Annotated in this window: 48 protein-coding genes and 1 tRNA gene (1 of these 49 running past the window's edge); 32 read left to right on the top strand and 17 right to left on the bottom strand. The window is 60.1% G+C overall.

The window, feature by feature from the left end:
• Nucleotides 1-106, bottom strand: partial view of a hypothetical protein gene (locus tag RY831_RS21490; protein ID WP_326508426.1) — the 5' portion only. Its footprint begins 143 nt before the window's first position; only the first 106 of its 249 coding nucleotides appear in the window; it begins with the start codon at nucleotides 104-106; its stop codon lies off the left edge, out of view.
• 222 nt (nucleotides 107-328) lie between these two features.
• Here RY831_RS21490 and RY831_RS21485 point away from each other — a divergent pair, with 222 nt between their 5' ends.
• From RY831_RS21485 to RY831_RS21465, 5 genes are all read left to right on the top strand, one after another.
• Entirely contained in the window at nucleotides 329-1,003 is a 675-nt protein-coding gene (locus RY831_RS21485; protein ID WP_326508425.1) for a DUF4142 domain-containing protein, read from the top strand.
• 205 nt (nucleotides 1,004-1,208) lie between these two features.
• Nucleotides 1,209-1,493 (top strand): pentapeptide repeat-containing protein, encoded by a 285-nt coding sequence (locus tag RY831_RS21480; protein WP_326508424.1) that lies wholly within the window; start codon nucleotides 1,209-1,211, stop codon nucleotides 1,491-1,493.
• A gap of 322 nt (nucleotides 1,494-1,815) precedes the next feature.
• Nucleotides 1,816-2,160: a hypothetical protein gene (locus RY831_RS21475; protein ID WP_326508423.1), complete on the top strand. Its 345-nt coding sequence runs from the start codon at nucleotides 1,816-1,818 to the stop codon at nucleotides 2,158-2,160.
• A gap of 93 nt (nucleotides 2,161-2,253) precedes the next feature.
• The gene (locus RY831_RS21470; protein ID WP_326508422.1) at nucleotides 2,254-2,589 is read left to right on the top strand and encodes a four-helix bundle copper-binding protein; all 336 of its coding nucleotides are present in this window, start codon (nucleotides 2,254-2,256) and stop codon (nucleotides 2,587-2,589) included.
• A gap of 264 nt (nucleotides 2,590-2,853) precedes the next feature.
• Nucleotides 2,854-3,753, top strand: a complete 900-nt coding sequence (locus RY831_RS21465; RefSeq protein ID WP_326508421.1) for a haloalkane dehalogenase — start codon at nucleotides 2,854-2,856, stop codon at nucleotides 3,751-3,753.
• Between the two features lie 272 nt (nucleotides 3,754-4,025).
• On the opposite strand, the gene RY831_RS21460 is transcribed toward RY831_RS21465, so the two are convergent.
• Together RY831_RS21460 and RY831_RS21455 are read right to left on the bottom strand one after the other, a co-directional pair.
• Nucleotides 4,026-5,342 carry a PQQ-dependent sugar dehydrogenase gene (locus RY831_RS21460; protein WP_326508420.1) on the bottom strand — a complete coding sequence of 439 codons (1,317 nt, stop codon included), beginning with the start codon at nucleotides 5,340-5,342 and terminating at the stop codon, nucleotides 4,026-4,028.
• A 101-nt stretch (nucleotides 5,343-5,443) separates the two neighbouring features.
• On the bottom strand, nucleotides 5,444-5,785 hold the full coding sequence (locus RY831_RS21455; RefSeq protein WP_326508419.1) for a hypothetical protein: 342 nt from the start codon (nucleotides 5,783-5,785) through the stop codon (nucleotides 5,444-5,446).
• 258 nt (nucleotides 5,786-6,043) lie between these two features.
• On the opposite strand from RY831_RS21455, the gene RY831_RS21450 reads away from it, so the two are divergent.
• From RY831_RS21450 to RY831_RS21410, 9 genes are all read left to right on the top strand, one after another.
• Nucleotides 6,044-6,730, top strand: coding sequence for a haloacid dehalogenase type II (locus RY831_RS21450; RefSeq protein ID WP_326508418.1), 687 nt, complete (start codon nucleotides 6,044-6,046; stop codon nucleotides 6,728-6,730).
• 140 nt (nucleotides 6,731-6,870) lie between these two features.
• Nucleotides 6,871-9,099: a malate synthase G gene (locus RY831_RS21445; RefSeq protein ID WP_326508417.1), complete on the top strand. Its 2,229-nt coding sequence runs from the start codon at nucleotides 6,871-6,873 to the stop codon at nucleotides 9,097-9,099.
• A 251-nt stretch (nucleotides 9,100-9,350) separates the two neighbouring features.
• Nucleotides 9,351-10,319: an L-lactate dehydrogenase gene (locus RY831_RS21440; protein ID WP_326508416.1), complete on the top strand. Its 969-nt coding sequence runs from the start codon at nucleotides 9,351-9,353 to the stop codon at nucleotides 10,317-10,319.
• 157 nt (nucleotides 10,320-10,476) lie between these two features.
• A complete protein-coding gene (locus RY831_RS21435) occupies nucleotides 10,477-10,848 on the top strand; it encodes a hypothetical protein (protein ID WP_326508415.1) in 372 nt (123 codons plus the stop codon).
• Nucleotides 10,849-11,070: 222 nt separating this feature from the next.
• Nucleotides 11,071-12,009, top strand: a complete 939-nt coding sequence (locus RY831_RS21430) for a LysR family transcriptional regulator (protein ID WP_326508414.1) — start codon at nucleotides 11,071-11,073, stop codon at nucleotides 12,007-12,009.
• Between the two features lie 150 nt (nucleotides 12,010-12,159).
• The gene (locus RY831_RS21425) at nucleotides 12,160-13,461 is read left to right on the top strand and encodes an NCS2 family permease (protein ID WP_326508413.1); all 1,302 of its coding nucleotides are present in this window, start codon (nucleotides 12,160-12,162) and stop codon (nucleotides 13,459-13,461) included.
• Between the two features lie 374 nt (nucleotides 13,462-13,835).
• Nucleotides 13,836-14,774 carry a hypothetical protein gene (locus RY831_RS21420; protein ID WP_326508412.1) on the top strand — a complete coding sequence of 313 codons (939 nt, stop codon included), beginning with the start codon at nucleotides 13,836-13,838 and terminating at the stop codon, nucleotides 14,772-14,774.
• The gene (locus tag RY831_RS21415; protein ID WP_326508411.1) at nucleotides 14,771-15,175 is read left to right on the top strand and encodes a phage holin family protein; all 405 of its coding nucleotides are present in this window, start codon (nucleotides 14,771-14,773) and stop codon (nucleotides 15,173-15,175) included. The genes RY831_RS21420 and RY831_RS21415 overlap by 4 nt, the downstream gene beginning before the upstream one ends.
• Nucleotides 15,172-16,299 (top strand): DUF3618 domain-containing protein, encoded by a 1,128-nt coding sequence (locus RY831_RS21410; protein WP_326508410.1) that lies wholly within the window; start codon nucleotides 15,172-15,174, stop codon nucleotides 16,297-16,299. Before RY831_RS21415 ends, RY831_RS21410 begins: the two co-directional genes overlap by 4 nt.
• A 123-nt stretch (nucleotides 16,300-16,422) precedes the next feature.
• Here RY831_RS21410 and RY831_RS21405 read toward each other — a convergent pair whose 3' ends face one another.
• Complete coding sequence (locus RY831_RS21405; protein ID WP_326508409.1) at nucleotides 16,423-17,511, bottom strand: endonuclease/exonuclease/phosphatase family protein; 1,089 nt, start codon at nucleotides 17,509-17,511, stop codon at nucleotides 16,423-16,425.
• A 100-nt stretch (nucleotides 17,512-17,611) separates the two neighbouring features.
• Entirely contained in the window at nucleotides 17,612-17,824 is a 213-nt protein-coding gene (locus tag RY831_RS21400; protein ID WP_326508408.1) for a hypothetical protein, read from the bottom strand.
• Nucleotides 17,825-17,991: 167 nt separating this feature from the next.
• Here RY831_RS21400 and RY831_RS21395 point away from each other — a divergent pair, with 167 nt between their 5' ends.
• The 4 genes from RY831_RS21395 to RY831_RS21380 all read left to right on the top strand — a co-directional run bounded on the left by RY831_RS21395 (nucleotide 17,992) and on the right by RY831_RS21380 (nucleotide 20,668).
• The gene (locus RY831_RS21395) at nucleotides 17,992-18,348 is read left to right on the top strand and encodes a YciI family protein (protein WP_326508407.1); all 357 of its coding nucleotides are present in this window, start codon (nucleotides 17,992-17,994) and stop codon (nucleotides 18,346-18,348) included.
• Between the two features lie 157 nt (nucleotides 18,349-18,505).
• Complete coding sequence (locus tag RY831_RS21390; protein ID WP_326508406.1) at nucleotides 18,506-18,928, top strand: YciI family protein; 423 nt, start codon at nucleotides 18,506-18,508, stop codon at nucleotides 18,926-18,928.
• Nucleotides 18,929-18,977: 49 nt separating this feature from the next.
• Complete coding sequence (locus RY831_RS21385) at nucleotides 18,978-19,403, top strand: VOC family protein (protein ID WP_326508405.1); 426 nt, start codon at nucleotides 18,978-18,980, stop codon at nucleotides 19,401-19,403.
• On the top strand, nucleotides 19,403-20,668 hold the full coding sequence (locus RY831_RS21380) for an RNA polymerase sigma factor (RefSeq protein ID WP_326508404.1): 1,266 nt from the start codon (nucleotides 19,403-19,405) through the stop codon (nucleotides 20,666-20,668). Before RY831_RS21385 ends, RY831_RS21380 begins: the two co-directional genes overlap by 1 nt.
• Here RY831_RS21380 and RY831_RS21375 read toward each other — a convergent pair whose 3' ends face one another.
• Nucleotides 20,669-21,157: an SET domain-containing protein gene (locus RY831_RS21375; protein WP_326508403.1), complete on the bottom strand. Its 489-nt coding sequence runs from the start codon at nucleotides 21,155-21,157 to the stop codon at nucleotides 20,669-20,671.
• 412 nt (nucleotides 21,158-21,569) lie between these two features.
• Here RY831_RS21375 and RY831_RS21370 point away from each other — a divergent pair, with 412 nt between their 5' ends.
• Together RY831_RS21370 and RY831_RS21365 are read left to right on the top strand one after the other, a co-directional pair.
• On the top strand, nucleotides 21,570-23,252 hold the full coding sequence (locus RY831_RS21370; protein WP_326508402.1) for a hypothetical protein: 1,683 nt from the start codon (nucleotides 21,570-21,572) through the stop codon (nucleotides 23,250-23,252).
• Between the two features lie 194 nt (nucleotides 23,253-23,446).
• On the top strand, nucleotides 23,447-24,334 hold the full coding sequence (locus RY831_RS21365) for a CAP domain-containing protein (RefSeq protein ID WP_326508401.1): 888 nt from the start codon (nucleotides 23,447-23,449) through the stop codon (nucleotides 24,332-24,334).
• Between the two features lie 730 nt (nucleotides 24,335-25,064).
• Here RY831_RS21365 and RY831_RS21360 read toward each other — a convergent pair.
• Entirely contained in the window at nucleotides 25,065-27,743 is a 2,679-nt protein-coding gene (locus RY831_RS21360) for a bifunctional diguanylate cyclase/phosphodiesterase (RefSeq protein ID WP_326508400.1), read from the bottom strand.
• 162 nt (nucleotides 27,744-27,905) lie between these two features.
• Between RY831_RS21360 and RY831_RS21355 the strand changes: the two genes are divergently transcribed.
• Together RY831_RS21355 and RY831_RS21350 are read left to right on the top strand one after the other, a co-directional pair.
• A tRNA-Thr gene (locus RY831_RS21355) sits at nucleotides 27,906-27,981 on the top strand.
• 125 nt (nucleotides 27,982-28,106) lie between these two features.
• A complete protein-coding gene (locus tag RY831_RS21350) occupies nucleotides 28,107-29,258 on the top strand; it encodes an MFS transporter (protein WP_326508399.1) in 1,152 nt (383 codons plus the stop codon).
• A 52-nt stretch (nucleotides 29,259-29,310) separates the two neighbouring features.
• Here the strand turns inward: RY831_RS21350 and RY831_RS21345 are convergent, their stop codons facing one another.
• The gene (locus RY831_RS21345; protein WP_326508398.1) at nucleotides 29,311-31,512 is read right to left on the bottom strand and encodes a putative bifunctional diguanylate cyclase/phosphodiesterase; all 2,202 of its coding nucleotides are present in this window, start codon (nucleotides 31,510-31,512) and stop codon (nucleotides 29,311-29,313) included.
• 230 nt (nucleotides 31,513-31,742) lie between these two features.
• Here RY831_RS21345 and RY831_RS21340 point away from each other — a divergent pair, with 230 nt between their 5' ends.
• Both RY831_RS21340 and RY831_RS21335 read left to right on the top strand, forming a co-directional pair.
• On the top strand, nucleotides 31,743-33,038 hold the full coding sequence (locus RY831_RS21340; protein ID WP_326508397.1) for a cation:proton antiporter: 1,296 nt from the start codon (nucleotides 31,743-31,745) through the stop codon (nucleotides 33,036-33,038).
• Nucleotides 33,039-33,156: 118 nt separating this feature from the next.
• The gene (locus RY831_RS21335) at nucleotides 33,157-35,577 is read left to right on the top strand and encodes a penicillin-binding protein 1A (RefSeq protein WP_437126308.1); all 2,421 of its coding nucleotides are present in this window, start codon (nucleotides 33,157-33,159) and stop codon (nucleotides 35,575-35,577) included.
• A gap of 128 nt (nucleotides 35,578-35,705) precedes the next feature.
• Here RY831_RS21335 and RY831_RS21330 read toward each other — a convergent pair whose 3' ends face one another.
• From RY831_RS21330 to RY831_RS21305, 6 genes are all read right to left on the bottom strand, one after another.
• The gene (locus RY831_RS21330; RefSeq protein WP_326508396.1) at nucleotides 35,706-37,112 is read right to left on the bottom strand and encodes a glutaminase; all 1,407 of its coding nucleotides are present in this window, start codon (nucleotides 37,110-37,112) and stop codon (nucleotides 35,706-35,708) included.
• Between the two features lie 438 nt (nucleotides 37,113-37,550).
• Nucleotides 37,551-37,922 carry a VOC family protein gene (locus RY831_RS21325; protein WP_326508395.1) on the bottom strand — a complete coding sequence of 124 codons (372 nt, stop codon included), beginning with the start codon at nucleotides 37,920-37,922 and terminating at the stop codon, nucleotides 37,551-37,553.
• On the bottom strand, nucleotides 37,919-38,770 hold the full coding sequence (locus RY831_RS21320; protein ID WP_326508394.1) for an AraC family transcriptional regulator: 852 nt from the start codon (nucleotides 38,768-38,770) through the stop codon (nucleotides 37,919-37,921). The genes RY831_RS21325 and RY831_RS21320 overlap by 4 nt, the downstream gene beginning before the upstream one ends.
• 337 nt (nucleotides 38,771-39,107) lie before the next feature.
• On the bottom strand, nucleotides 39,108-41,405 hold the full coding sequence (locus RY831_RS21315) for a hybrid sensor histidine kinase/response regulator (RefSeq protein WP_326508393.1): 2,298 nt from the start codon (nucleotides 41,403-41,405) through the stop codon (nucleotides 39,108-39,110).
• A 147-nt stretch (nucleotides 41,406-41,552) separates the two neighbouring features.
• The gene (eutC, locus tag RY831_RS21310) at nucleotides 41,553-42,347 is read right to left on the bottom strand and encodes an ethanolamine ammonia-lyase subunit EutC (RefSeq protein ID WP_326508392.1); all 795 of its coding nucleotides are present in this window, start codon (nucleotides 42,345-42,347) and stop codon (nucleotides 41,553-41,555) included.
• A gap of 50 nt (nucleotides 42,348-42,397) precedes the next feature.
• Complete coding sequence (locus RY831_RS21305; RefSeq protein ID WP_326508391.1) at nucleotides 42,398-43,783, bottom strand: ethanolamine ammonia-lyase subunit EutB; 1,386 nt, start codon at nucleotides 43,781-43,783, stop codon at nucleotides 42,398-42,400.
• Nucleotides 43,784-44,221: 438 nt separating this feature from the next.
• On the opposite strand from RY831_RS21305, the gene RY831_RS21300 reads away from it, so the two are divergent.
• The 5 genes from RY831_RS21300 (at nucleotide 44,222) to RY831_RS21280 (ending at nucleotide 50,550) form a co-directional block, all read left to right on the top strand.
• A complete protein-coding gene (locus tag RY831_RS21300) occupies nucleotides 44,222-45,361 on the top strand; it encodes a TRAP transporter substrate-binding protein (RefSeq protein WP_326508390.1) in 1,140 nt (379 codons plus the stop codon).
• Nucleotides 45,362-45,497: 136 nt separating this feature from the next.
• Nucleotides 45,498-46,124 (top strand): TRAP transporter small permease subunit, encoded by a 627-nt coding sequence (locus RY831_RS21295; RefSeq protein WP_326508389.1) that lies wholly within the window; start codon nucleotides 45,498-45,500, stop codon nucleotides 46,122-46,124.
• Complete coding sequence (locus tag RY831_RS21290; RefSeq protein ID WP_326508388.1) at nucleotides 46,121-48,109, top strand: TRAP transporter large permease; 1,989 nt, start codon at nucleotides 46,121-46,123, stop codon at nucleotides 48,107-48,109. Before RY831_RS21295 ends, RY831_RS21290 begins: the two co-directional genes overlap by 4 nt.
• A 155-nt stretch (nucleotides 48,110-48,264) precedes the next feature.
• Nucleotides 48,265-48,594, top strand: a complete 330-nt coding sequence (locus tag RY831_RS21285; protein ID WP_326508387.1) for an SET domain-containing protein — start codon at nucleotides 48,265-48,267, stop codon at nucleotides 48,592-48,594.
• 72 nt (nucleotides 48,595-48,666) lie between these two features.
• Nucleotides 48,667-50,550 (top strand): GlcNAc-transferase family protein, encoded by a 1,884-nt coding sequence (locus tag RY831_RS21280; RefSeq protein WP_326508386.1) that lies wholly within the window; start codon nucleotides 48,667-48,669, stop codon nucleotides 50,548-50,550.
• 421 nt (nucleotides 50,551-50,971) lie between these two features.
• On the opposite strand, the gene RY831_RS21275 is transcribed toward RY831_RS21280, so the two are convergent.
• On the bottom strand, nucleotides 50,972-51,667 hold the full coding sequence (locus RY831_RS21275; protein ID WP_326508385.1) for a hypothetical protein: 696 nt from the start codon (nucleotides 51,665-51,667) through the stop codon (nucleotides 50,972-50,974).
• Nucleotides 51,668-51,704: 37 nt separating this feature from the next.
• Here RY831_RS21275 and RY831_RS21270 point away from each other — a divergent pair, with 37 nt between their 5' ends.
• Nucleotides 51,705-51,950 (top strand): hypothetical protein, encoded by a 246-nt coding sequence (locus tag RY831_RS21270; protein WP_326508384.1) that lies wholly within the window; start codon nucleotides 51,705-51,707, stop codon nucleotides 51,948-51,950.
• A 1,169-nt stretch (nucleotides 51,951-53,119) separates the two neighbouring features.
• Nucleotides 53,120-53,563 (top strand): cyanase, encoded by a 444-nt coding sequence (gene cynS / locus RY831_RS21265; RefSeq protein ID WP_326508383.1) that lies wholly within the window; start codon nucleotides 53,120-53,122, stop codon nucleotides 53,561-53,563.
• Between the two features lie 120 nt (nucleotides 53,564-53,683).
• Here cynS and RY831_RS21260 read toward each other — a convergent pair whose 3' ends face one another.
• Together RY831_RS21260 and RY831_RS21255 are read right to left on the bottom strand one after the other, a co-directional pair.
• Nucleotides 53,684-56,269, bottom strand: a complete 2,586-nt coding sequence (locus RY831_RS21260; RefSeq protein WP_326508382.1) for a bifunctional aconitate hydratase 2/2-methylisocitrate dehydratase — start codon at nucleotides 56,267-56,269, stop codon at nucleotides 53,684-53,686.
• 454 nt (nucleotides 56,270-56,723) lie between these two features.
• Nucleotides 56,724-57,200, bottom strand: a complete 477-nt coding sequence (locus RY831_RS21255) for a hypothetical protein (RefSeq protein ID WP_326508381.1) — start codon at nucleotides 57,198-57,200, stop codon at nucleotides 56,724-56,726.
• Between the two features lie 48 nt (nucleotides 57,201-57,248).
• Between RY831_RS21255 and RY831_RS21250 the strand changes: the two genes are divergently transcribed.
• Entirely contained in the window at nucleotides 57,249-57,452 is a 204-nt protein-coding gene (locus tag RY831_RS21250) for a hypothetical protein (protein WP_326508380.1), read from the top strand.
• Nucleotides 57,453-57,671 lie beyond the last annotated feature (219 nt).

The following is a 57,671-nucleotide window of genomic DNA, read 5'->3' as shown; positions in this document are numbered from 1 at the left end:
CGACAATGGGCACATTTATCAGAAGAACCGCATCGGCATCCTGGTCCTGAAGATAATAGTTCAGATAACGCGGTGCATTCCTCGCGGTGGATTCCTCGCCGTGCATTCCTATTTATCGCTGCGTTGCAAGACAGCAGAATTTTTGCACTGCAGGTATGTAGTCCTTGCACAGTGATTGAAATATCTGCCAGCAGATGCGCTCAGCGACCACTCGATTCTTTCTATTCAAATAGGTTAGAAGCGTACCGGCATGACTCTTGCGCCGATTCTTCGCAATGGGCTAAACCCAATTCATTCATCGAAGTATTCTTAGAAAGGAATTTTCATCATGGCACAACGCTTCATAGTTTCCAAACTTTTTGGAATTGGCGCAATCAGTTTCATGCTTGCAGCTGCACCGGTACACGCACAATCAACACAGTCATCGGGCAGCCGTGCTAGCCAGAGTACTGCTGCCAACAGTGCAGATGCGCGCAACGAAACGACAGCGAATACCAGCGGTGCGTCGGAACAGCGCAACTCGACCACAATGAATAGCAGCGGCGCTTCCGAAAATCGCGCAGGAAATCTGGCCAGCGAAGATCAGGAGATGATGCAAGACATTGCGCATGCCAATCTTGCGGAGATTGAAGTCGGCAAGCTTGCATTGGAAAAATCCCAGAACGAACAGGTGCGCAAGTTTGCGCAGCGTCTCATCGACGACCATACTGCGGCCATGAAGGAGCTGCAGAAGCTGGCGCAGTCAAAGAATGCCGAACTGCCAACGGAAACCGATATCCAGCACAAGGCAATTGCCACGGCCTTGCAGGCTCTCTCAGGCGAAACATTCGACAATCAGTTCATTCAGCGCGTCGGCGTAGGCGATCACCAGCGTACCCACGAATTGCTTCAGAAGACACAGAAAAGCGCCAAAGACAAGGATCTCCGGGCTTATGCACAGAAGACCATGAAGGTCGTCGGTCAACATCTTGCTACCGCCAAGAAAATGGAAATCAAAAAGTAACTGTGCTCACGCCAGTCGCGAAAATCTTGGTCTGGCCAGCCTTGCCTGGTGGGCCTGATTTTTAGACGACTGGCATTGAGTACCGGCAAATACGTTTTCATTGCAGAAAGCCGCCTATAGTGCTGCGTCTACAATGGTAGGCGTCTTCTGAAACACAGGAAACATGGCTCGCCGACGGACTCCATTTCCTTACAAAAGCGCGAGAATGATCTTCGAGGCGCAAACCTGCAGCAAGCAGGCAGATATGAGGGAAGCTGATCTGTCAGGTGCCGAGATCAATCCTGCCAAGCTTAATGGCGCCAATTCCTTGCGGTCCGACTTCCGGTCTGCCAACCTTCAATGCGCGAGCTTGCGGTCAGCCGACCTGCCAGGTGCAGACTTTACCAACGCCAACCTCACTAATGCAGATTTGAGCAACGCCAACATCAACCAGACCCTGTTTGCCGGCGCCATCACAGCCGGCTGCAAGGGATGCCCGCAGCAACGCTAGAATGCCTTCAATCGGAACAGAGCGACAGGGACATGAGACAAGGCTGAGCTGATACTGCCGTTACCGGTTGACATTGCCCCTGGTGGTTTGTCAAAAGCTTCGCGACAAAATTTCGCTATATGGCATACCTTATACCAATCCCAAGTCATTCCATGAATTGGGATTGGTATAAAGTGCCGAATTCCTCGACGGGGAATGAACTTTAATTTTGGTGATTTTCTAACGAGTTCCGGCGATCCGCCGCTGGAGATAAGTCTCCTGAGTAATCGCTTTTCAACTCTCTTCTTTCGCTTTGTCTGAATGCACGTATCTGGAGGCGTCTATGCGCAAGTTATTGACCGCGCTTTTACTACCAATATCGGTTGCCGGCCACGCAGTAGCGCAAAATGCAACGCTCGGAGCAAAGACGGCATCCGAGCCAACTGAGGTCGATGCAAAAGCTACCGGCCCACAAGACAGCATCGGCACATCCGGGACATCGCCGACGAAGAGTTTGATGCAGCGACGTAATGAAGACTCATCCGGTTCATCTGGCACCACGAGCAACAACTCCGGAAACATTGCGCCCGGAAGCTTTAGGGCTGGGCATGCTACTGATGTTCATAAAAATCCGGACGGCAGGTCCGATTCTGGCACGGTAATTATGCCAGGTGAACAAAAGCAGTAACGGCATAGAAGCCCGATAGATACCATGTCACGCGATAACCCCAGTTCCCCAGATGGGCAACCTGCTTTCAACTCCTAATTTAAAGGAGTCAGCATGGCCAGCGAGCAGTTCCAGTCTTGTATCGAAGCATGCTATGCATGCGCAGCAACCTGTGACAATTGTGCCGCATCCTGTTTGCAGGAGGAGGATGTAAAAATGATGGCACGGTGTATTGCCTTGGACATCGATTGCGCGCAAATCTGCCGGCTTGCAGCAGCTTATATGGCGCGCGGCAGTGAAATGTCAACTTCGCTTTGCCAGCTTTGTGCCGAGGTGTGCGAAGCCTGCGGCAATGAATGCGCCAAACATCAGATGGGCCATTGCCAGGCGTGTGCACAAGCGTGCCTTCGTTGCGCAGAAGAGTGCCGTCGCATGTCGACAGCTGCTTGAGAAAGATAGGGACTTCTCCTGGCGCCTACCGGATATGGTACGCTGGCCTTTAGTGATGGATACCCTGGACGCAAGCGCCCTGTTTACGATCTGTGTATCGCGCCATTCTCTGCAATCGAGCTTGCGCGTGGGGTGATCAAGTTTCCAGCTAGCGGGAATGGGATGTCCCGTCCGCACGTGTGCTACGACCACGTTGCAACACATGACAGGCCGTTACGATAATTATCACTGTCATCTTTGCCAATAAGAAAAGAGGAGACAATATTGGAAGTTCTGCGTACGCCCGACGAGCGTTTTCACAATCTGCCTGATTACCCCTTTGCCGCACGCTTTCTTGACGATCTCAGGAATTATGAGGGATTGAGAGTTCATTACATCGATGAAGGGCGGCAAGACGACAATAGTGCGCAAAAGACCTTCCTATGCCTGCATGGGCAGCCGACCTGGAGCTATCTCTACCGGAAGATGATCCCGGTCTTCACCGCTGCTGGCCATCGTTGCATTGCTCCTGACCTGATCGGCTTTGGGAAAAGCGACAAACCCATCGACGACCAGCGCTACACGTTCGATTTCCATCGCGGCATGCTTCTGCGCTTTATCGAGCGCCTGGAACTGAAGAATATCGTCCTGGTGGTGCAAGACTGGGGCGGCCTGCTCGGTCTGACGCTACCAATGGACATGCCTGAACGGTTCACCGGGCTGCTGGTCATGAACACCAGTTTTGCGACGGGCGATACACCGCTGGGCAAGGGTTTTCTTGACTGGCGAGCCTGGAACAATGCAAATCCCGACATGGCCGTTGGCAAGCTGATGGCTCGGAGTAATCCTCATCTGTCCCCTGAAGAAACCGCTGCTTATGATGCGCCCTTCCCTGGGATCGATTACAAGGCTGGCGTGCGTCGTTTTCCCAATCTGGTTCCAGACAATCCGGATGCCGAAGGCGCGGCCTTGTCCCGGCGCGCGCGCGATTGGTGGAGACAGCAATGGAATGGGGAAACATTCATGGCCATCGGAATGAAGGACCCAGTACTCGGTCCACCGGTGATGGCTGAGGTACGCCGGCATATCCGTAACTGTCCACCCCCTTACGAAGTCGCAGAGGGCGGACATTTCGTGCAGGAACACGGGGAGGAAATTGCCCGGCAAGCACTTAGACATCTATGAATTTTCATATTACGCCGCAAAAACTGGTACCGCGGCTGCCCGGCAAGGGAACGAGTAATACCAATCCCAGGTCATTCTATGACATGGGATTGGTATAAGCGGGCCAGCCAGCCGGGCTAGAGCGTTTTCGCCCTGACCGGCCTAGTCGAGGCCGAGGCAGAGTGACGCTGGAACAAGGCGTGAAGACGCGACATGGCCAAGCCATGCTTTCATTCGGAAGGACCCTGCCTTTGGCACTGATGACGCCTACCGTCACGCTATGCAGTATCGATTCAACGCGCCGCCGTCACGCGCCAGACGACGTTGCCTACATCGTCCGACACCAGCAGTGCTCCCGTACGGTCGGTGGCGATGCCGATCGGGCGTCCCAGGGCCTTGCCGTCTTCCGAAAGAAAACCGGTGAGCACGTCCGTAGCCGGTCCGGAGGGCTTTCCCTCCTTGAACGGTACGAAGATCACCTTGTAGCCGCTATGGGGTCGGCGATTCCATGAGCCGTGCTGGGCGACAAAGGCGCCGCCGCCGTACTGCTGCGGCAGCTGCTTACCTTCGTAAAACAGTATGCCGAACGAAGCGGTATGCGCGCCCAGCGCATAGTCGGGCACGATGGCCGAAGCTACCAGATCGGGACGCGGCGGCTTTATCCTCTCGTCTACGTTTTGTCCGAAATAACTGTAGGGCCAGCCGTAAAAGCCACCATCCTTGACTGTTGTCATGTAATCGGGAACGAGGTCGCTCCCGATTTCGTCGCGCTCGTTAACCGTGGTCCAGAGTGCTCCCGTTTCCGGATGCCATGCCAGGCCATTCGGATTGCGCAGTCCTGACGCAAACAGGCGGGATGTGCCTTTGGCCGGGTCGACTTCCAGGATCGCGGCGCGATTGACTTCGTTCTCCATGCCCACTTCGCCGACATTGCTGTTCGAGCCGACGGTAACATACAGGCGTGATCCATCCCGGCTGGCAATGACGTTCTTCGTCCAGTGATGATTGATCCGGCCTGCAGGCAAATCAACCACCTTGACACCGGCTTCCCTGATCTGCGTTGCGCCCGACTTGTACGGAAAGCGAACCAGGGCATCGGTATTGGCTACATACAGTGTGTCGCCAACCAGCGCCATGCCAAAAGGCGAGTTCAGTCCTTCAAGAAACGCAGTCCGCACTTCCGGTTTCCCGTCTCCGTCCGCATCGCGCAGCAGGGTGATCCGGTTGGCACTCGGCACACCTGCCCCGGCACGCTTCATCACTTTCTTCATGATCCATCCGGCGATGCCGGACCGGGCGCCTTCAGCATCGGCCGGGCGGTTGGATTCGGCGACCAGAACGTCCCCATTCGGCAATGTATAAAGCCAGCGCGGATGGTCCAGGCCGCTGGCGAATGCGGTGACCGTCAAGCCCGAACCCGCCTTCGGCACCGCACCATCCGGCCAACCTTCGGCTGGAGCAATATTGACCGTCGGGATCAAGCCTTTCACCGGCGACGGCAGCTTGGGGTTTTGTCCGATGCCTGCTTCCACGGGAAGTTTTGCCTGCTCCGCGCAAGCGCTCAAAAACACCGTTCCAACTAAGATAAACACATAACGATCTGCACGCATGATCGCTCCAGAATGGGTTCAAAATGGGAAGAGACGAACTTAAACAGAAAATTTCCTTTAAGGACAGCATACACACTTAAGGGTTCGCGGTTTCCAATTCATCAATAATGGCACGCCTCTTTAAGACGGGATTTGCGCCATGCGTTCATAATCGCGTGCCATTCGCCGGAAGCGTGCGGCCCAGGCGAAGCTGCGTTTAACCACCCATGACGTGGCAACAGCACAAGGCCCTTCTTGGCCTCGCCTCGGTATGCCCGACCACCAGGTGCTCCCCGCAAAAGCCCTGCGATTGACCGGCCGGCTTCGCCGGTATAGCCTTGATCAACATAAGCGATCTCGACGTCGAGGTTGGTGGTTTCCTGTACTCCCTTTGCGACCTGTGCCACCTGATCCTCATCCTGTTCATTGGCCAGTGACATGCAGCGCCAGCCAGCGTAGCGCATTGAACGCCTCATGCAGTGAATGCTTACGTTGCGCCGTGGCTAATGGCAGTAACGATAGGTAAGGCGCAACTGGAGCGCGATGAAGTCCCATACTTCGTGTTGCACGTCGCTGGTACGGTGCACCGGGCAAATCAGCGGTTCGCAGTCTACACGCCCGGACTTTTTACCAAAATGCAAAGATGAATTCACTTTTGCGCTCACCTATCGCTTTTAATAACAAATAAACTTGCTGCATTTCCACCATTAGACTGCGCAGCCATGCCCGTTCAAGCGATCCTGTTCGACGCCTATGGCACGCTGTTCGATGTGTATTCGATCAGCGCCCTGGCGGAAAAGCTGTTTCGCGGCAAAGGTGAGCCGCTGGCTTCGCTTTGGCGTGCCAAGCAGATCGAGTACACCCAGCTGCGCACGCTGTGTTCGATGTACAAGCCGTTCTGGGAAGTGACCCAGGATGCGCTGCTGTTTTCCTGCAAGAAGCTCGGCCTCGACCTGACGCTCGATGCCCAGCATGCGCTGATGTCTCAGTATGCGAAGCTGCAACCCTTTCCCGAATGCATCTCCGTCCTTGAACAGCTCAAACGGGACGGCTTCAAGCTGGCGATCCTGTCGAACGGCAATCCGCAGATGCTGGAGACTGTCGTCAAGGCGGCCGGGATGGAACCCCTGTTCAATCACCTGCTCTCAGTCGACAGCGTGAAGAAATACAAGACCGCGCCCGAGGCCTACCAGATGGGGCCGGACATTTTCGGCGTGGCGCCGAAGAACCTGCTGTTCGTCTCCAGCAACGGCTGGGATGTCTGCGGCGCCAGCTGGTTCGGCTACAAGACTTTCTGGGTCAACCGCGCCGCGGCGCCGATGGAAGAGCTGGGCGTGACGCCCAGCAGCGAAGGCCCCACGCTGGAAGACCTGGCCGCTTTCGTCAGGCAGGAGGCCGCGCATGCTTGATAAAGGCAGCGAAGACAACGCGGACGGCAGCATCCACCGGCCTGCCCTTTTCCTTTGTCCGAGTGTCTTACGAATGCCTTACTGATTCATCGCCATTACAACCATAAGCAATCATAAACAACCATAAGAGGTCTCTCACCATGACTAATCGCACTCCTTGCAATCGGCTCCAAGTCGCCACCGTCCTGTACCGCTTCATCGAAGACAAGGTGCTTCCCGGCACCGGCATCGACAGCGCCGCCTTCTGGAAAGGCTTCGACGCCATCGCCCACGACCTGGCGCCGAAAAACGCGGCGCTGCTGGCCGAGCGCGACCGCCTGCAGACCGAGCTGGACAAGTGGCACAAGGCCAATCCCGGCCCGATCAAGAACATGGAAGCCTATCGTTCCCATTTGGAAGCTATCGGCTACCTGGTGCCGCAGCCGCAGGAAGTGCAATCCACGACCACCAATGTCGATGCCGAGCTGGCCCTGCAGGCCGGACCGCAGCTGGTGGTGCCGATCCTCAATGCCCGCTATGCGCTCAACGCCGCCAATGCGCGCTGGGGCTCGCTCTACGACGCCCTGTACGGCACCGATGCCATCCCCGAAAGCGACGGCGCGACCAAGGCCGGCCCCGGCGGCACGGGCTACAACCCGATCCGCGGCGCCAAGGTGGTTGCCTTCGCGCGCGGCTTCCTCGACCAGGCGGCTCCGCTGGCCAGCGGATCCCACCGCGAGGCCGCGGGCTATCAGGTCGTGGACGGCAAGCTCAGCGTCAAGCTGCAGAACGGCAGCACCACCGGCCTGGCCGACGAGAGCAAGTTCGTCGGCTACCAGGGCCAGGCGAACGAACCCACGTCCGTGCTGCTGATCAACAATGGCCTGCACATCGATATCCAGATCGACCGCGGCACGCGCATCGGCAAGGATGATCCGGCCGGCGTCGCCGACGTGGTGATCGAATCGGCGCTGTCGACCATTCTCGACCTCGAGGATTCGGTTGCCGCCGTCGATGCGCAGGACAAGGTGCTGGCCTACAGCAACTGGCTCGGCATTCTGCAGGCCACGCTGTCGGAAAGCGTGACCAAGGGCGACAAGACCTTTACCCGCAGCCTCAACGCCGACCGCCAGTACACTGCCGGCGTGGGCGCTGCCAATGCCAAGGATGGCGTGGTGACCCTGCACGGCCGCTCGCTGCTGTTCCTGCGCAATGTCGGCCACCTGATGACCAACCCGGCCATCCTGCTGGAGAACGGCCAGGAAATCCCGGAAGGCATCATGGATGCGGTGGTGACCACCACCATCGCGCTGCACGACCTCAAGCGCAAGGCCGGCCAGGCCATCGGCAATTCCCGCACCGGCTCGGTGTACATCGTCAAGCCTAAAATGCACGGCCCGGCGGAAGTCGCGTTCGCCGGCGAGCTGTTCGGCCGCGTCGAAGGCATGCTCGGCCTGGCGGCCAACACCGTCAAGCTCGGCATCATGGATGAGGAGCGCCGCACCAGCGTCAACCTGAAGGCGTGCATTAACGAGGCGCGCGCCCGCGTGGCCTTCATCAACACCGGCTTCCTCGACCGCACCGGAGACGAGATGCACACCGCGATGCATGCCGGCCCGATGCTGCGCAAGGGCGACATGAAGACCAGCGCCTGGCTGTCGGCCTACGAACGCAGCAACGTGCTGACGGGCCTGTCCTGCGGCCTGCGCGGACGCGCGCAGATTGGCAAGGGCATGTGGGCGATGCCGGACCTGATGGCCGCGATGCTGGAGCAGAAGATCGCGCACCCCAAGGCCGGCGCCAACACCGCCTGGGTGCCGTCGCCCACCGCCGCCACCCTGCATGCGCTGCACTACCATCAGGTCAGCGTGGCCAACGTGCAGAAGGAGCTTGAAAAGGTCGATGCCAACGCCGAGACCGCGCGCCTGCTGGGCGACTTGCTGAAGGTGCCGGTCGCCGAGGAAGCCAAGTGGTCGGCCGCCGAAATCCAGCAGGAGCTGGACAACAATGCGCAGGGCATCCTCGGCTACGTGGTGCGCTGGGTGGACCAGGGCGTGGGTTGCTCCAAGGTGCCCGACATCCATAACGTCGGCCTGATGGAAGACCGCGCCACGCTGCGCATCTCCAGCCAGCACATCGCCAACTGGCTGCTGCACGGCATCGTGACCAAGGAGCAGGTGGAGGAAACGCTGCAGCGCATGGCGAAGGTGGTCGATGCACAGAACGACAACGACCCGTTCTACAAGCCGATGGCGCCGGACTTCGAAGCATCCTATGCCTATCGCGCCGCGCGCGACCTGGTGATGAAGGGCCTGGAGCAGCCGAGCGGCTACACGGAACCGCTGCTGCATGCATGGCGTTTGCGGGTGAAGGCGGAGCTGCCGAAGTAAGACCGTCAGACACATGTCAGCACCCCTGCCGGCACGCCGTCAGGGGTGTTTTTTCTTGAGCGCCGGGTTTTCACGGACTCACGCCGTGGCCGCGCATTTGCGCAAGCATCCTGCCTGCCGGAATGCGGATTATGAAGAACTCCGGCGGCCTATGTTGTCAATGCAAGGTGGCCCGGTACGTCGAAAGCCCCGGTAGTCTTGCGATACCCAAACCTTGCTTCCATTACTTCTCCAGGAACAGCACCTCCATCATGACCAGTTCCTCCGCATCCATTTCCCGCAGCAATACCAGGATCGGCATCGTCGGGGCCGGCCTCGTCGGCAGCACTGCGGCTTATTCGATTGCCATGCAAGGCGTCGGCAGCGAACTCGTGCTGATCGACCGTGACCCGAAACTCGCCGAGGCGCAGTACCGGGATATCCTGCATGCCACGCCCTTCTCGCATCCGATGCGCATTAGCGCCGGTGACTATGCCGATCTTGAAGGATGCGCGCTTGTCATCCTCGCAGCGGGCGTGGGCCAGAAGCCCGGGGAAAGCCGCATGCAACTGCTCGCGCGCAACGTCGCGGTGTTTGCCGACATCGTGCCGCAGGTCATGCGCCATGCCGCGGACGCGGTGTTGCTGGTGGCAACCAATCCGCTTGACGTCATGACGCAGGTCGCCACCAGGTTGTCCGGTCTGCCGTCATCTCGCGTGCTGGGTTCCGGCACCATGCTCGATACCGCGCGATTCCGCTCATTGCTTGCCGAACGCTTCCAGGTGTCACCTCGCTCGGTGCATGCCTATGTGCTCGGGGAACATGGCGACTCGGAAGTGCTGGCCTGGTCCGGCGCGCAGATTGCCGGCCTGCCTCTCGACCGGTTCGCGGACCAGTGCGGCCAACCGCTGACGGCGCAGATCAGGCAGGAGATCGACCATGATGTGAGGCGCGCCGCCTACCAGATCATCGATGGCAAGGGCGCCACCAACTATGGCATCGGTGCGGCGCTGGCGAGGCTTGCCCGCTGCATCGTCCACGACGAGCGCAGCATCTTCACCGCCTGCTCCGTCGTTCCGGATGTGGCGGGAATCAGGGACGTGGCGATCTCCCTGCCCATGGTGATCGGACACCAGGGAGTTAAGATGCTGATCGACCCCCTGCTGAGCAGCGAGGAACACGATGCCCTGCGCAAGAGCGCCGAGCTGATCAGGACCACTTTTACTTCGCTGGGCTGCTAGCGCGGTTTCGTTCGGCGGCGCGCGTGTCAGGCGTTCTACCTCGGTTCGGTGACCACGATCCGCGTCACTGCCAGTCAGGGCTACACGGGCAGACCCGTGCATGGATTAAGATCTGCGACTGTTTGGCGAGCCGCCAACCGGAAAATCAGGAAACTTGATGCTGCATTCCCTTCCCTTTCTCTATCCGCGCCTGTTCCTTGGAAAGGAACCGCCCTCCATCACGATCTCCGAGGGATGGCAGCGCCTCGTCATCGACATGTGCGCCGCCATCGATGCGGCCCTGCCGAACGGCATGGTCGAAGACTTTTATATCGAGTCGATCAAGGAAGAGCGGGCACGCCTGAGCGTGCGTTATCACGGGACCTTTACCCCGGAGGTCGCAAATATCATCGACGCCATTGAAGACCTCAGCACGACGGTTTGCGAGGATTGCGGAGAGGCCGGGCGTCAGCGCAGCGATGGCTGGATGCGATGCCTGTGTGATTTCTGCGAAAAGGAAAGGCTGATCCGGCTGAATCGGAAGAACTGATTCAATGCAGGTCAGCTCAGGCAGCCCTGGCCTTGCACGAAAGCAAGCCGGAAGCAATACGAATTACTCTTCATTTTCCGCTCGCGCCATATCGGTTTTCTTATATAGAAGGTATTGCGGTTATTCGGTATCCGGCGGCCTGGCATGTCTATATCTTTCCTTGTGCAAACAGCGGCTCCGCCTTGCGGACCGCGTCTCCCGCCCACATGCACAAGGAACCTCATGCCCGGCTTACCGAATCATCTTGATATTCACCTGATACGCATCCTGCACCTTGTGCTGACCGAAAGGAACGTATCGCGCGTCGCATTGAAGCTGAACCAGCCCCAGCCATCCATCTCGGCATCGTTGCGCAGGCTGCGCGAGCTGACCGGCGACCCGCTGCTGGTGCGCGGCGCGCATGGCATGATCCCCACCCAGTACGGAGAAAGCCTGCTGATGCCGGCCAAGCAGATCCTCGACCAGGCCGAAAGACTGTTCGCTGGAAAGGGGACCTTCGATCCGCAGCAGGAGGCGCGCACCTTCCATATCGCCGCGCCGGACTACCTCGACAGCCAGCTGCTGCCGCATATCGTCGCCAACGTGCGCCGCGAATCGCCGAAGAGCACGGTGGTGGTGCATAGCGTGGCGCGCGAGATCGACTATCTGAAGCTGCTGTCCGACGGCACGCTGGATGTGGTGATCGCCAACTGGGAAGAGCCGCCGCAGCATCTGCACATGTCCAAGCTGTTCGATGACGAGATTGCCTGCGTCATGCGCGCCGACTGCGCGTACGCGCTGCGCACCGCGCCGGATGCGATGACAGTGGAGGATTATCTGTCGCTGCCGCATGTCGCGCCGTCGCAAATGCTGGCGGGATACTTCGGCGTCATCGAGTCTTTCCTGTCGCGCCAGAACATGCATCGCAACGTGGTGGTGGAATCGGCTTACTTCGGCATGATCCCCTATCTGCTCATGCGCAGCGACTTGGTGCTGACCACCGGAAGGCAGTTCACGCGCTTCTTCGAGAAGAATCTGCCGCTCAAGCGTTTCACCGTGCCGATCAAATTCCCGACCATGCGCTTCTACCAGCTCTGGCACGACCGGGTGCACCACGCGCCGGAACATAAATGGCTGCGCGACCTGGTGTCGGCCAGCACCGCGGAGCTGGTGTCGGGCTGAATCTCGTCCACGCCCGCATATCCACATATCCGCCCAGTCCTATGGTGGCTATACGAGAGGCGCTATCCCCAAGCACTGCTCCCTGGCACATGATCACGCATGGAGACAGGGTCCATGTCGGATCCCATATAACGATACGAGGAGCATGCAATGGCGCTGCTGGAACGGCTTTTCAAGCTGAAGGAGCAGGGAACGAATGTCCGCACGGAACTGATGGCGGGTTTCACCACTTTCCTGACGATGGCTTACATCATTTTCGTCAATCCTTCGATCCTGGGCGATGCCGGCATGCCCAAGGATGCGGTATTCGTCGCGACCTGCGTGGCCGCCGCGATCGGCTCGCTGATCATGGGCCTGTATGCGAATTACCCGATCGCGCTGGCACCGAGCATGGGCTTGAACGCCTACTTCGCCTATGGCGTGGTCAAGGGCATGGGCTATACCTGGGAAGCCGCGCTGGGCGCGGTGTTTATTTCAGGCAGCATCTTCGTGGTCATCAGCGTGCTGCGCGTGCGCGAGCTGATCGTCCGGGGCATACCGCCATCGATCAGGATCGCCATCACGGCGGGCATTGGCCTGTTTCTCGGCATCGTGTCGCTCAAGAGCGCCGGCATCATCGCGGCCAATCCGGCGACCTTCGTCACCCTCGGCGACCTGCACAAGCCGCAGGCCCTGCTCGCCATCTTCGGTTTCTTCCTGATCGTCGCGCTCGATCACCTGCGGGTCAAGGGCGCGATCCTGATCGGCATCATGACGGTGACCATCCTCAGCTTCGTGGTCGGCGGCAATCAGTTCGCCGGCGTATTTTCCGCACCGCCGTCGATCGACCCGACACTGTTCAAGCTGGATATCTCCAGCGCGCTATCGGTCGGCATCCTGAACGTGGTGCTGGTGTTCTTCCTGGTCGAGCTGTTCGACGCCACCGGCACCCTGATGGGCGTCGCCAGCCGGGCCGGCCTGCTCAAGGAAGGCAAGATGGAGCGCCTTAACAAGGCGCTGCTTGCCGACAGCGGCGCCATTCTCGCAGGCTCGGTGCTCGGCACGTCAAGTACCGCCGCCTATATTGAAAGCGCAGCCGGCGTGCAGGCTGGCGGGCGTACCGGCCTGACGGCGGTGGCGGTCGCTGCGCTGTTCCTTGGCTGCCTGTTCATCGCGCCGCTGGCCGGCACGGTGCCGGCCTATGCCACCGCGCCTGCGCTGTTTTATGTGGCCTGCCTGATGACGCGCGAACTGGTCGAGCTGAACTGGGGCGATACGACCGAAAGCATTCCCGCGGTCATCACCGCGCTGCTGATGCCCTTCACGTATTCCATCGCCAATGGCGTGGCGTTCGGCTTCATCTCCTATGCGGTATTGAAAATGTTCACCGGCCAGCCGCGGCAGGCGCCCGTCATGGTGTGGGCGATCGCGGTCGTCTTCGTCTTCCGGTATGCGTTCATCGGGGCGGAATAGCCGGCGCGGTTTCCGGGACGACGCGTCATCTCGAGTCAGCCGGCCGCATGGCCGGCTTTTTACTTTGTAAGTCGCCTTGAGCGCGACTATGATGAGAGATCATCAGGGCCATCGGCCATCGTTGAGCATCGCCCTAGTTGTCCCTCCGTAACATTCACCCCGCTGAATGCATGTACTCGGTTCCGCTTCCAGCGCATTCCTTGCTTCCCCTCATTCAATTGAGATCAACGCTTAGAACTAAACCATCGCTTGCATTTCTAACATGTTATGGACGGACAAACCTGTCTGCAACGAAAGATGTCTGGCGGAGACAGGGATGCCGGATTGAAGGTCTCCAAACAGCCGTAACCAACCAATAAACAGGAGTGATAGCAATGGCAGATCAAAACAAGGATGGAAAAACACCGATTTCGACCGGCGTGCAACCGGGACCGGGTGAAAGGCTGCAGGATGCGGCATCGCTGACTTCAGGAACATCCGGCGCGTCCGGTGCCACTGGCACCGCAGGCACGCTCGGCGCCACTGGTACTTCCAACACGCCGGGCGCATCGAGCGCAACCGGGACGCCGGCTTCGACTGGCACCGCAAGCAGCGCGGCCGGCAGCAGCGGCGGCATCGAGGCCGATGTGCTGACCAGCGGCGGCGCTGGCAAAGGCACTGGCACTGGCTATGGAAACACTGCATCGGGCATGTCCGGCACGATGGCATCGGCAACCGACAAGGTCAAGGAAAGCAGCACGCGCATCGCCGAACAGGCGCGCCAGTATGCCGGCGACATGGCGAGCCAGCTGAAGGAATCCAGCCGCACGATGTTCGACCAGCGCAAGGAAACCGCGGTGGGTCAGGTCGACAATGTCGCCAACGTGATCCGCAGCACCGCATCGCAGCTGCACGGACAGGGTCAGGACCAGGTGGCGCAGTATGTCGAGATGCTGGCCGATCAGCTGGAAACGCTGAGCACCCGCCTGCGCGAGAAAGACCTCGATACCCTGATCGATGACGTACAGAGCGTTGCGCGGCGTGCTCCCGGCACCTTCTTCATCGGCGCAGTCGCCGCCGGCTTCCTGCTGGCACGCTTCATCAAGAGCTCTTCCGAGCGGTACCAGCAGCAGCAGCTCGAACTCACCGAAGGCAACTGGCGCACCTCAACTTCGTACCCGCCGGTGGAAGCCGACATGACATCGAGCGATGCGGCCGCCATCGGCGCGGACGGCACGCCGGGCGCCGGCCTCGGCACGACCGGCACCGGCGTCGGCAGCTCGACCAGCCCCCTGAACGGGACCGGCACCCGGACCGGAGGTAGCTCGCTATGATGATCGACAAGAGCGACAAATCCCTGCCGGAGCTGATTTCGGATCTGACCCGGGATGTCGTCGACCTGGTGCGCCAGGAAATCGCCCTGGCCCGATCCGAGCTGTCGACCAAGATCGTGCATGCCCAGGCGGCCCTGACATCGGTTGCCATCGGCGCCGCGATCCTGCTGGCAGGCCTGTTCATCCTCCTGCAGGCGCTGGTCAAGGGTATCGAGATGATCCTTCCGGAATCGGTGGCGCCGTGGCTGGCTCCCCTGATCGTCGGCCTCACGATTTGCGCGATCGGCTTCGTGCTTCTCAAGGGCGGGGCGTCGAAGCTGACGGCCGATAATCTGCTGCCGCACAAGACCATGGACTCGCTCAAGCGAGATAAAAATCTAGTCGAGGAGAAAATGCAATGAGAGAAAATATCGACAATCGCAGTCCGGAGGAAATCGAGAGCGACATCGAGCGCACCCGCGCCGACTTCAGTTCCACAATCGATGCGATCCAGCAGAAACTGAAGCCGAGCGAACTGAAGAACCAGGCGGTCGACTATGCCCTGTCGACCACGCCCGGAGCCGTCAGCGTAGGACTGGTCAACATGGTCCGCGAGAATCCGATCCCGGTGGCAATGATCGGTATCGGATTCGCCTGGCTGCTCGCCGCTTCGCGCCAGCCGACGACCTATGTCGCGGGCACGCGCCGCCGCATCGGCCGACGCGGCACCGCCTATCCCGACATGGAAACATCCACCTATGACAGCACCTTCGACACGACCACCGGCAGCGTCCGCAGCCGCGGCGTCAGCGTCGGCCGCACCAGTTATTCGACCGGCCGCGGCACCAGCGACGGCATGCTGAGCCGGGCCATGTCCAAGGTCAGCGAAACTGCGCAAAGCCTGCGCAGCAAGGCGAGCGACACCGCCCAGGGCTTGAAGAGCCGCGCCAGCGAAACGGCCCAGGGTCTCAAGAGCAAGGCGGGCGATGTCAGCCAGCGCCTGAGCAGCACGGCTTCCGATGTAAGCGGTCGCGCGCAGTACGCCGGACAGAATGCCCGCTCCCGCTTGCAGGAAACCGCCCAGACCTCGCAGGCCCGGATGAGCGAGATGAGTGAAATGTCGAAGGCGCAGTATTATCGTGCCAAGGACAGCGTCTCCCATGTCATCGACGAACAGCCGCTGATCGTCGGCGCGCTCGGCATTGCCATCGGAGCCGCACTCGGCGCAACGCTGCCGTCGACCCGTCGCGAGAACGAACTGCTGGGCCAGACCCGCGACAACCTGCTGAACAAGGTCAAGGAAACCGCGATGGAACAAGCCGAGGCTGTCAAGCAGACGGCCATGCAGTCGGCGCAGCGCGTTGCCCAGGTGGCCAAGGAAGAGGCGGTTCGCGTCAAGGATGATGTATCGAGTTCGGTACTGCAGAGCAAGGACCAGCCGGATTCGGTTTCCTCCGGCACCACGGGTACCACTGGAACGACTGGAACCACCGGCACCTCTACCGCCAGCTACGGCGGAGTGTCTGGCCAGCAAAGCATTCACTGATTGTTTGCCGGCCTGAATCGGACGGGCCCGGACGCTGCGGCGTTCGGGCCCGTTTGCATTGCAGCATCTTCATTGACGCGGCATCGGCGACGCGGCTGGAGCATAAAGCAGGCTGCTTCCGTATCAAGTGCGCGGACGCTGTATCTCCAGGACTTTCGCGGACTCCTCGGCGATGCGCTCCTCGCTCAGTTCTACATCCGCGGCATCTGCATTCAAACCTTCCTGGCTGGCCCCGCGAGGTTCGTCATAGACCAGTTCGACCAGAACCGGAAAATGGTCGGAACCGAATGAAGGCAGGCGCTTGATGAACGACAGGGTGAAGTGGCGGCTGTGAAACAGATGGTCCAGCGGCCAGCGCATGAACCAGTGGTCGGCATGGAAGGTATTGAACATGCCCCGGCCAACGCGCGGGTCGAGCAGGCCGCTGATCTTTCGAAACAGTCGGGTCGTACTCGACCATGCGACATCGTTCAAATCACCGGCGACGATGATCGGACAATCGAGCTTGGCCACATGCTTGGCGACCATCAGCAACTCAACGTCGCGCGCGGCCGACTCGGGGTTTTCCGTGGGGCTCGGCGGGGTCGGATGAAGAAAATGCACCTGTATCCGCTGACCCGAGCGCAACTCGACGTTGGTATGCATCGAAGGAATGTCAGGCTCTACCAGAAAGCGTGTTTCGCTCCCCTTGAGCGCCAGCCGCGAATAAACGTGCATGCCATATAGATTTTCCAGCGGGCACTTGATGGTGTAGGGATACTCGGCTTCCAGGACGTCGAGCTGGGCCTGCCACCATGCATTCGATTCCAGCGTGACCAGAATATCGGGCTGATGCTGGCGAACCAGCGCGATCAGCCCGGCGGCGTTGCGATTGGTGCCGAGCACGTTCGAGGCAAGGACCCGGATGCGGTTTTCCTGCGGCGCGTCGCTCGCGCACAGCCTGACTTCATTCGGATAGGGCCGCGTATAAGGAAAGATCCACCATGCCTGGTAAAGAATGCAGCCAAGGGTGGCGGCAATGATGACATCATCGAGGACGTCCGTCAGGTTCAGGAAAAAGAACTCGGCGACCAGCAAGGCCGTACCGGCGGCGGCAATCTGCAGCCGTGGAAAGTCCAGGTCGCGGATCCACCAGTGCGTCGAGCGCGACAGCGGCAGAAGGGTTGCCAGCACCAGCGCGGCAGCCAATATCAGGATAACGGCAAAGGACATGTTCGTATTGTCGTCGAGACACCGGCTGCCGTGATGAGCATGCGCAAGGCCTTCAGCCGGTCAAGGTCTCCGGGCATCACTCCCGGCGTTTTCGGCATCATCACCAGCTGCCGGTTTCCTGGCTGGCGTACCAGCCGAGGAGAAACGCATTCCAGCGCACGTTGACCGGAACGCTCCAGTAACCGTCGCCTTCCCGCTCCAGATTCCATTCGGGTGCCTGATGCAGCGCTTCAAACAGCTTGCGCGCAGTCTGGTTGGTACGCAGGCTTGCCTGGCTACGGATGTTGTGCAGTGCGGAATCGGATACGGCCATGGATGGATTCGGTGATTGAAATACTTGCCGGCGTCATTATTCCTTGGAACATGCCGGGCCACAAAAATTGCATGCCTCCGAGCTCGCATCCGGAACGCGCCGGTACAATCACTGCTGCAATTTTGCCGAACCAGCCTAGAAATTCAACAACACTGACAGGAGCGCACATGACCTACATGCTTTTGATTCTGGAGCCGAACGGCCAGCGGGCGACCCGCAGCGAAACCGAAGGCCGGGCGGTCTATGACCGCATGCTGCGGTTCGCCGATGAATTGCAAGCGGAAGGGCTGCTGCTGGGAGCGCAGTCGCTGGCCTCGCAGGCAAGCGCAACCCGTGTCAGCAAGCGCGATGGCCGGGCGCAGTTGATGGATGGACCGTTTGCGGAAGCCAAGGAAATGGTGGGAGGTTTCTTTCTTGTCAACTGCAACACGAAGGAAGAAGCCGTTGCCCTGGCGGCGCGCTGCCCGGCAGCGGAATGGTGCACGGTCGAGGTCCGCAGCCTGGCGCCCTGTTATGAAGCCTGACAGGAACAGTTGAACCCGCGGTCATTGCCGACAACAATCTGTCAGCAGCAAAAATTTTCCACCGGCCGTGTCGATTCCGGAACCGCCCGTTCGTCGTGTTGCTGAACGCCGGATTTCCGGGAGATGTCCTCCCGGATCGGGACACCAGGAGAACGATATGCGCTACATGATCATCATCAAGGCCACAGCCGATTCCGAACGCGGCGCCATGCCCGAGGACAAGCTGGTCGCCGCAATGGCGGACTACCACGAGCAGCTCGCCAAGGCCGGCGTGCTGCTGGACGCCTCCGGCCTGCAACCGACCTCCAAGGGCTGGCGCATTCAATACAGCGAGGGCGAACGCAGGGTGGTGGACGGTCCGTTTGCCGAGACCAAGGAGCTCATCGCCGGCTATACCCTCATCCAGGTGCGCTCGCGGCAGGAGGCTTTGGAATGGACACGCCGCTTCCCCGCTCCGCATGGCAATGGCGCCGACTGCGAGATCGAAGTGCGCCAGGTATATGAGCTGGAAGATCTCCCGCCAAGCGATGGCCTCGACAAGTTCCGCGCCTTGAGCGTGGGCACCGTCGCAGCGCAATGATGCCGATACCGGCATTGACCTGTCACTCACTTATCCGGAAAGACCTTCCATGACACAGCAAATCTTCGTCAATCTTCCTATCAAGGACATGAACCGCTCCAGGGAATTCTTTACCCGTCTCGGTTTTTCGTTCAATCCGCAATTCACCAACGACCAGGGCGCCTGCATGGTGGTGGCCGACAATATCTTCGTGATGCTGCTGGTGGAGAGCTTCTTCCAGACCTTCACCAGGAAGCCCGTGGCCGACGCCACCAAGTCCACAGAAGTGCTGGTCTGCCTGTCCTGCGACAGCCGCGCCAGGGTCGATGAACTCGTCGCCAAGGCGCTGGCCGCCGGCGGCACCGCGCCGAACCCGCCCCAGGATCACGGCTTCATGTACGCGCACGGCTTCGAGGATCCCGATGGCCATGTCTGGGAGCTGGCCTACATGGACATGGCAGCCGCTGGTGCACCGGGCAACGCCGGCAACGCCTGATGCATTCGGCCACGCATCAGGCGATCGACGCCGTCTGGCGCATCGAATCGGCGAAGATCATCGCAGGGGTGGCGCGCCTGGTGCGCGACATCGGCCTTGCCGAGGAACTGGCCCAGGATGCGCTGGTCGCGGCGCTCGAGCACTGGCCCACCGGCGGCGTGCCGGACAATCCAGGTGCCTGGCTGATGGCCACCGCGAAGAACCGGGCTCTCGACCATCTGCGCCGCAGCAAGCTGCAGGATAGCAAGCTTGCGCAGATCGGCCATGACCTGGAGGCGCAGGAAGCCCTGGTCGTGCCCGACTTCGTGGACGCGCTCGACGCGGCCAGGCAAGACGAGATCGGCGACGATCTGCTGCGCCTGATCTTCACTGCCTGCCATCCACTGCTGTCGACCGATGCCAGGGTGGCCCTGACGCTGAAATTGCTGGGCGGCCTGACCACGCACGAGATCGCCCGCGCCTTCCTGGTGTCGGAGCCGACGATCGCGCAGCGCATCGTGCGCGCCAAGCGCACGCTCGGCGAGGCGCGCGTGCCCTTCGAGGTGCCGCGCGGCGATGCGCTGGCAAAGCGCCTGGCTTCGGTGCTGGAAGTCGTGTATCTCGTGTTCAATGAAGGCTACACCGCCACCGCCGGTGAAGACTGGATGCGGCCCGCGCTGATCGACGAAGCGCTTCGGCTCGGACGCATGCTGGCGGAGCTGGCGCCGTCCGAGCCGGAAGTGCTCGGCCTGCTCGCACTCATGGAGTTGCAGGCATCGCGCGCCAAGGCGCGCACCGATGCCGAAGGACGGCCGGTGCTGTTGATGGACCAGGACCGTTCCCGCTGGGACCGCCTGCTGATTCGCCGCGGCCTCGCGGCGCTGCAGCGGGTGGAGGCACTGGGCGAGCTGCGCAGCCCGTACGCACTGCAAGCCGCCATCGCCGCCTGCCATGCACGCGCGAGCGCCGCAGCCGATACCGATTGGGCCTTGATCACCGCGCTGTACGGCACGCTGGCTCAGGTCAGTCCCTCGCCGGTGGTCGAATTGAACCGCGCAGTGGCGGTCGCCATGGCATACGGCCCGGCCGCTGGGCTTGAACTGATCGATGCCCTGCAGGAGGAACGCTCGCTGCAGAATTATCAGTGGCTGCCAAGCGTGCGAGGCGATCTGCTGGCCAAACTGGGGCGCAACGAGGAAGCAAGTGCCGAATTCACGCGGGCGGCCGCGCTCGCGCGCAATGTGCGCGAGCGCGAGCTGCTTCTGGAACGTGCTGCCAAACTCTAGTCATTTGCGCCGGGAACCGCGCTTCGGCGCCAGCATCACGCCGGTGCAGCCGGGCGCCCCGCAATGGCAGGCGAAAGCGCGCTTGACCGCCGCGGTATGGCGGCCATCGTAGATGAGCGCATAGTTGTAATGAAGCTCTTCGCCGCGCGCGATTTCCTGCAGCGAATAAATGAACACCCGGCCGTCTTCATGTTCCATCGCTTCGCAGTTGGGCTCGCAGCAGTGGTTGATGAAGCGCGCATCATTGCCCTGGCTGCCGCCGTCGATGACCAGTCCGCTGGACAGGGTGAAGAAGAACGTATGGTTCAGCGGACCGCCCTTGGCTTCGGAACGGCGCAAGGCTTCATCCCATGCAATATGTTCACCCTTGTACTCGATAATGCACTCGCCGGGCTCGATCCGGCGGCGCGCAAACACGCCGGTGCCGTGCACCTTCGACGGCTTGACGATATAGACAGGCAGGGTCTTGTTGCGAAGGGCGGCGGGCATGGTCTCTTGGAAGAAGGTTGGGGAATCAGGCTTTGGAACGGGTCTTGGAGAAGACGGCAATATCGAATGTAACTCAACTGGCATGACCGCATATGACATCCCTGAATAAAGATGCAGATGGGACTCCAAGCGCGCTGCTACCTGAGCCTCCGGCGGCCGGTTCCACTGCGGTGGTTGCCGGGAACGAAGAAACAGGTTTGAACGCGAAGCCTATGGAATAAGGACCGGATCCAAGTGAGGCTGTCTCAAATAGTCCAAACGAACCAGATTGCCGCCATTTGCCGGTTCGGTGCTCACTGACCGGCAGTTACTTCGAGGCCGTTTTTATTTGATGGAACTATGCGCCGTCTCCATCTACTCATACGTGCCTTGCTCAACTGCTTAATTGCTTGACAATCGACTGGCTAATGTCATGAGCCAGGTATTTATCTCTATTGGATTTTCCCCGGTGTTTCGACCTATGCCCAGCATTCCCGCTTCTCCTGTTGCAACATGCGTCAATGTGAAATTCAAACCGACGCTTGGCGCACATGGTCCCGTCAACGAGAGCACATCTCCTTCCGCTGCGACAGCACTGGGAGCACTTGAACAGTATCAGATTGTCGCATCCGCACTGCGGCATCTGAAGGACGCCTGCCATGCCTACACTGCCGATGCGGGAGAGCCAAATTTCAAACAGCTCTTGGCCTTGCACGACACGGCGATAAAACTGCACGAGGCAATGACTGCCGCCGAGCGGAACAACGGTAGTACGGCGGGAACGACGCGCGCTGTTTGCGACGAAGCGCAACTTCACTTGACACAAGTAACGACGGCTAATCCCGCGAACCTGTCCATCCGGCTCGCCGAATTGGACGAGCGGGTAAAGCGTTTCCTGTCAGGTGCTCATGCACTTGCCAACTTTCCGAATTTGCGCGCAGCCGCACTGGCCTACGTTTCGGCACTCAATGCCCAGCCGCTTCAAAAACGAAACGGCGGCAGGCGCACAACAGCCGACATACACGAGGCGACGTGGAAAAAGATCCGTGAGGAGGCATGCAGTCCGGGCGCACCAGCTGCTCTTCTAAAAAGACTCTCCGCGGCACAGGACAAGGGAAAGGGAAAGGCCGGAATGACAGGCGCTCAAACCGGTGCCACATCCGCCAACCCGGAAAGAGACCGCTTCGCCATCAAGTTGCAGGCCCAGTTGCGCGGGAGAGAAATTCGAAAACAGCTAACCGTTGAGAAAATCGCAGAGGGAATCACTCATGTTGCCTTGCGCGCCAATGCAGATTTCCTCCAACGTCTGCACGTCGGTGGGTTGAAGACTGAAAGGGGCCCCAAGATTGTGGACTATTTGGCAGTTAGCAACAGGCTCTTCAGCTTCCACGTTTCAGCAAGTGACCGACTTGTTTCCAACGCCGTCAAGGATAAGTCCCTTCGTGAAATCCTGTGCAGCTATCGGCCTTCGAATGGCACAGTCGTCTATGTCAATGCGTCTTACTTCAACCTGGGTCAAATGACAGCACCCGGCATGCCGTCTCACGCCACTATCGGCGAGGCCGGGATACCGGGAGCACCGCCTATTCCTCATGTTCCCGTTCCGGCGGATTACCGGCGCGACTATCATCGGATTGCTTTCGATGATCGCTCATTCGTCACGGTCGGACCGCTTCTATCCCAGGGCGGAAAGGCGAAATTTCTACCAAGTCAACTCAAGAAACCGAAGTATCAATATAGTCGAGGCACGGATTTGCCGGGACAACTTGGTCACGCAGGCCAACCAAATCCGAGAAGCGCAATCAGCCTTCCGGCCTCCACCTCAAAAGCTTCCAAACCGACGTTCTATGATGACCGTACGCGGTTGGTGCTTGTTCGTGAAGATATCCGCAGCTGGGACGGAATGTCCTTGCCGGAACTTTCATCACTAATGGCAAGACTTGACCGGCTCAACGGTCATCCCGGCGCCTCTTACAACCTTGACGGAGGAAAGTCGGCAATGTTGGGCGTGCTCAACAAAGATGGAAGCCACTTATGGCAAGGGCGGCAGATTTTTCCTGGATCAGCCTCCACTTTCATTATCGCGGCCGCCAATGATTTCACGAGCGCCAATTAAACTCTTCCGAGTATGAATTCTGTCCGTATCCATCTTTTCATATCCGGGTCCGATGGGCCGCTCTTCCAGTTGGGGATACCGATCAGGCGAACGAAAACGAAAACCTTGCAAAGTGACGCCCTTGTGATCGACGTCCTAATCGGGTCTTGCAGGAGACGGTAGTATCAAATGCAAATCCATTGGCGTGACAGCATATGACATCCATCAATCAAAACGCAGAGAAGGCGCTGCGCGCGCCGGCCTGGTGCGGGCTGGCGCTTGGCATCATCCTGCAGGCTTCGGGAATGCACGCGCAAGCGGCCGATGCCGGGCGCCTGGCGGAATTGATCAACGCCTACCGGCAGTCATCCGGGCGCTGCGCCGGCGCACCGCGCAGCGTCGCCGGTCCGCTCGTCCCGGACCCGGCCCTGGACAGAATGCGCCTGTCTTCCGGGTCGGACCTGCAGCAGGCATTCAAGAACGCCGGTTATCAGGCCGCGCTCGCCGAAGCCATCGTCATCAGCGGACCGCAGAACGATACTGCGGCCATGGCGGCCATCAGCGAACGCTATTGCAGGTCGCTGGCAAAGCCGGAGTACACGCACGTCGGCGTCGCGCGCTACGGCGATACCTGGCAGGTGGTCCTGACCAAGCCATTGCTGGCTTCCGATCAGGGCGATCCGGACGCCGCCGGCAGGAAGGTTCTTGCGCTGGTCAACGCCGCCCGGGCCCGACCGCGCAGCTGCGGCGGCAAGCGCTTCCCGCCAGTGCCGGCGCTGACCTGGAACGACAGGCTGGCAAAGGCGGCGCAGGCGCACAGCCGCGACATGGCAACTCACAACTATTTCCGGCACAAGGACAGGAGCGGCGCGCAGGCCGGTGAGCGCGCCAGCCAATCCGGCTATCGCTGGAGCCGGATCGGCGAGAACATCGCGGCCGGACAGGGATCGGCGGAGGACGCAGTCAGCGGCTGGCTGGCCAGTCCCGGTCATTGCGCCAATATCATGAACAAGGACTTCAAGGAAATGGGGGCGTGGTTCGCCGTCGAGCCGCGCAGCGATCTGCAAATCTATTGGACGCAGGTCTTCGGCGCATCGCGTTAGAGCGCTTTCCTCGATGGCATGCCTTTGCGGCAAATATCAGGCAGCCGAAGCGGCACCGCGCCAGCCTTCCATGCAGGGATTTAACAGGCCTATCATAAACAGCGGGATAATCTCGAAAATTTATGTTGCGAAGCACAGACAGTTTATCTTCCTCCATTTACCGGGGCACATCGCAGTGATATTGTTGCTGGGCAATTCCAACCCTTTCTGTTTTCGCCCGCTCCGCCATGCTGATTCGTGATCTGACCGCCATTCTTGTCCGTACTGCCATTGCTTCCGTTTCGGTCTCCGCGCTCGCCGTTGCTTTCGCAAGCTATCTCGGAAGCTGATTCCGACGGTCGCCGATTGGCTGCAAAAAGTTGTATTGCCGGTAAGCGCTTCAATAGGCGCTTACCGGTTCACTTCCCATCCCAAGTCTCGATTCCCACCTCCGCCCCTGCCCTTGCTGTTTTCCTACCATTGAAGAAGCACCGAGGAAAACTTGCGGCTGCTCAATACCTTGTTGTAACAAACCGTCATGCTGTGTCTTCACTACGGAGGACACATGTCAACTCTTCTGCTAAGCGTCTATGAGCAATGGGTCATACTTTTCTACATAGCCTGCGCCGTCGGCGCAATGCTGTGGTCGCTGCCGCGCGACCATTGATGCCGGCACGGCGACGTCTGTTCACCTCATCCATTTCCTTGCACTTTTCCGGCATGCAACTCAGGCCTGGTCCGATTTCAATGTTTATGCCGGAGCAAACAGGAAGCGCTGCGTAAACAGCGAGGGTATTTCCGCCGCCGGCAGAGCCCGAGCGATCAGGTAACCCTGCACTTCATCGCAATGCAGCCGCTGCAGGCTGCGCAATTGCTCGGCGGTCTCCACCCCTTCCGCAACGACCCGGATATCCAGCGCCTCGGCCATGGAGGTCACGGCGCGGAACATGACTTCGCCATTGCCGTCCGCCAGCGCGGTGGTGAATGCCCGATCGACCTTGAGCACATCCACGTCGAGCTGATGTAGCTGGGCCAGCGAAGAATAGCCGGTGCCGAAATCGTCGATCAGCAGCTTGACACCCAGCCTGCGCAGTTCAATGAGCTGGCGGCGGGACGCGACGCTGTTGTCCAGCATTGCCGATTCGGTCAGCTCGACTTCGATCAGCGCCGGTTCGATCGCATGCCGCTGCAGGCAATCCTCGATGAATCCCGCCAGCCGCTCGTTGCGCAGCTGATGCGCCGACACGTTCAGCGATACCGGAACGATAGCCATGCCGCAGGCTTTCCATTCCGCCACCTGCGCGCATACCTTCTCGATTACCAGTTCCCCCAGCGGCATGATGAGACCGGTGTCTTCGGCCAGGCCGATGAAGTCGTTCGGATAGATCATTCCGCGCTCCGGATGCTTCCAGCGCACCAGCGCTTCCATGCTGCTCAGCCTGCCGCTGACGGCTTCCACCCGCGGCTGGTAATGCATCACGAACTGGTCGGAAGCGACCGCGTCGCGCAGCGCCCTTTCCTTGTCCAGCTTGAGCAGCAGCGTGTCGGACAGGTGGGAATGATAAAAATGATAGCGTCCCTTGCCGGCCGCCTTGGCGGCGTACATGGCGATATCGGCATGCTTGAGCAGCGTGTCGCTGTCGCCTCCGTCCTGCGGAAACAGGCTGATGCCGATGGAGGCATTCACATGATGGCCGTCGGTCGCGCCCAGAGTGAACGGCTCGCCGATGACCCTGACGATATGCAATGCGACGCGCGACACGTCGTCCACCAGTTCGACGTTTTCCAGGACTACGATGAATTCGTCGCCGCCGAGGCGCACCACATGATCGCTCGCGCGCAGCACGCTTTTGAGGCGGACGGCGGCGGAGCGCAGCAGCTCGTCGCCGGCGTCATGGCCGAGGGTGTCGTTGATATTCTTGAAATTGTCGAGGTCGATGAATAGCAGCGCCAGCGAGCTGTCGCGCCTGTCGCTGCCCCGCAGTGCCTCCGGAAGGAAGGCCGACAGCCAGTGCCGGTTCGGCAGCATCGTCAGCGCATCGGTATTGGCCAGGCGAGACAGCGCGAACTCATGTTCCTTGGCTTGCGATATGTCGCGCATCGTGAGCGCCAATCCGTCTCCCGAACGCACTATCCTGCGGTACACCCAGGTCGCCTGCAGCCGGCTGTCCTTCGGTACCCGGAACTCGTCCTCATGGAAGCCGCTGTCGAGCGCGCGCCGGAACAGGGCGAACAGGTCTTCGCGATATTCCTTGGGTACGAACTCCGAAAAGCGCAGTCCCTTGAGGGAGGCTTTCGGCAGGCGGAGCAATTCGGCGCCGCGCTCGTTGCAGTCCACGTAGAGAAAGTCGGTGATGAAACCATTGCTGCCGCGTACCGGCCGTAGCATGTAAAAGCCTTCGTTCGCGGCATCGGTGGCAAGCCGCATGGTCGCCTGGATTTCCTCCTCGCGCCGCTTGCGCCATGCCAGGCGCGATGTGAAAAACATACCGGCGCAGGTGAAGGCGGCGGCCAGTGCGCTGATCGCATAGGCGAAGCGGCGATAGGTGGATGCGGTGTGTTCGAAGGCGGCGAAGGCATTCTTTTCCGCAATGGCGGCGAGCGCAACGACCGGGTACCTGTTGAGCCGCTGCCAGGACAGGAAACGCGCCTGCCCGTCGACGAATTCTTCCCGCGGTTCGATTTCGGTTCCCGTATCCGATGGGAAAACCGGGTCCTTGCGGTAGTACATCTTGCTAGGCTGGGCGCCTGTCTTCGTGGCGATCAAGGCGCCGTTGATGAATCTGACCGAAACGAAGTCGCCGACGCCCAGCGTTTGTGCGTCATGGAAGGCGGTCAGGTAGGACGGCTCCACCACGATGACGGCAACGCCGTCGAAAGTTCCGTCCGTGTCGTTCATGCGACGCGTGAACCGGACGACTTCGCGCCCGAGCCGCCTGCCGGGACTAACCTCGCCGATGTGCAAGCCGCCGTCGGGGCTGGCGCTGTGCCGCTGAAAAAAAGGCATGTCCGCGAAATTGGGCCGCGTCGGCGATTGCATTGTGGTACTGACGATATTTCCGTGGCGGTCGAGCACCGTCGCATACAGCTGCGCGCTGGCGGGAAACAGCCCGCGATCCCGCTGGCGCTCGAGATCGACGCTCGCGCCCGGCTCTTCCCAGGAATAACGCAGCAGCAAGGTAAGCTGGTCGATTTCCTGGATGGTTCTTTCCAGCTGCGCCGCATAGGCACGCGACAGGCTTGCCGACAGCCGCAACGCCGCGGCCTCGGCCTCGCGTCTTTCCACCCCGATCAGCGACAGGGTAAAGGCCCATAACAGATAGATGACCGAACTTCCGATTGCCAGCCAGAGCAGCATCGGCCACAGATGTCCGTAGGCCTCGCGTGCCGACTTCAATCGTCCAACTATGCGGTGGGCATGCGAAGGCATGGAGCGGATATCTGGTTGATGTCTTTGATGGACAGCATGGGGCCGATAAAGTTGTCAGCACTCATCGCAGCCACGCCGGAGGCTTGGTACGGCTCCGTACATAGAAGGCGCTATTGTGTCATCTCAAATCCCGGGACTTCATGCTTGTTATTCTTTACCCATGCCGGCTTAGCTCATCGGGTAGAGCAGCTCAAATGTAATGAGCAGGGAGGGGGTTCGAGTCCTTCAGCTGGCACCATATTCGCGCTCCGCGCGGCCATATCGTCATGCCTCGCATGCACGTCTTGGCCGCCATCAGGCCCGTTGCCGCCGCTTGCCGTATACTGGGCCAACCTCCAACGACATGCCTCCCGCATTGCTGCCTTGAATCTGATCGCACTGATCCTGATGATGGTGCTTGCGCATATCGCCTTCACCGGCGGCCGCGTCGCACTCACCCTTCTCGCCATCGACTTGCAAGCCACGCCCTTTCAGGTCGGCCTCATCATCAGCCTGCTGGCGGTCATCCCGATGCTGTTCTCGGTGCATGCCGGCCGCTGGACCGACAGGACAGGCGCCGCACGGCCCACGCTGATCGCCAATCTGATGCTCTGCGCCGGCTCGCTGGCGGCGGCGCTCATGCCTTCGCTGGCCATGCTGTGCGCCGCCAGCGTTCTGCTGGGTTCGGGCTTCATGATTGCGCATCTCGCGATCAACAATGCGGTCGGCCGCGCCAGCACGCCGCAGAATCGCACGCGGGCTTTCTCCATGCTGGCCCTGGGCTTCTCGGTGTCCACCGTGCTGGGGCCTGTCATATCGGGCTTGCTGATCGATGCGGTCGGTCATCGGATGGCATTCCTGCTGCTTGCGCTGTTCCCGGTGGCGGGATTGCTGGTGCTCCACCGCTTCGGCCGCAATGAACAGCCTGCGCCAAAAGCCGAGGCAGGGCGCAACAAGCCGCGCCTCATGGACCTGCTTGGCCATGCGCCGCTGCGAGCGGTCTTCGTTGCCAGCGGACTGCTGTCGATGGCATGGGACCTGTTCACTTTCATGGTGCCGATCCAGGGCGCGCGCATCGGCCTCTCCGCCTCCACCATCGGGCTCATCATGGGCACCTTCGGCGTCGGTACGTTCGTGGTGAGGCTCGCCATACCCAGGCTGATGCTGTCCGTGTCGCAATGGGGCGTGCTGGTGGGCGCTCTCGGCCTGACCAGCGCCGTCTATCTTCTCTTTCCGCTGTTTACATCGGTACCGGTGCTACTACTGCTCGCATTCATTCTCGGCCTCGGTCTGGGCTCCGCGCTGCCCACCATCATGAGCCTGATCCATGAGACCGCGCCGGCCGGCCGGACAGGAGAAGCGGTAGGCGTGCGTTCAACGCTGATCAATACCAGCCAGACCGTGCTGCCCACCGCATTCGGCGCGCTGGGAGCGGTGGTGGGCACCATACCGGTGTTCTGGACGCTGGCCGCGGTGCTGGCCTGCGGCGCCGCCTTTGCGCGGCGCAGGCGTCCGGCGAAATCCGACGATCAGTAAACCTCAACCAAAGCTCAACAACAGCGAGCCGTCAACGGCAATGGTGAAAGCCTCACCACTGCCGCGCGTACATGCTCTCGAACTTTTCGGCCGGCAGGGGCGCGCTGAAGTAGAAGCCCTGCACTTCATCGCAGCCATGCTCCTGCAGGAACGCAAACTGTTCCTTCGTCTCCACGCCTTCGGCGATGACGCGCTGGTTCAGGTTCCTCGCCAGGTCGATGATCGCGCAAGTGATGGCGGCATCGTCGCGGTCATCCGGAAGGTCGCGGATGAATGATCGGTCAATCTTGAGCGTATCGGCCGAAAACAGCTTGAGCTTGCTGAGGCTGGACGAACCGGTGCCGAAGTCGTCGATGGAAACGCTCACGCCAAGCCCCTGCAATTGGCGCATCAGCTTGATGGCATATTCGAAGTTCTGCATCACCGTGGTTTCGGTGATCTCCAGGTCGAGATAGGCCGGGCTCAAGCCGGTGCTCTTCAATGCATTGTGCACCAGGTCGGCAAAATTGCCGCTTCGGAACTGCGCAGCCGAGACATTGACCGAGACCTGCAGCGGCAGGTAGCCCGCGTCCTGCCATGCCTTGTTCTGGCGGCAGGCTTCTTCCAGCACCCATCTGCCGAGCGGTACGATCAGGCCGCTTTCTTCGGCGATCGGAATGAACTCCACCGGCGATATCGGCGGCCGGCCGTCGGTCGGTTTGAAACGCACCAGCGCCTCGACGCCGATCAGGCGGCCGTTGCTGACCGACACCTTCGGCTGGTATTCGACCGCAAAGCCGCCTTCCTCGAGCGCGATGCGCATCTGGCGCTCGATGCTGGCGCGGCGCACCGCTTCATGCGTCATGTGCGGCGCATAGAACTGGTAATTGCGCTTGCCCAGCGACTTGGCATAGTACATCGCGGCATCGGCATGCTCCATCAGCGCCTGCGGTTCCATGCCATCCTTGGGAAACACGCTGATGCCGATGCTGGCGGACAAATACATTTCATCCTCTCCCACCTTGTATGGCTGCTCGATGGCGGTGATGAGCTTGCCGGCGATGAGGCCTGCATCGTCGTTGGCCCGCGTTTCGGCAAGCAGCACGACGAACTCGTCGCCGCCCAGCCTGGCAACGGTATCGGATTCTCGTACCACGTCCCTGAGCCGCTGCCCGATCTGGATCAGCACGTTGTCGCCGGCCTGATGTCCGTGGGTATCGTTGATCGGCTTGAAGCGGTCGAGATCGATGAACAGCAGCGACACGCTGCCTGCCTTGCGGCCGGCCGCCTTGATTGCCTCGCCCAGCCTTTCATTGAGCAGGACGCGGTTCGGCAGGCCGGTAAGCCCATCATAATGCGCCAGGCGCGCCGCCTTTTCGAGCGCCTGCATCTTTTCCGACTGCTTGATCGAGACCAGGCGTTCGAAGGCAAGCAGCGAGCGCGCGCACCAGCCGACCACCAGGGTCAGCACCAGCGCGATGATGATGGTTTCAATCGCGAGCGCGGTCCGGATATCGATCATTCCCACTTCATGGCCGAGCAGCACCAGCCAGTTCAGCAGTATCGGCGTAATGATTGCCGTCGGCAGCAACCGCCGCGCCGCCAGGCCCGCGTAGCTGCGGTTGGTGAAGTAAAACATGAAACCTTGCTGGGCCTGGGCCAGCAGGATGCCGGCGTTGAGCAGGATGAAACAGGCGACGGTCGGAATGGCAATGCCACCGTAAGCATTGAATTCGTAGAGGGAAGCCAGGCCGTATAGATACGCCACCGCAAGCCCGGTCCAGGCAAACATCGAGACGGCGGCCAGCTTGACGCCCCGCGAACTCCAGCGCTTCTGCTGCAGCATCAGCAGTGTCGCGCCGGTAATGATCATGCCGCAGGAAGTCGGCACCGACATGCGCCCGGGATTCCGGTTTGCGGCGGTGTAGGGATCGCGCTGCAGCAGTTCATCGATGCCGACATTGACATCGAACAGGTATTGGATCATGTTAAGCAGGCCGATTGCCGCCATGAGGCCCGCGAGCCCTCGCGCTGCTCGCCGGACAGCGAGCCTGCGATGCTTCCCGATATGGAGCCATAGCGACACGGCACCGCACGCAAGTCCGATGATGGTGTTTACCTTCATCTGGTAGAGAGCGACTCCGGACTCGGTCAGTATCGGTTCATACCAGGCCCAGCCGGCGAAAACCAAAGCGCAGATTCCCAGCACGGTGAGGCCAAGAAACTGGGCGTAACGTGAATAGCGGTCGGGGGAAAAGGAAGGAAAGGAGTCCATTGTAGTTATCTAATTTTCTGTAGGACGTACTTCCCTGGCCGTGGTTCCCTCGCGACAACAGGTTTAGCGCACTTCTTTAAGTTGCCTCATGGATTGTTCGAACTCTTCCACGAAATACGCAAGCGTCGTGCAAGACCGCCGGCATTCCTTCGTCTGAGCTTCAACAAAGAATTGAATAAAATGCCATGCCTGTGGTCATAAGGGCTGGCCCTGTTCCAAAGGCAATTTCCATGACCAATGCCCAGTGGTTCCTGTTGATCGGCTTGCTGATGCTGGCACGCGGCCTTGCCGCGACCACCATCATGCGGCTGCCGATCACGTCGGCCATTTTCTACCTGAGCGTGGGCTTGCTGCTCGGGCCCACCTTCCTGAACCTGTTCCGCTTCGATCCCATCGAGCAGTCGGGCGTGCTTGAAGTGCTCACGGAAATCGCGGTGCTGATTTCGCTGTTTTCGGCCGGGGTGAAGATGCCGGTGCCGCTGACCCTGAAACGCTGGGGGGCGCCGATTCGGCTGGCCTGGGTCTCGATGTCGATTACCGTTGGGCTGGTGGCCGCTTTCTCCTACTTCGTTCTCGAACTGCCGCTGGGCGCAGGCATCCTGCTTGGCGCCGTCCTGGCGCCGACCGATCCGGTGCTGGCGACTGACGTGCAGGTCAGGCATGCCGGCGACAAGGATCAGCTGCGCTTCGTACTGACCTGCGAGGCCGGCATGAACGACGGCAGTGCGTTTCCCTTCGTCATGCTGGGCCTCGGCCTGCTTGGGCTGCATGAGCTCGGCGAATTCGGCATGGAATGGTTACTGCGCGACGTGCTATGGGCGACCGTAGGCGCGATTTTGATCGGCGCTGGCGGCAGCTCCCTGCTGGCACGGCTGGGATGGAAGCTGCGCGGCGGTGGCAACAAGCATGAAGTGCTCGACGACCTGGTCGGCCTTGGGCTGATCGCCGTGGTGTACGGCTTGAGCGTGTGGCTCAAGGCCTGGGGTTTTCTCGCGGTGTTCTTCGCCGGCGTCGCGCTGCGCCATACCGAACTGGTGCTGGCCGGTGCGCCGCGCGACAAGCAGGGCTTGCTGGAGCAGGATCCCGCGCGAACCGAGGCAGCCAATGCAGCGCCGAACAACGAACCGCCGCTGATCGTCAGCGCCGAGGCGCTGGTGTTCAAGGAGCACCTCGAGCGCCTGTCCGAATTGATCCTGGTGCTGCTGCTCGGCGGTATGATCGTGCTCGGCTCATGGAGCTGGCGTGCCGCCGGCGTGGCCCTGTTCGTGTTCTGCATCGCGCGTCCGGTCAGCGTCTGGATCGGCCTGATGGGATCGGGCACCTCGCATCGCCTGCGCCAGATCACCGGCTGGTTCGGCGTCAGGGGCATCGGGTCGATCTATTACCTGATGTATTCGATCCAGCATGGGCTTGAGGAAGCCCTGGCCCGGGAATTGACCCAGATCGTGCTGACCGTGGTCATGCTGTCGATTTTTGTGCACGGCATCAGCGTCAAGCCGCTGATGGACCGTTTCTGGAGACGATGATTGCGGCTTTCGGTATCGCAGCAGAAGTCATGTGCCGGATCATGAAGCACCGGCGCTGTTGATGCGATGATGCAAAACCCGCCACGCGCAATGCCTAACCAACGAGTCGGAAAAGAATTTGGAAACAGATACGGTCAAGCCATCCGCATTCCGCCGCCTGCGGATGTACTTCATGTCGCTGCTGCGGCAGACCATCGATTCCGCCCTGCCGCTGCGCGCCCGCATGCTCGCGGCGTTGAAGACGCTGATGCTGCTGGGCAGCGCGGTCTTCATTCTGCTGCTGGCCTATGCAATTCTCCTGATTCCCTTCACGCCCAGCATCGCCGACCTGCGCAAGGCAAGGCACGAGCAGCCGAGCGTGTTGATGTCGGCCGACGGCAAGCGCCTCGCCGTGTTCAACCGGATCAACCGGGAATGGGTGCCGCTGAACCGGGTGTCGCCGCATGTGGTGAGCGCGCTGGTCGCCACCGAGGATCACCGCTTCTACCAGCACTTCGGCATCGAGCCGCAGCGCATGGTGATCGGCGCGCTGCGGGCGCTGATCGGGGATCCGGAAGGCGGTTCGACCCTCACCCAGCAGCTGGCGCGCAACATGTACCCGAAGGAGATCGGCCGCCAGCCGCTGCTCAACCGCAAGATCATGGAAGTCATCACCGCGCTGAAGATCGAGCATGCGTATTCCAAGAAGGAGATCCTGGAAACCTATCTCAACACGGTGCCCTTCCTGTACAACGCCTTCGGCATCGAGATGGCGGCGCGCACTTACTTCGACAAGCCGGCCAGCAAGCTCAACCTGCTGGAAAGCGCCACCCTGGTCGGCATGCTCAAGGGCACCAGCTACTACAATCCGGTGATCAATCCGCAGCGAGCGATCAAGCGCAGGAATGTGGTGCTGTCGCAGATGGTCAAACGCAACGTGATCACGCAAGCCAGCTTTGACTCGCTGAAGACGCGCCCGGTGGTGCTGGACTTCGAGCGCCAGCAGGAAGCGCTGGGACCGGCGCCGCATTTCGCGCAGCATCTGCGCAAGTGGCTCATCGAATGGGCCGACCGCAACGACTACAACATCTACCAGGATGGACTGGTGGTGCATACCACCATCGACACGCGGCTGCAGGCCATGGCCAACCGCGCCGTCGAGCGGCAGCTGGACCGGCTGCAAGCGGTGGCGGACGTGGAATGGGCAACGTCTTCCGGACGCCTGCTCTCGACCAGCGCCGAGGCCTATGTCAGCCGTCGCCAGCGCAGCCAGCCCTTTGCCTATTTCTGGAGCAGCCGCGGCGACCTGCTCAATGCCGCCATCCGGGAGTCGCCGGCCTATGCCCGCCTGGTCAACGCCGGCACGCCGGCCGATGAGGCGCTGGCCGAGCTGCGCGGCAATGCAGAGTTCATCAATCAGTTGAAAGCGCGCAAGACCCGGCTGGAAGCCGGCTTCATGGCGATCGATCCGATCACCGCCCATGTCAAGGCCTGGGTAGGCAGCCGCGACTTCGCCACCGACCAGTTCGACCATGTCGGCGCGGCCCGCAGGCAGCCAGGCTCCACCTTCAAGCCCTTCGTGTACGGCGCCGCGCTGGAACAGGGGATGTCGCCCAACCGCAAGTTCATGGATGCGCCGCTGGAGATGCGCCTGCCCGGCGGCGAAGTCTGGCGGCCTGCCGACGTCACGCCGCCCACCGGCAAGCCGATGACGGCGCGCGAAGGCCTGATCTATTCGAAGAATACGGTCACCGCGCGCGTCATGCTGGAGGCGGGCCCCAGGGAAACCGCCGCCCTCGCCCGCAAGATGGGCGTGGCGCAAAGCCCGCTCGACCCGGTGCCCGCGCTTGCGCTCGGCACCAGCCCGGTGAGTCTCTTTGAAATGGTGACTGCCTACACCACGATCGCCGCCGGCGGCGAGTACCGCCAGCCGCTGATGGTCACCCGCATCACCGACAAGGCCGGCAATGTGCTCGCCAGCTTCGAGTCCGACTCCAGGCGCGCCGCCTCGACCGAGACCTCGGAACAACTGATCGACATGCTGCGCGGCGCGGTCAACCAGGGCACCGGCCAGAACATCCGCACGCGCTTCGGCATCCGAGCCGATGTCGCCGGCAAGACCGGCACCACCCAGGACAACGCCGACGGCTGGTTCATCCTGATGCATCCGCGCCTGGTGGCCGGCGCCTGGGTCGGCTTCAACGATGCGCGGGTCGCCATGCGCAGCAACCACTGGGGCCAGGGCGCGCACAACGCACTGCCGGTGGTCGGCGATTTCTACCAGCAGGCTCTGGGCGGCCGGATCATCAGCGCGGCGACGCAGTTCCCGCGGCCGAGCGAATCGGTGCTGGAACGCGTCTGGGATTTCATCCGGAACCTGTCCGGCCCGGATGACGACCCGGCGCCGCCTGCCGGCAAGGCCGACTCCGGCTCGCCGCTCGATGCCGTGCAGCGGGCGATCGACCGCATGCGCGAGATCGAGCGCACCTATCGGGGATGGCAGCAGAATGTCACCGACATTCTCGACCGCATCCGGCGCTGGCTGGATATCTTCGGCTGATATTCATGCGATTCTTCTCTGTGGCAACTGCGGGACCGTTCCCTGGTTCATGTAACTTCATTTGCCAGCAGTTGAATTACCCTAGGGTCCAACTCCCCAAGGCTTATTTCCTCGATTGCAGCGGTTTACTAAGGCAACCGATATTCCGAAGGAAGAGCCCACGTCACTATCACCTTCTCAATATTGTGCTTGTCGGGGACATGATAGTAATGCTTGTCATTGCCTTTCTTGTCGGTTTCCGTGAGCAATAACGACGCTCCATTGAGCGACTTCCCGCTCTTGGCTTCCTTGAGATAGAACCCGCCCTTGTAGTGATCCCCGAGCCGGTGATTCAGGGCAGCCTCCAGACGCTGCACGCCGCCGTCCGCCATGCCCGCACGCAACTCCAGATCCATGGCCTCGGGCGACCGCGCTGGAACAGCGATGGCAGGCGCCGCCTTGTCGCGCACATTCCGTAACGCGCCCTTCGCAAGCGTTGAGACCTTCGACAATTTCTTGTCATCGGCAAAGATCAGGGGCATGGAGGATAGCTTCTCCAGCCATCGATTACCCTCCAGCGAATTGCCCTTGGGGTTAAGGGCCGCATGGTGAGAAGCGAAGATAATGTCCGGATTGCCATGGATCTTGCTGGGCAGGCTGCCGATCAGTCCACCGTCCACACCGGACTTGGCCGAGGCGCCGGTATTGGTGAAGATGTGGCCCGATTCGTCATACATGCCGTGCACCGCTGTCGATCGGGTCAACACCTCAGCCTTCTCCGCCGACATGAAGCGGCCGGCTGTTCCCGCATATCTGCCAGTGCGCAGGCCGGCTTTTATGCGCGCGGCATCCTCCGTGTTCACCATGATCGCGCACGCCTTGCAATACGCCAGATACACTTCCTCGCGCGGGTTGTCGAGGCTGCCGTCCGCCTGCAACTCTGCAAGCATCTGCATATTGTTGCTTTCCTGTCCCTCTGCAGGCCTGTAATTGAACTCGCCGTTCGCCATGTCTTGCTTGAAGTTGAGCGTCGAATTCCCCGCAAGTTGCCTTTCGAATCCCAGGTAAAGCTCGAACGGGTCTCGCTTCTGCTTCTTGGCTTGAGTGATGATGATGTCCCAGGTTTTGAGGGCTCCTTTGTTCACGCTGCTATTGAAAGGCACGCCTGGACGGTCGGGATACGTCGCATGGTCATTGTAGGGACGGCCGGACGCATCGAAGCCGACCATTCGCTCGAATGCCTTGACTTCATTGGCGGCGCCGTTTTCGGCCAGCAGCTTGACGGCCAGCGCCTCGGCGACCGACTTGGAGATGCTTTGCTGCGAAAATTTTACCAATGCGCCGGCATTATCCCGCGTACCGGCGGTGACGCACTTCCCGGTTTTCAGGTCGAGCAGGGTAATCGACCGGACGTTGTGCTGCGGAGTGGTACCCGGTATTCCGCGGACGAAATACCCTTTGTTTTCCGGCGATCTCCAGCGATCGATCAATGCATTCAGCATGCGCTCGCTGACAATGACAGGCTTGATCATGCCGCCGTTATTGTCGCGTACCATGACATGGCTGGCTATGCTGCTTCGCAGTTTCGATGCAAGGCTTGCATTGGCTCCAGGGTTACGGTTAGGCGGACGTTCGCCGTCAGGGCGCTGATGTTGAATTGAAGAGGTACTTGCCTGCTGCGGCTGGGCCGTATCGTTGTTGACAGGGCGCCCCCTGGACGTCACGGCGAATGTGAGACCGGTCCTAAACATAGGTTTGCTTTTCAAAGAATCAGGTGGGTGAACAAAGGGAGACGCGGTTTATCGCCCTCGCCGGTCGGTTATTCCATGGGCGATTGCAAGATAAACACGCGGCACCCTGCTGTGTGTGGCGAATCCCGCGACGGTTCCATCTCTTTCAACGATTTCATTCGCGCCGACGCCCTGAACATGCCGGGCCATTCCCGGCATGCCTTCCCACTGCTTCTTCAACCGCCGCAGGACTCGAAGAAACGGTTACTGCAGCCGCTGCACCACGTCGACGCCGATGCCGTTGGGGTCAACGACCACGAAGTGGCGGTCGCCCCAAGGCTCGTCCCGCAATTCAAGCGCGATCGGCACGCCCATTTCCCGGATGCGCTGGTATTCCGCCCGCGCATCGGCGACATCGACGGCGAGCCACATGCCCTGTCCCTGGTAAGCCGACCGGAACACCCTGGCCTGCGACTCCAGCCCCGGTTTCATGAAGCCGATTTCGCTGCTTCCCAGCTGCAGCAGGGCGATCCATCCGCCTTCGCCCTCATAGATCACTTCGCAGCCGAACAAGCGCACATAGAAGTCTCTCGACTCCTCCACCTTTTCCGTAATGACGCCGCACCATAGTTTCATTTCCGTTCTCCCGGATGAGTTGAACACGCAGGCTCATTGTCGGCATCCGGCGCGGCGGCGTCTTGAACGAATGCGACATGCCGGCGCGCATAGGCCGATGGCACCATGCCGGCCAGGCGCCGGAAGTCGCGGTTCATGTGGCTCTGGTCGGCATAGCCGCAGGCATGGGCGATGTCGGCGAGCGTGGCCTGGGCGGCCGGCATTTCCAGGAGCAGGCGGCCGGCGCAATGAAACCTGACGATGGATGAAAACAGCTTGGGCGCAATGCCGACCGTGTCCAGGAATACACGTTCGAACTGGCGCCGTCCCGTGCCGAAGATCTCGGCCGCTTGCTCGATGCGCAACATTCCGCGCGCCGCCGCAATGCGGGCAACAGCGGCATCGATCCGGTCCGGCGCGGACGGCACCGATGCCGCATGGGCCAGGAGCACCGCGTCGATACGGGCAAAGATATCCTGTTGTCCGACATTCTCTGTCAGGTGGGCAATGGAAAAGGGAAGCAGGCCGGAGACGGATTCGCGGTGGTCGGTCAGCTCCTTTGCCGCCGCCTTGAGAAAATGGCGCCCCTGTCCCGGCTTGAATCGGATGCCGACATAATGCGCGCCCTGCTCAAGCACGGTGTTCATGGCCGCAGTGGTTGTGCCGTACACCCAGGCCGATGCGTCCGTACGTCCTTGCCGGATAACAAGATCAATAGAGCCGTCCGGCACGATGGCATGCATGGGGCAGTCGTTGTCGAGGCTCAGCCAGTAATGATCGATCCACGCACGCAGCGGCGCGGCCGGCAGCGCATAGCGCACCGACAACTGCGAGGGAAGACCGTTCGTTGACAAGGCTGGAGGAATCATGACTGTTGTACAGGTTCCGGGAGGTGCCGTCATGCACTCTAGCGCGGATTGCGAATGGGTGTACGGTCGCCTCGGCCTGCCTTGAGCGCATGGCAGCAAGCTTGCAAATTGGAAATCAGGAACGGTTTTCGTTCTTGGCGGACTGCGCGCGGCGATGCCTGCAAACGCAACACAGCACAAGCAGAGCGTCCGTATCAATTCCTTTGCGAGGACGACGTTGCCAATATGACGCGACGCTCGCGCCGCCTACGGATACAAAGCACAAGGCATCCGCCACGGCATTCGGCGAGATGCCGGCGAGGCTTTTCTCATCACGGCAGGCAACGCGAGGCAAGCATCACGTCAATCCTGCCAGCACCGAGGCAAGCTTGGCCGTGTCAACCGGTTTGACCAGATGATGATCGAAGCCGGCGACCAAAGCTTTCCGCCTGTCCTGCTCCTGCCCGTAGCCCGTAATGGCGATCAGCTTGACGCCGGCGGTCGCGTTTTCCGCCTTCAAGCGCGAAGCCAGTTCATATCCGTCGATCTCCGGCAGGCCGATATCCAGGACACACACGTCGAGACGCTCGCTGCGGGCGCGCTCCAGGGCCCTGCGCGAGGTGTGTTCGACCACCACATCGTGGCCCGCGCTCTTCAGGTACATGGACAGCATCGCCGCGGCATCGGCATTGTCGTCGACGATCAGGATCTTGAGTTGCCTTGCAACCAGGTTCGGCTTTGAATGATGTTGATGATCCGGCAATTCGTGTTCATGCTGAGGGCGCGGCAGCGTCACGATGAATTCGCTGCCCTTGCCAAGGCCGCCGCTATTGCAGTGAACTTCGCCGCCATGCAGCTCCACCAGGCTCTTTACCAGCGCCAGCCCGATGCCCAGTCCGCCCTGGGCGCGGTCGGGACTTCTTTCGGCTTGCGTGAACAGTTCGAAGATCCGGGACTGCAGTTCCGGCGTAATTCCGATACCGTTATCACGGATGCGCAGAATGATCTGCTCCGTGCCCGATGTCATGCACAGATGGAGGCTGCCGTTGGCTGGCGTGTATTTCGCCGCATTGTTGAGCAGATTGGTCAGCACCTGGACCAGCCGCTTCTGGTCTCCCGCGACGCGTACCGCGTCTGCTGGCAGTTCCACCGTTAGCTGATGGCCCTTGGCTCGGACCAGCGGCATCACCTGTTCGACCGCGCTGGAGACTATGTGCTTGAAATCAAGCGGCTTTCTCTCGATGTCGACAAGCCCCCGCGTGACGCGCGACACGTCGAGCAGGTCGTCGACCAGGCTCGTCATGTGCCGGACCTGGCGGTTGATGATTTGGCTGGTGCGCCTGATGTGCTCGGGGTCGAGCTGCACCATTTCCATCAGTTCGGCGGCTGCGCTGATCGGCGCCAGCGGGTTTCTCAATTCATGGGCCAGCATGGCAAGAAATTCGTCCTTGCGGCGGTCGGCTTCGCGCAACGCATCCTCGGCCAGCTTCTGGTCGTGAATGTCGGTGCAGGTTCCCATCCAGCGGACGATGTTTCCGGCATCGTCGCGCACCGGCAGGGCCCGGCCGAGCGCCCAGCGATACTGCCCCGAGCGATGTCGCAGGCGGTAGCGCACTTCATACGGTTCGCCGGTTTTCAAGCTGTGCTCCCATATCCGCCAGGTGGCGTCCTGATCCTCGGGATGCACGACGTTCTCCCACTTCTCGCCGTCGGTGGAGCCGACGGGCATGCCGGTGAAGTCAACCCATCGCTGGTTATAGTATTCATGGTATCCGTCCGCGCGCGTCGACCATACCATCTGCGGCATGGCATCCGTGATCGTGCGAAAGCGCGCCTCGCTCTGGCGCAGCGCTTCTTCCTGCTGCTTGCGCTGCGTAATATCGGTATTGGCGCCTATCCACTCCTTGACCGAGCCGTCGGCATTCATCACCGGCACCGCCTTGGCCGAGGTCCAGCAGTAATGTCCGTCGGCGCGGCGCAGCCGGTATTCGGTTTCATACACGGCCTTGCTGACGATGCTTTGCATGAAGATTTCCGAGGCATGCTCGCGGTCGTCCGGATGCACTGCCTGAAGCCAGCCGCTGTTGAGCCATTGCTCGACGCTCTGGCCGGTGAAGGCGCGCCAGGACGGCGAATCCTCGATCGCCAGGCCGTCCGCTGTCGTCGTCCATACCATGATGCTGGTGGCCATCACCAGCGAGCGGAATCTTTCCTCGCTGGCACGCAGCATCCGCTGCGATTCGACCTGGTCGGTGATGTCCTCGTGCATCAGCATCACTTCCTGCACGCATCCATCCCGGTCCTTCAGCGGATGTGCCACGGCGGTCACCCAGCGCGGGCGGCCGAATTCCCCCATTTCCACCGGGTTGTAATAAATCGCCGGCATCTTGACCGATTCGCCGGCGAATGCCCGCTCGAGGTAGGGCGTGATGCCGTTTGCGCGAAGCTGAGGATCGGTCAGGACGTTATAGTCGGAACCCAGCACGAATTCCTTCAAGCCCGGACGTTGCGGCACTTCCCAGAGCGCTTCCCATGCCTTGTTCACCTGGATCGTCCTGCCGCCGGCGGCCAGCAGCTGAATGCTGGTGGGATTCTGCTCGAACAGGGCCTGAAACCGGTATTCGGGACCGAATGGCTTCTCCTGTGAGTCAGCCAACGATTCATCGTGCGATTGCGCCATAAGATCCATGCCGGTTTGATTGATTGCACCTGAAGCAGGCACATGAAACCGGCAAAGTATAGCAAGACGTACAGAGTGAGAGTGCCATTTCACCTTGGACCGGCGCCTGCGACAGAATGCGCGTCACGGAACGCGCCGGCTGTCGCCAGAAGTCGCTTCCGGCAGGACCGCCGTGGCTGCGTCCTCCTTCAGCTGCACGCCCGACAGGCGAAGTCGCAGCGCCGCCTGCAGCAGATAGGCCAGCTTGTGGGCGGCCGCTTCATAGGCGAGTCCGTCGGGACGGACATTCGAGATGCAATTGCGTTCGCTATCCATGCGGCCGCGCCGGGGCGCATAAGTGAGATAGATACCCAGGCTGTCCGGCGAACTGAGGCCCGGGCGCTCGCCGATCAGCACTGCGACCAGCCTTGCGCCTAACGCTTCCCCGACCTCGTCGCCAAGCGCTACCCGGCCCTGGCGGACAATGACAACGGGCGTTCGCGTCCAGTCGGTTGCGAAGCGCTCGCGCAGGAGTTGCAGCACCGGCAGTGCATGGCGCTGTACCGCAACTGCCGACAAGCCGTCGGCAACGACAATCGCAAGTTCCGCCGCCGGTAGGGCCTGTTCCAGGGTGAGGCGGTCGTCATCATGAAGGCGGCGACCGAGGTCCGGTCGCCTCAGATACGCGTGCCGGTCGGGCGCCATGCTGCGCGCGTGGCAAGTCAGGAAGCCGGCATCGTTCAGCTCCCGTGCGAGCGCCGCTTCATCGAGCGCGCAGTGCACCGCATCGCGCGCCTGCGCATGAGCCAGCCCGAAACGCAGTACCTCGGCGCTGGGCAGGCTGCTGCCGGCACGGCCGAGCGCAATCCGCGCCGGCGTCCTTGAACGCAGTGCCTGCCAGGGATCGGGACGGATCATTGGATCGGATGGCTCGGTCATGCAAGGCTCCTGTGATGATGATTCAACCCTGGCGATTCGACTTCGGCGTTTCAAGCACGAGGCATGGCCAGTTGCAGCAGCGGATGTTGCGCATCGACCGTGCGCAGGCGACCGCCGGCATCTGTGATGCCGATGCGCTGCAGCCATTCCTCGAATTCCGGTGCCCGTTTCAGGCCGAGCACCTCGCGCAGGTAAAGCGCGTCGTGAAACGACGTACTTTGGTAATTGAGCATGATGTCATCCGCTCCCGGCACGCCCATGATGAAATTGACACCGGCAGCGCCGAGCAGCGTGAGCAGGTTGTCCATGTCATCCTGGTCGGCTTCGGCATGATTGGTGTAGCAGATGTCGCAGCCCATCGGCACCCCGAGCAGCTTGCCGCAGAAATGGTCTTCCAGTCCGGCGCGGATGATCTGCTTGCCGTCGAACAGGTATTCCGGGCCGATGAAGCCGACCACGGTATTGGTGAGCAAGGGCTTGAGCTCGCGCGCCACGGCATAGGCGCGCGCCTCGCAGGTTTGCTGATCGACGCCGTGGTGCGCGCCGGCGGACAAGGCGCTGCCCTGCCCGGTTTCCAGGTACATCACGTTGTCGCCCACGGTGCCGCGCTTGAGCGAAAGCGCCGCCTCGCGCGCTTCCCGCAGCAGGGCAAGCGAGATGCCGAACCCGGCATTGGCCTTTTCGGTGCCGGCCACCGACTGGAACACCAGGTCGACCGGCGCACCCTGCTCGATGGCCTTGATCTGGGTAGTGACATGCGTGAGCACGCAGCTTTGCATGGGAATCGCGAAGCGGCTGCGCAGTTCGTCCATCATGCGCCAGAGATCCATCATTGCCGCCGGCGCGTCGCTGGCGGGATTGATGCCGATGACGGCATCGCCGGCGCCATACATCAAGCCATCCAGCATGCTCGCGCCGATGCCCTGCAGGTCGTCGGTGGGATGGTTGGGCTGCAGCCGCACCGCGAGATGGCCAGGCAGACCGATGGTGGTGCGAAAGCGGGTAACAACGCGGCACTTGCGCGCAGCCAGGATCAGGTCCTGGTTGCGCATGAGCTTGCTGACAGCCGCCGCCATCTCCGGCGTGACACCCGGCGCACACGCGGCCAGCGCGCCGGTATCGGTGGTCTCATGCAGCAGCCAGTCGCGGAATTCCCCGACCGTCAGGTGCGCGATCGGCGCGAATGCGCCACCGTCATGAGTGTCGGCGATCAGGCGCGTGACTTCGTCGCTTTCATAGGGAATCAGCGCTTCCCGGAGAAAAACCCGCAAAGGCAGGTCGGCCAGCGCCATTCTGGCCGCCATTCGCTCCTCGTCGCGCTCCGCGGCGAGTCCGGCGAGACAGTCTCCGGAGCGTGGCGGACTTGCCTTCGCCAGCAACGTGGCCAGGTCGGGAAAGGCGTATGTGGTGACGCCTATGCTGGTGCGATAAGCCATGTCTTTCCCCGAATGCGGTCTGGCGATATGCATGGGAGCAATAATGCTGAAGTGCATATTGCCGCAGTCCATGGCGTGCGCATGGTGTTCATGTCGCGCGGCGTGCAATTCGATGCTGCATTGCACAAGCCGAAACGCCAGCGAGGCGAACCAAGCCGGATACATTCTGTGATGGAAGGCGTACAGAGATGTTGATCTAGGGCAGAACGAAAGTTTCGCCGGCCGTCATTGTGGAATTGCACTTGGAAAGTACGTGGCAATTGCACCGGATTTGCATGAAAAAACGGGGCGCGAGATTCTATCCTTTTTTTTATGCTGCAATGCGGCTTGACTATTCCGGCTGGCGGAGCAATCGTGGCGTGCTTGTCCATGTGCACTACTACAAACGAAACACAGCGACACTGACAAGTTTCGACATGCCAAAACTAGGAGACAACCATGAAGAACGGTAAGAAGGCAGTACAGGCAAATACACGTCGTCGTTTTTTCGGCAAGGCTGCCGCGGGTTCGACCGCACTGGCCATGCCGATGATCGCCACCGCGCAGACTCCTACGCAATTCCGCTTCCAGAGCACCTGGCCCAGCAAGGATATCTTCCACGAATACGCGAATGACTTCGCCAAGAAGGTCAACGACATGACCGGCGGCGAACTCAAGATCGAGGTCCTGCCCGCCGGCGCCGTGGTGCCGGCCTTCGGCCTGCTGGATGCGGTGTCGAAGGGCACGCTCGACGGTGGCCATGGCGTGATGGGTTACAACTATGGCAAGCAGGCGGCGATTGCCTTGTGGACCTCGGGCCCGGCCTACGGCATGGATGCCAACATGGTACTGGCATGGCATAAGTACGGCGGCGGCAAGGAACTGCTGGCCAAGCTCTATGACTCGATCGGCGCCAACGTCGTATCCTTCCTGACCGGCCCGATGCCGACCCAGCCGCTGGGATGGTTCAAGAAGCCGGTGACCAAGCGCGACGATTTCAAGGGCCTGAAATATCGTACCAACGGATTGGCGATCGACCTGTTCACAACGATGGGCGCCGCCGTCAACGCCTTGCCCGGCGGCGAGATCGTGCCGGCGCTCGACCGCGGCCTGCTCGACGGCGCGGAATTCAACAATGCTTCATCGGACCGCGTGCTGGGCTTCCCCGACGTATCGAAGGTTTGCATGCTGCAAAGTTTCCATCAAAGCTCCGAGCAGTTCGAAATCACCTTCAACAAGACCAAGTACAACGCGCTGCCGGCAAAGCTCAAGGCGATCATCGACAATGCGGTCGAAGCGTCTTCGGCCGACATGTCTTGGAAAGCGGTGGACCGTTATTCCCAGGATTACATCGCCTTGCAAACCAAGGACAACGTCAAGTTCTACAAGACGCCCGATACGTTGTTGCAGGAGCAGCTGAAGGTATGGGACGAAGTCATTGCCAAGAAGCGTGAAGGCAATCCGCTGTTCCAGGAAGTCGAGAAATCGATGCACGCCTTCGCCGAACGTGCGGTGAAGTGGGATATGGATACCAACAATCCGCGTCGGATGGCCTTCAATCATTATTTCGCAAAGAAGGCTGCGCCAAAGAAGAGCTAAGCACTTTTCTGCCCGGCAGCAGGCACCATTCGCAAAGGCGGATGGTGCCTGCGCGCGCATGCCGGCAGGGTGCAATTGAAATGCCGCGCAGTGCAGCAAGCGCTGGCGGCAGTATTTTCTTCCTTGGAGCTTCAACATGCAAAAACTCCTGCTCACCATTGACAGGATAAGCACCTGGATCGGCCATGCGTTTTCGTGGCTCATTCTGCTGCTCACATTACAGGTCGCGTGGGAAGTCTTCTCGCGCTATGTGCTGAATAAACCCAATCCCTGGGCCTTCGACCTGATGATCATGATGTATGGCACCGTCTTCATGATGGCCGGCGCCTATACCCTGGCCAAGAACGGCCATGTGCGCGGCGACGTGCTCTACGGCTTCTTTCCGCCGCGGCTGCAGGCCGGGCTCGATCTGCTGCTGTATTTCGTCTTCTTCATTCCCGGCGTAGTGGCGCTGGTCTGGGCCGGCTATACCTACGCCGAGGAATCCTGGGCCATCAACGAGACATCCAACATCACGGCCAACGGACCGCCGTTGTACCCGTTCAAGACGGTGATACCGATCGCGGGCCTCTTCCTGCTGTTCCAGGGCTTCGTGGAAATCGTCCGCTGCATCCAGTGCCTCAAGCTCGGCGTCTGGCCGTCGCGCGAGGAAGACGTGGAAGAAGTCGATGTCGGCAAGCTCAAGGAGATGGTTAATGTCAATGATGAACAGATTGCCAGTCTCGACAAGTTCGTGACGAATCAGGACGGGGGACGTAAATGAGAAAGGAAGTCTGGTTCGGGCTGTCGATCATGGGCATGATCGTCATCGCCATCTTCACGCTGATGCCGGCGCCTTCGGACATGACCAACGGTCATCTCGGCTTGCTGATGCTGGCCCTGATCGTGCTCGCCATCATGCTGGGCTTTCCAACGGCGTTCACCCTGATGGGCATGGGCGTGATGTTTACCTGGTTCGCCTATCGCCATGTCAATCCCGACCTTGCAGTGCAGCAGACGCTTGACCTGATGGTGCAGCGCGCCTATGCGGTCATGGCCAACGATGTGCTGATATCGGTGCCGCTGTTCGTGTTCATGGGTTATCTGGTCGAGCGCGCCAACCTGATCGACAGGCTGTTCAGGAGCCTGCACCTGGCGATGTCCAGAGTACCGGGCTCGCTAGCGGTTGCCACGATCGTGACCTGCGCCATTTTCGCCACCGCGACCGGCATCGTGGGCGCCGTGGTGACGCTGATGGGCCTGCTGGCCATGCCCGCGATGCTCAAGGCCGGCTACAACGTCAAGCTGGCTGCCGGCTCGATCACGGCAGGCGGCTGCCTCGGCATCCTGATCCCGCCGTCGGTGTTGCTTATCGTCTATGGCGCGACGGCTGGCGTTTCCGTGGTCAAACTGTATGCCGGCGCATTCTTTCCCGGCCTCATGCTGGCGCTGCTGTATGTCGGCTACGTGATCGTCATCGCCAAGATCAAGCCGCAGTGGGCGCCGCCCCTGCCCGAGCAGGACAGAACGGTTCCCTTGCCGACTTATGTACCGGCGATCGGCCGGACCGGTCGCAGCAATGCCTTCGGCGGCCTGATCACCGCGCTGAAGGGCCGGTCCAATGCCGCGGTACCGATGCGCGTCATCCTGTCGCAATTATTCGTGGCGCTGCTGCCGGCGCTGGCATTCGCCGCGGTGATGGGGTTCACGTATCAGGCGGTGACGAAGCCGACGGCAGCCGAGACCGAACTGATTGAAATGGGCAGCTCGCTGAACGAATCAAGCTACGAAGCAGGCAGCAGCGACGGCGGGCTTGCCGAACCGCCGGCGGAAGGCGGCTTGGCGGAGCCTGAAGTGGAAGGCGGCCTCGCCGAACCGCCGCAGGAAGGTGAAGCCGAGGCACTGTCTTCCCCGCCGGCCGGCGACGCGCAGACAGCGAACGAGACGGCTCCGGCATCACCGGCAGCCACGCAGGAGTCGACAACGCCTGCGCAATCCGCCGAAGCCGAAAGCGTGAAGGCGCCGTCGGGATTCTGGATTGCGTTTGCCATCGGCCTGGCCATGCTTGCCGTCTTCTATGCGGTGCTCAGCTTTGCCCGGCTCGAGATCTTCAAGATGCTGCTAGGCTCATTCTTCCCGCTGGCCCTGCTGATCCTTGCCGTGTTGGGCGCAATCGTGTTCGGCCTGGCGACGCCGACCGAAGCCGCCGCGATGGGATCGATGGGCGGCCTGCTGCTTGCGGCGGCCTACCGCCGGCTGAATTTCGGCGTGCTCAGGGAATCGGTGTATCTGACGGCCAAGACCAGCGCCATGGTGTGCTGGCTCTTTGTCGGTTCGAGCATCTTCTCCGCAGCATTCGCCCTGCTGGGCGGGCAGGAGATCATCAACCAGTGGGTGCTGTCGATGGACCTGACGCCGCTCCAGTTCATGATCCTCGCACAGGTGGTTATCTTCCTGCTCGGCTGGCCGCTGGAATGGACCGAGATCATCGTGATCTTCATGCCGATCTTCATTCCCTTGCTGCCGCATTTCAACATCGACCCGTTGTTCTTCGGCCTGCTGGTAGCAATGAATCTGCAGACGGCCTTCCTGTCGCCGCCGGTTGCGATGGCTGCGTTTTACCTGAAAGGCGTATCGCCGCCGCACGTCACGCTGAACCAGATCTTCCTGGGCATGCTGCCGTTCATGGCGCTACAAGTCATCGCGCTGATCATGTTGTACACCTTCCCCGCGATCGGACTATGGCTGCCGGAGGTGCTGTACAAGTAACCGGCTGACAAGCAGGCGGCAAGTCAGGCCCCGGGAGCGAATGGGCCTGAGCCTCGTTATCTATGCTGTTGTGGTTTTGTGGAACCGGCCCGGGGGGCTGGTTCCACACACTAGAAGTAGAAGACGCCGGAAGGCAAGCATAGTCGAGGACGTTCATGGAGACACCGATAGTAAGCTCCCAGTGCGCAAGCACGCCCCCTGAACATGGAATGGCTGCCGACGCCGCCATTCCACAGCCGGATGAGAAGCAGGATGCATCGCCAGCGGTGGAGCTGGAATGCAGAGGAACAATCGCTAGTCTGTACGCCAGACGCAATATTGCAGCGGGCGAGATCATCGCGCGCATCTCCAAATGCATGCTGGTGACTTCCAGCGTTGCAGCCACGTCGCCATCTGTCCGCCACCTTCTAGAACTTGGCGAGCCGTTCGCGCAGGATGTCTGCCTAGCCGTATTCCTGCTGGCTGCCAGGCGCGGCGGCACATAGCAGCATCATGTCGCTAGCATGTGGCATGGATGCGCACTGCATCCCTTATTTCTGCCCGCCGACGAAGTGGACATGCTGCGCGGATCGTTTGTCATGCCGACCCTGGAGGTATGCCGGACACGGTTCACGGCGGAACATGCGCGGTTGTCTGCCAGCCTTCCTCCTGGCGAGGCCGGCACGCTTGACGACTATCTCCGGGCTCGTAGCCTCGTCATGACGCATGCCCAGGCAATCGACACGGCGCAGGGACAGGTTCTGGCCATGCTGCCGGTCCCGGCCATGTTCAGTCATGCCCCAGATGCATGCGCACGCTGGGAAGATGCACCTCAGGAGTTGGTTCTTCGAGTGCGGCGTGTCATCGGGAAGGGCATGCGGCTGCCGCTTTCCAACAGCGGTTGGGATCGCGATGAAACGCTGGCGCCTCTGGGCGCGTTGTTTGAAGGCGAAGCAAATTGCCAGACCGACATCATTCGGCCGGACCCCCCAACCGAATGGGCTGGCAAGGTTTCCCCTGCCTTGTTTGGCCGCCAGCAGGACGGCAATCGGCTATTCAGGATTTCCAACGACCTCGACGATGCCGCTGCACGCCAGCTGCTGGCCTACCTGCGTGTGACCGCTCACCTGCAGGTAACTGCTGCAGATGGACGCGCCGACGTAGACGAAGCTGTGCAGCGATACATCGCCAACGGTAAGCTGGGGCCACTTTGTCGCGACAGCGAGCTTCTTGCAATGCAGACCTTGCGTACAGCCTGCCAGCAACGGCTCGACGCCTTTTCGACTTCGATACAAAACGACGACCAACTGCTCCAGCAAAACACATTGAGTCCGGTCCAGCGTGGCATCGTGTCATTGCGGCTTCGGGAAAAGCGAATACTGACTTCGCTCATCGACACCGTCGATGTCGCGCTTCCGCTGCTTCGCAAATACCAAGGCAATTCTCATCCGGCGTTTTCCGAGTATTTGAAAAGTGCAGTCGCAGGCGAGTGCGGCGGAGAACATACGATCTTTATCAGTATTGCGTCGTATCGCGACCCGCTGCTATGGAACACGGTCAGGGAATGTCTAATGAATGCCGAACGACCAGATTTTTTGCGCTTCGGCATCGTCGATCAAAATGATGAAGATGCGAGCGATGATCTGGCCCGTCTTCCCTTTGCGCAGCAGATACGCTACGTGAATATCAAGCCACGCTTCAGCCGTGGCGCATGCTGGGCCCGTTCGATCGCATTTGGCCTTTACGACAACGAGGATTACCTGCTTCAAATTGATTCCCACATGATTTTCGATCCCGGCTGGGACCGCATCCTGAAGATGCAGCTTGAGGAGCTGTCTACGTTCAATTCGAAATGCATTCTTTCCGGTTACCCTTGGGGATTTGAGATCGAAGACGGGCAGGCGGTACGCAAAGTAAACTCGCACGGCACGCTGGCACTGCGTCTGGTACCGGATACGGCATTCGCCGAGGATTCTCCGGTGTTGAAATTCCATCCGCTGCCGCAACCATTGGCTGCGCATTACTACGCCTATGAGCTTGCCGGAGGCTTCCTTTTCACTCTCGGCAGCTTTGTCGAAGAAGTGCCTTATGACCCCCGACTCTACTTTCATGGAGAAGAACAGAACCTCACGATACGAGCCTATACCCATGGCTGGAATATGTTTCACCCGCGCGTCATGTCTCTTTATCACCTTTACAAGAACGACAAACGCAGCGAGGGCGACACGCCACGGCATTGGGATGAGAAAGACAACCAGTCCAGACAGACACCCTGGTGGAAACTGGAAGAAGCGTCGAAGCGCCGGATGTCTCAGCTGGTTTATGCCGAGAAGATTAAAGGGGCTTATGGACTCGGCGTTGTCCGCAGCCTGGACGATTTTGCGGCATACAGCGGGATCGATTACCGCCATCGCAGGCTGACCCCGCGTGACCCGATACCGGTGCAGATACCGCCGGTTTGAATGGGGTTGTAGCTTTGCAAGTCGTTAGTCTGGCGGCCGCCACAGATTAAAAGTGCGCGGATGATGCAGGGAACCGATGGCGAACCAAATCCACATACATTTACAGGTGATCACTCCATTAGACCGTGTTCTATGTCAGTTACCAAGGATAGATGCACTGGCCGTGCATCGGCGGGGAGACAGCGGTACTGCGGCACCGGTTTCGGGAACAAGTGATTTTCAACTAGTAATGCAATATCCTGAATCAGGAAGAGGAAGGCAGGATGGGAAAAGTATACGGTAACGTCAATGACGTCTTTGCTTGCTATAAAGGCGTAGAGTGGGGAGAAGAGCCCAAACACATGATTGTCATGCCGAACAAGCAGGTAAGGGAATTGGACCCTTACGATATTCAGAATCCTGAAATCGCCAAGAAAGTCAGTCAGCTCAATACGCTAGACAAATGGTGGGAGTACGATGAGGTTCCTCGACGCTCGTCGTCGTCGACGGCACCGGCGCCATCGTGCTCGAAGCCGATGCCATCGCGTTCGGAGCCGACGCCTTCATCCTCGGAACCGACGCCATCGACATCGCCCTCGCCATCCACCACACCGCCGTCACCCTCTAGCACACCGACGCCATCATCTTCGGCTAAACCGCCGTCCTCGGCAGCGCCGCCGCCGTCGTCTTCGGCAGCACCGACGCCATCGTCTTCGGCAGCACCGACGCCATCGTCTTCGGCTAAACCGCCGTCGTCCTCGGCAGCGCCGCCGCCGTCGTCTTCGGCAACACCACCGCCATCGTCTTCGGCAAAACCGCCGTCGTCCTCGGCAGCACCGCCGCCGTCGTCTTCGGCAACACCACCGCCGTCGTCTTCGGCAACACCACCGCCGTCGTCTTCGGCAACACCACCGCCCTCGTCTTCGGCAACACCGCCGGCGTCCACGGCAGCACCGCCGCCGTCGTCTTCGGCAACACCACCGCCCTCGTCTTCGGCAACACCGCCGGCGTCCACGGCAGCACCGCCGCCGTCGTCTTCGGCATCACCACCGCCGTCGTCATCGGCAACACCACCGCCGTCGTCTTCGGCAACACCACCGCCGTCGTCTTCGGCAACACCACCGCCGTCGTCTGCCAACGTGCAACTACCATGGTCGACAGAAGAAGGCCAGACGATGAGAGAACTGATCACTAAGTCTGAACTAATTCGTTCGACTCTTACCCGTGATGACTTAGAGGAAATAGCGGCCGGCAAGTGGAGTGAATATCCGGAAAGTAAAGGTGCCCTTACGGACGCAGAAATAAGTACTGCAAAGAAGCTGCTGGAGAACGATGCGGAATTATTCAAGAGTCTTGATACACAATCGAATGGCTCTCTAAATGCGTACGAACTTCTAATGGGAAATAGGTCGCTGCTTTGAAATAGTCAAGGTACACGGCGCGGGTATAAAGGAACGGGCACATGAAAATTTACCCGATTCCAAGCCTGCGCCATCACAAAACGGCTACCTTAATACCAGGACACTTCTCATGACTCCGAATCAATACAAGTAAAAGATTGCGTGCCATTCTCTGAGATAGCAAAACCGAATTTAAATAAAGTCATTGGGATTGCTGCCTGTATGCCGGGAGTTTTCCTACTTGTCTCAATCAGGCCTGATAAGCCGATCTTCCGCTAGTCGGCTTATCAGTTGTGTTTATTTCTGTTCTGTCGGACACCGTCTGAATGGAGCCAGTGAAAAGCACTACGACGGACCACTCTGTGCAGCCAAGCGGCATCTGCTGGAAGCACCGCTTCATCCAAGCAAGCAAGAAAAAGTTGTTTGACGCATCGTGTATTTCCCCCTTCTCCCACCAGCGTGGCGGAGGCAGGAGCTGCGAACCGATTACAACGATGATGACATAGTCTATGTCTGAGACGCTATGCGCCTGGAGTCGTTGTGGCCGACGGATTCAACTCTCCGCATCTGTACGCCTTTGCTTATGCATCATTGCCTCACTGCCCGCATGTGGCGATGACAGACGGTACCGCGATATCTGAAAGGAGCCTGAGTTTCGTTCACCGGACTATCCGGCGCATCGGCTAATCGCGCTCGCATGCCTATGCGCCGCGAGCGACGGGGACTTCCAGCTGGTTGATGAGCATGGCATTGCGGAAAGCGATTTCTTCAAGTCCTGCCTGTGCATCGATTTTACGAAAAGCCGGAGAATTCCCTGTTCGCTTTAGTGGATCGATAGCAGACGGCGACGCCGACCGTTGACTCATCAAAACAGGGAGACGCTCTGCGCCCGCACTTGTCCGGTGCGCCAGCATGCATCGAACAAGTGCACAACCCGCGAACTGCACGCGTCGTGGCAGGCATGTCGATTGCTGTTGTCAGGCGAGAGCGTTCATTCGCATGACTTCGAAAAGGTCTGCGGCAAAAATTCCGCTCCGGGCACTGAATTCGATTCCGCGCGGATGAACATCTTCTCGTCCTTTCCGATATCTGCTTTACCGCTTGTCGGAGGAAGCCCGATCATTGCCCGCCGGCTCTGGTTGGGCGTCGCACTGCTGCAACTATACTCAATGTTCAATCCAGGAGCCACGATGGACCGTCATGAAGTCACCAAAAAGATCATTTCCGTAAAAGTCGCCAGGAAGATGCGCTGGGCCGATATCGCCGAGAAGATAGGCCAAAGCAAGGAGTGGACAACCGCTGCAATGCTGGGACAGATGACACTCGATGCGCAGCAGGCGGCCGTCGCGAGGGAGTTGTTCGACCTGACCGACGAGGAAACAGCGTGGCTGCAGATCGTTCCCTACAAGGGATCTCTGCCGACCGCAGTACCGACCGATCCGCTGATCTACCGCTGGTATGAAATCGTGAATGTCTACGGCGCGACCATCAAGGAACTGATCCACGAGGAATTCGGCGATGGCATCATGAGTGCGATCGACTTTTCCATGGATATCCAGCGGGAGTCGGATCCCAAGGGGGATCGCGTACAGGTGGTCCTGAGCGGCAAATTCCTGCCTTACAAAAGCTACTGATTGCCGGCAGCCGGAATGAGAAAGGCCCGCATCATCGCGGGCCTTTTGTTTTCTGCTGTGTTCCGCGCATCCAGCAGCTGTATCGGCTGCATGCGCAAGGATCATGACATCATGCCGGCATCAGACCTTGACGGTGTCCGCGACTTCGCTGAACTCCTTCAGCTTGTCGAAGTTCATGTAACGGTAGATGCTGGCGGCATTCTTGTCGAGGACGCCGGTATGTTCCATGTACTCCGCCTTGGTCGGGATCTTGCCAAGAGCCGAGCAGACTGCCGCCAGTTCAGCCGAGCCGAGGTAGACGCGCGTATCCAGGCCGAGACGGTTCGGGAAATTGCGGGTCGACGTCGACATCACGGTTGCGCCCTTGCGGACCTGCGCCTGGTTACCCATGCACAGCGAGCAGCCCGGCATTTCCATGCGGGCGCCCGTACGGCCGAGCGTGCCGTAATGGCCTTCCTCGGTCAGCACCTGCTGGTCCATCTTGGTCGGCGGCGCGATCCACAGGCGGACCGGGATATCTGTCTTGCCTTCGAGCAGTTTGGAAGCCGCGCGGAAGTGGCCGATATTGGTCATGCAGGAACCGACGAACACTTCGTCGATCTTGTCGCCGGCAACTTCGGACAGGGTCTTCACATCATCCGGGTCGTTCGGGCAGGCCACGATCGGCTCATGGATGTCTGCCAGATCGATCTCGATCACGGCTGCGTATTCCGCGTCCGCGTCCGGTGCCAGCAATTCCGGCTTGGCCAGCCAGCTTTCCATGGCCTTGATTCGGCGTTCCAGCGTGCGCTTGTCCAGGTAGCCGTTGGCGATCATCCACTTCATCAGCGTGATGTTCGAGTTCATGTACTCGATGATCGGCTCTTTGTCGAGGTGGACGGTGCAACCTGCGGCCGAACGCTCGGCGGATGCGTCGGACAGCTCGAAAGCCTGTTCGACCTTCAGCTGCGGCAAGCCTTCGATTTCCAGGATGCGGCCGGAGAAGATGTTTTTCTTGCCCTTCTTCTCAACGGTCAGCAAGCCTTGGCGAATGGCGTACAGCGGAATCGCGTTGACGAGATCGCGCAGTGTCACGCCCGGCTGCATCTCGCCCTTGAAGCGCACCAGCACGGATTCAGGCATGTCCAGCGGCATGACGCCGGTGGCTGCCGCGAACGCAACCAGGCCGGAACCCGCCGGGAAGGAAATACCGATCGGGAAACGCGTGTGCGAGTCGCCGCCGGTGCCGACGGTGTCGGGCAACAGCAGGCGGTTGAGCCAGGAGTGGATCACGCCGTCCCCGGGACGCAGTGCAACGCCGCCGCGATTCTCGATGAAGGTCGGCAGTTCACGGTGGGTCTTGACGTCGACCAGTTTCGGATAGGCGGCGGTATGGCAGAAGGACTGCATTACCAGGTCGGCGGAGAAGCCGAGGCAGGCGAGGTCTTTCAGTTCGTCGCGGGTCATCGGGCCGGTGGTGTCCTGGGAGCCGACGGTTGTCATCTTCGGTTCGCAGTAGGTGCCCGGGCGGACGCCCTTGCCTTCCGGCAGTCCGCAAGCGCGGCCAACCATTTTCTGCGCGAGCGAGAAACCCTTGCCGGAATCGGTCGGATCCTGCGGCAGGCGGAACAGGGTGGAAGGCGCAAGGCCGAGCGATTCGCGTGCCTTGGCGGTCAGGCCGCGGCCGATGATCAGCGGAATACGGCCGCCTGCGCGAACTTCATCGAACAGCACGTCGGACTTGACGGTGAACTCGGAAATCACTTCACCGTTCTTCAGCGCCTTGCCTTCGTACGGGCGCAGTTCAACGACATCGCCCATGTCCATCTTGGAGACGTCCAGTTCGATCGGAAGTGCGCCTGCATCTTCCATCGTGTTGTAGAAGATCGGTGCGATCTTGTTGCCGAGGCAGACGCCGCCGAAACGCTTGTTCGGAATGTACGGAATATCTTCGCCGGTGAACCACAGCACCGAGTTGGTTGCGGACTTGCGCGAGGAGCCGGTGCCTACCACGTCGCCAACGTAGGCAACCAGATTGCCCTTGGCCTTGAGTGCCTCGATTTGCTTGATCGGGCCGATCTTGCCGGGTTCATCGGCATTGATTCCGGGGCGCGGATTCTTCAACATCGCCAGTGCATGCAGCGGAATGTCGGGGCGCGTAGTGGCGTCCGGTGCGGGCGACAGATCGTCGGTGTTGGTTTCGCCGGTAACCTTGAACACAGTGATGGTCATGCTTTGCGGCACTTCCGGGCGGGAAGTGAACCATTCGGCATCTGCCCAGGATTGCAGCACAGCCTTGGCGTTCGCGCTGCCCTTCTCCGCAAGTTCCTTGACATCATGGAAGTAGTCGAACATAAGCAGCGTCTTTTTCAAGCCTTCGGCGGCTACCGCACCGACTTCCGCATCATCCAGAACGTCGATCATTGGCTTGATGTTGAAACCACCGAGCATGGTGCCGAGCAGTCGGGTTGCGTCCTTGCGGGAGACCAGCGTGCAAGACTCTTGGCCCTTCGCCAGTCGCTCAAGAAAAGCGGCCTTGACCTTGGCTGCATCGTCAACCCCGGCCGGTACGCGATAGGTGATCAACTCAACCAGGAATTGCTCCTCGCCCGCAGGCGGGTTCTTCAGCAGGGCAACCAGCTCTTCAGTCTGCTTGGCTGACAAGGGAAGCGGCGGGATGCCTAGCGCAGCGCGTTCGGCAACGTGTTGACGGTATGTTTCTAGCATGGGGCGCTCTTCGGTTACGTGATTGAAAAGAGGGAAGGCTCAAATCTTCGCCTCTGGCTCTCTCCGGCCTGTAGCCGGATCCGGGACATATCGTCTCGGCAGGGCATTGCGGCGAGGACAACTCTTCTATAAGACATAAGAGTTTATCCGAAAATGCGCTGGAAATCTTGAGAGGAGAAAAAAATTTTCCTGTGAGGAGCATCTTGTTGTTAACTCACGCGAGGCGGGTGCTCGTGGTGCAGTGTTCTTCCGCAGCTATCTTGTCATGGACCTGGGAAGAAAGCGCTGACAGCGATGATGCATTATCGTGTTATCTGCTGATCAGTTGCCTTGAGCGTGGCAGGCGATAAGTGCATTCGGAATTGTTGCCCAAGAACTGCAGCAGCGATGCGGCACTTCGTTCAAGCGTAATAGATATTTCAGGCGTCGACGTCTTACTTTTTATCCGTTGTCATCATTGCGCTGATCTGATTTCACGCTTTAAAGCGTCGATATTGGCTTTGAACCGACGAATGGTTTCCTCGGTGGCGTTCCGGGATACAGCGTCGGCAAGCGCTGTTTCCTCCATCTGCAGTTCATGCTTGAGGATGGCAAGTCTTTCACTGTCGCGCGTCTTTTGCACAACGGGAGAAATACGCGGATAGTCGTTTATCGCGGAGCCAATCGGCTTGGCACCGGTACCGGAGCCGGTGTCAGTGCCAGTTCCAGCAGCGGAACTGGTGCCGGTGCTGGCCACTGGCGGTTGCGGTTGCGGTTGCGGTTGTGGTTGTGGTTGTGGTTGTGGTTGCGGAGTTTCCTGCCTGCGGACTGTAGTAATGGTAGGAGCCTGCTTCGGGGTGTCCGTCTTGATAAGTACGGGACGTAGCGGCATGTTGCTATAAATGGTCACGCGGTTGACGTGGTCTTCAAGCTTATAGATCGTCGCGTGCAACGAACTTGCCGCTGCGCCCAAGCATATAAGCAGTAGGAAGCGGGGAGAATGAAACGCTCTCATCGCTTGATTTTGTTATTCATGGCTTTCGTCCGCAGCCCATGGAATGTGGCGCAAGATGCTCTGGCGTCGTCTCTTTTGCAGCCGGCACAAGCGACGACGGAGTTGCAACAACGACAGTCGCTGCGGGACTTAACGAAGGTGCCATCGACGCGGATGGAAGTGGATCTTGCATGGACATGTGTTGCGTGATTTGCAAGAAAGGTGCTAATGAGTGGTTTGCTCTTCTGGCAAGTTCCATAGCACCGAGCAATAAACGTCCTGTACAAGTTGTGAACCGTATTGGTTCAATTGGAGAATCGCTTTACGAGGCGTTGAATATTCATGCGGAGATTTTCCTTTGCCCCAAAGCAAACAGCCCTGCGTCCATGAGGAGGCAGGGCTGATGCGGTAGAACTAGCCTGACGATGA

The organism is Noviherbaspirillum album, assembly GCF_035916955.1.
GTDB classification, from domain to species: Bacteria; Pseudomonadota; Gammaproteobacteria; order Burkholderiales; family Burkholderiaceae_D; genus Noviherbaspirillum; species Noviherbaspirillum album.
This window is presented reverse-complemented; position numbering and strand designations above follow the sequence as displayed.

What these genes read in the sequence shown, in the direction of transcription:
- RY831_RS21485 (WP_326508425.1), top strand. Translation starts at nt 329, where the DNA reads ATGGCACAACGCTTCATAGTTTCCAAACTTTTTGGAATTGGCGCAATC.
- RY831_RS21480 (WP_326508424.1), top strand. Translation starts at nt 1,209, where the DNA reads ATGATCTTCGAGGCGCAAACCTGCAGCAAGCAGGCAGATATGAGGGAA.
- RY831_RS21475 (WP_326508423.1), top strand. Translation starts at nt 1,816, where the DNA reads ATGCGCAAGTTATTGACCGCGCTTTTACTACCAATATCGGTTGCCGGC.
- RY831_RS21470 (WP_326508422.1), top strand. Translation starts at nt 2,254, where the DNA reads ATGGCCAGCGAGCAGTTCCAGTCTTGTATCGAAGCATGCTATGCATGC.
- RY831_RS21460 (WP_326508420.1), bottom strand. Translation starts at nt 5,342, where the DNA reads ATGCGTGCAGATCGTTATGTGTTTATCTTAGTTGGAACGGTGTTTTTG.
- RY831_RS21455 (WP_326508419.1), bottom strand. Translation starts at nt 5,785, where the DNA reads ATGCGCTACGCTGGCTGGCGCTGCATGTCACTGGCCAATGAACAGGAT.
- RY831_RS21450 (WP_326508418.1), top strand. Translation starts at nt 6,044, where the DNA reads ATGCCCGTTCAAGCGATCCTGTTCGACGCCTATGGCACGCTGTTCGAT.
- RY831_RS21445 (WP_326508417.1), top strand. Translation starts at nt 6,871, where the DNA reads ATGACTAATCGCACTCCTTGCAATCGGCTCCAAGTCGCCACCGTCCTG.
- RY831_RS21440 (WP_326508416.1), top strand. Translation starts at nt 9,351, where the DNA reads ATGACCAGTTCCTCCGCATCCATTTCCCGCAGCAATACCAGGATCGGC.
- RY831_RS21435 (WP_326508415.1), top strand. Translation starts at nt 10,477, where the DNA reads ATGCTGCATTCCCTTCCCTTTCTCTATCCGCGCCTGTTCCTTGGAAAG.
- RY831_RS21430 (WP_326508414.1), top strand. Translation starts at nt 11,071, where the DNA reads ATGCCCGGCTTACCGAATCATCTTGATATTCACCTGATACGCATCCTG.
- RY831_RS21425 (WP_326508413.1), top strand. Translation starts at nt 12,160, where the DNA reads ATGGCGCTGCTGGAACGGCTTTTCAAGCTGAAGGAGCAGGGAACGAAT.
- RY831_RS21420 (WP_326508412.1), top strand. Translation starts at nt 13,836, where the DNA reads ATGGCAGATCAAAACAAGGATGGAAAAACACCGATTTCGACCGGCGTG.
- RY831_RS21415 (WP_326508411.1), top strand. Translation starts at nt 14,771, where the DNA reads ATGATGATCGACAAGAGCGACAAATCCCTGCCGGAGCTGATTTCGGAT.
- RY831_RS21410 (WP_326508410.1), top strand. Translation starts at nt 15,172, where the DNA reads ATGAGAGAAAATATCGACAATCGCAGTCCGGAGGAAATCGAGAGCGAC.
- RY831_RS21405 (WP_326508409.1), bottom strand. Translation starts at nt 17,511, where the DNA reads ATGTCCTTTGCCGTTATCCTGATATTGGCTGCCGCGCTGGTGCTGGCA.
- RY831_RS21400 (WP_326508408.1), bottom strand. Translation starts at nt 17,824, where the DNA reads ATGGCCGTATCCGATTCCGCACTGCACAACATCCGTAGCCAGGCAAGC.
- RY831_RS21395 (WP_326508407.1), top strand. Translation starts at nt 17,992, where the DNA reads ATGACCTACATGCTTTTGATTCTGGAGCCGAACGGCCAGCGGGCGACC.
- RY831_RS21390 (WP_326508406.1), top strand. Translation starts at nt 18,506, where the DNA reads ATGCGCTACATGATCATCATCAAGGCCACAGCCGATTCCGAACGCGGC.
- RY831_RS21385 (WP_326508405.1), top strand. Translation starts at nt 18,978, where the DNA reads ATGACACAGCAAATCTTCGTCAATCTTCCTATCAAGGACATGAACCGC.
- RY831_RS21380 (WP_326508404.1), top strand. Translation starts at nt 19,403, where the DNA reads ATGCATTCGGCCACGCATCAGGCGATCGACGCCGTCTGGCGCATCGAA.
- RY831_RS21375 (WP_326508403.1), bottom strand. Translation starts at nt 21,157, where the DNA reads ATGCCCGCCGCCCTTCGCAACAAGACCCTGCCTGTCTATATCGTCAAG.
- RY831_RS21370 (WP_326508402.1), top strand. Translation starts at nt 21,570, where the DNA reads ATGAGCCAGGTATTTATCTCTATTGGATTTTCCCCGGTGTTTCGACCT.
- RY831_RS21365 (WP_326508401.1), top strand. Translation starts at nt 23,447, where the DNA reads ATGACATCCATCAATCAAAACGCAGAGAAGGCGCTGCGCGCGCCGGCC.
- RY831_RS21360 (WP_326508400.1), bottom strand. Translation starts at nt 27,743, where the DNA reads ATGCCTTCGCATGCCCACCGCATAGTTGGACGATTGAAGTCGGCACGC.
- RY831_RS21345 (WP_326508398.1), bottom strand. Translation starts at nt 31,512, where the DNA reads ATGGACTCCTTTCCTTCCTTTTCCCCCGACCGCTATTCACGTTACGCC.
- RY831_RS21340 (WP_326508397.1), top strand. Translation starts at nt 31,743, where the DNA reads ATGACCAATGCCCAGTGGTTCCTGTTGATCGGCTTGCTGATGCTGGCA.
- RY831_RS21330 (WP_326508396.1), bottom strand. Translation starts at nt 37,112, where the DNA reads ATGGTACGCGACAATAACGGCGGCATGATCAAGCCTGTCATTGTCAGC.
- RY831_RS21325 (WP_326508395.1), bottom strand. Translation starts at nt 37,922, where the DNA reads ATGAAACTATGGTGCGGCGTCATTACGGAAAAGGTGGAGGAGTCGAGA.
- RY831_RS21320 (WP_326508394.1), bottom strand. Translation starts at nt 38,770, where the DNA reads ATGATTCCTCCAGCCTTGTCAACGAACGGTCTTCCCTCGCAGTTGTCG.
- eutC (WP_326508392.1), bottom strand. Translation starts at nt 42,347, where the DNA reads ATGACCGAGCCATCCGATCCAATGATCCGTCCCGATCCCTGGCAGGCA.
- RY831_RS21305 (WP_326508391.1), bottom strand. Translation starts at nt 43,783, where the DNA reads ATGGCTTATCGCACCAGCATAGGCGTCACCACATACGCCTTTCCCGAC.
- RY831_RS21300 (WP_326508390.1), top strand. Translation starts at nt 44,222, where the DNA reads ATGAAGAACGGTAAGAAGGCAGTACAGGCAAATACACGTCGTCGTTTT.
- RY831_RS21295 (WP_326508389.1), top strand. Translation starts at nt 45,498, where the DNA reads ATGCAAAAACTCCTGCTCACCATTGACAGGATAAGCACCTGGATCGGC.
- RY831_RS21290 (WP_326508388.1), top strand. Translation starts at nt 46,121, where the DNA reads ATGAGAAAGGAAGTCTGGTTCGGGCTGTCGATCATGGGCATGATCGTC.
- RY831_RS21285 (WP_326508387.1), top strand. Translation starts at nt 48,265, where the DNA reads ATGGAGACACCGATAGTAAGCTCCCAGTGCGCAAGCACGCCCCCTGAA.
- RY831_RS21280 (WP_326508386.1), top strand. Translation starts at nt 48,667, where the DNA reads ATGCTGCGCGGATCGTTTGTCATGCCGACCCTGGAGGTATGCCGGACA.
- RY831_RS21270 (WP_326508384.1), top strand. Translation starts at nt 51,705, where the DNA reads ATGAGAGAACTGATCACTAAGTCTGAACTAATTCGTTCGACTCTTACC.
- cynS (WP_326508383.1), top strand. Translation starts at nt 53,120, where the DNA reads ATGGACCGTCATGAAGTCACCAAAAAGATCATTTCCGTAAAAGTCGCC.
- RY831_RS21260 (WP_326508382.1), bottom strand. Translation starts at nt 56,269, where the DNA reads ATGCTAGAAACATACCGTCAACACGTTGCCGAACGCGCTGCGCTAGGC.
- RY831_RS21250 (WP_326508380.1), top strand. Translation starts at nt 57,249, where the DNA reads ATGAAACGCTCTCATCGCTTGATTTTGTTATTCATGGCTTTCGTCCGC.